The organism is Bhargavaea cecembensis, from assembly GCF_000826125.2.
Taxonomy (GTDB): domain Bacteria; phylum Bacillota; class Bacilli; order Bacillales_A; family Planococcaceae; genus Bhargavaea; species Bhargavaea cecembensis_B.
Window position 1 is genome coordinate 112,558 of the sequence record NZ_LN651372.1, and the last position, 42,589, is coordinate 155,146.

The 42,589-nt window shown below is 56.2% G+C and carries 43 protein-coding genes and 2 pseudogenes (1 of these 45 cut by a window edge); 20 read left to right on the plus strand and 25 right to left on the minus strand.

Features of this window, described 5'->3' with window-relative positions; genetic code table 11:
* Window positions 1-210, minus strand: partial view of an FMN-binding glutamate synthase family protein gene (locus tag BN1189_RS03245; RefSeq protein ID WP_098049682.1) — the 5' portion only. It extends 1,344 nt beyond the left edge of the window; the window shows 210 of its 1,554 coding nt (coding positions 1-210); its start codon is at window positions 208-210; its stop codon lies off the left edge, out of view.
* 142 nt (window positions 211-352) lie between these two features.
* Between BN1189_RS03245 and BN1189_RS03250 the strand changes: the two genes are divergently transcribed.
* The 3 genes from BN1189_RS03250 to BN1189_RS03260 all read left to right on the plus strand — a co-directional run bounded on the left by BN1189_RS03250 (window position 353) and on the right by BN1189_RS03260 (window position 3,634).
* Window positions 353-1,084, plus strand: a complete 732-nt coding sequence (locus BN1189_RS03250) for an NADPH-dependent oxidoreductase (protein ID WP_098049673.1) — start codon at window positions 353-355, stop codon at window positions 1,082-1,084.
* A 252-nt stretch (window positions 1,085-1,336) separates the two neighbouring features.
* Window positions 1,337-2,506 (plus strand): class I SAM-dependent methyltransferase, encoded by a 1,170-nt coding sequence (locus tag BN1189_RS03255; protein WP_040225482.1) that lies wholly within the window; start codon window positions 1,337-1,339, stop codon window positions 2,504-2,506.
* A gap of 300 nt (window positions 2,507-2,806) precedes the next feature.
* Window positions 2,807-3,634 carry a purine-nucleoside phosphorylase gene (locus BN1189_RS03260; protein ID WP_040225376.1) on the plus strand — a complete coding sequence of 276 codons (828 nt, stop codon included), beginning with the start codon at window positions 2,807-2,809 and terminating at the stop codon, window positions 3,632-3,634.
* Window positions 3,635-3,851: 217 nt separating this feature from the next.
* Here BN1189_RS03260 and BN1189_RS03265 read toward each other — a convergent pair whose 3' ends face one another.
* Both BN1189_RS03265 and BN1189_RS03270 read right to left on the minus strand, forming a co-directional pair.
* Window positions 3,852-4,466, minus strand: a complete 615-nt coding sequence (locus BN1189_RS03265; RefSeq protein ID WP_040225379.1) for a tetratricopeptide repeat protein — start codon at window positions 4,464-4,466, stop codon at window positions 3,852-3,854.
* Complete coding sequence (locus BN1189_RS03270; RefSeq protein ID WP_040225381.1) at window positions 4,463-5,122, minus strand: hypothetical protein; 660 nt, start codon at window positions 5,120-5,122, stop codon at window positions 4,463-4,465. Before BN1189_RS03270 ends, BN1189_RS03265 begins: the two co-directional genes overlap by 4 nt.
* A gap of 618 nt (window positions 5,123-5,740) precedes the next feature.
* Between BN1189_RS03270 and BN1189_RS03275 the strand changes: the two genes are divergently transcribed.
* Entirely contained in the window at window positions 5,741-6,004 is a 264-nt protein-coding gene (locus BN1189_RS03275; RefSeq protein ID WP_040225384.1) for a hypothetical protein, read from the plus strand.
* 200 nt (window positions 6,005-6,204) lie between these two features.
* A complete protein-coding gene (locus BN1189_RS03280) occupies window positions 6,205-6,459 on the plus strand; it encodes a hypothetical protein (protein WP_040225386.1) in 255 nt (84 codons plus the stop codon).
* 58 nt (window positions 6,460-6,517) lie between these two features.
* On the opposite strand, the gene BN1189_RS03285 is transcribed toward BN1189_RS03280, so the two are convergent.
* The 8 genes from BN1189_RS03285 to BN1189_RS03315 form a co-directional block, all read right to left on the minus strand.
* On the minus strand, window positions 6,518-8,311 hold the full coding sequence (locus BN1189_RS03285; protein ID WP_052455603.1) for an IS1182 family transposase: 1,794 nt from the start codon (window positions 8,309-8,311) through the stop codon (window positions 6,518-6,520).
* A gap of 172 nt (window positions 8,312-8,483) precedes the next feature.
* Window positions 8,484-9,029, minus strand: coding sequence for a PCYCGC motif-containing (lipo)protein (locus BN1189_RS03290; RefSeq protein ID WP_040225390.1), 546 nt, complete (start codon window positions 9,027-9,029; stop codon window positions 8,484-8,486).
* Between the two features lie 229 nt (window positions 9,030-9,258).
* Window positions 9,259-9,693 (minus strand): hypothetical protein, encoded by a 435-nt coding sequence (locus BN1189_RS03295; RefSeq protein ID WP_040225392.1) that lies wholly within the window; start codon window positions 9,691-9,693, stop codon window positions 9,259-9,261.
* A 213-nt stretch (window positions 9,694-9,906) separates the two neighbouring features.
* Window positions 9,907-10,191 carry a hypothetical protein gene (locus tag BN1189_RS15785; protein WP_143242236.1) on the minus strand — a complete coding sequence of 95 codons (285 nt, stop codon included), beginning with the start codon at window positions 10,189-10,191 and terminating at the stop codon, window positions 9,907-9,909.
* A gap of 210 nt (window positions 10,192-10,401) precedes the next feature.
* On the minus strand, window positions 10,402-11,784 hold the full coding sequence (fumC, locus tag BN1189_RS03300; protein ID WP_040225486.1) for a class II fumarate hydratase: 1,383 nt from the start codon (window positions 11,782-11,784) through the stop codon (window positions 10,402-10,404).
* 158 nt (window positions 11,785-11,942) lie between these two features.
* Window positions 11,943-13,034, minus strand: a complete 1,092-nt coding sequence (locus BN1189_RS03305) for a nitric oxide synthase oxygenase (RefSeq protein WP_040225394.1) — start codon at window positions 13,032-13,034, stop codon at window positions 11,943-11,945.
* 117 nt (window positions 13,035-13,151) lie between these two features.
* Entirely contained in the window at window positions 13,152-14,435 is a 1,284-nt protein-coding gene (locus BN1189_RS03310; protein ID WP_040225396.1) for an ABC transporter permease, read from the minus strand.
* Window positions 14,425-15,123, minus strand: a complete 699-nt coding sequence (locus BN1189_RS03315) for an ABC transporter ATP-binding protein (RefSeq protein WP_040225398.1) — start codon at window positions 15,121-15,123, stop codon at window positions 14,425-14,427. The genes BN1189_RS03310 and BN1189_RS03315 overlap by 11 nt, the downstream gene beginning before the upstream one ends.
* 348 nt (window positions 15,124-15,471) lie before the next feature.
* On the opposite strand from BN1189_RS03315, the gene BN1189_RS03320 reads away from it, so the two are divergent.
* Window positions 15,472-16,452 (plus strand): EAL domain-containing protein, encoded by a 981-nt coding sequence (locus tag BN1189_RS03320; RefSeq protein WP_040225401.1) that lies wholly within the window; start codon window positions 15,472-15,474, stop codon window positions 16,450-16,452.
* A gap of 69 nt (window positions 16,453-16,521) precedes the next feature.
* On the opposite strand, the gene BN1189_RS03325 is transcribed toward BN1189_RS03320, so the two are convergent.
* Window positions 16,522-18,093 carry a flotillin family protein gene (locus tag BN1189_RS03325; protein ID WP_040225403.1) on the minus strand — a complete coding sequence of 524 codons (1,572 nt, stop codon included), beginning with the start codon at window positions 18,091-18,093 and terminating at the stop codon, window positions 16,522-16,524.
* A 65-nt stretch (window positions 18,094-18,158) separates the two neighbouring features.
* Window positions 18,159-18,701, minus strand: coding sequence for an NfeD family protein (locus BN1189_RS03330; RefSeq protein WP_040225405.1), 543 nt, complete (start codon window positions 18,699-18,701; stop codon window positions 18,159-18,161).
* A gap of 288 nt (window positions 18,702-18,989) precedes the next feature.
* On the opposite strand from BN1189_RS03330, the gene BN1189_RS03335 reads away from it, so the two are divergent.
* The gene (locus tag BN1189_RS03335; protein ID WP_040225409.1) at window positions 18,990-19,190 is read left to right on the plus strand and encodes a cold-shock protein; all 201 of its coding nucleotides are present in this window, start codon (window positions 18,990-18,992) and stop codon (window positions 19,188-19,190) included.
* A 106-nt stretch (window positions 19,191-19,296) separates the two neighbouring features.
* Here BN1189_RS03335 and BN1189_RS03340 read toward each other — a convergent pair whose 3' ends face one another.
* Genes BN1189_RS03340 through BN1189_RS03350 form a run of 3 tightly spaced genes read right to left on the minus strand, consistent with a single transcriptional unit; the run spans window position 19,297 to window position 20,219 of the window.
* Complete coding sequence (locus BN1189_RS03340) at window positions 19,297-19,515, minus strand: hypothetical protein (RefSeq protein WP_040225411.1); 219 nt, start codon at window positions 19,513-19,515, stop codon at window positions 19,297-19,299.
* A 21-nt stretch (window positions 19,516-19,536) separates the two neighbouring features.
* The gene (locus BN1189_RS03345) at window positions 19,537-19,755 is read right to left on the minus strand and encodes a hypothetical protein (protein WP_040225413.1); all 219 of its coding nucleotides are present in this window, start codon (window positions 19,753-19,755) and stop codon (window positions 19,537-19,539) included.
* 20 nt (window positions 19,756-19,775) lie between these two features.
* Window positions 19,776-20,219: a MarR family winged helix-turn-helix transcriptional regulator gene (locus tag BN1189_RS03350; protein ID WP_040225416.1), complete on the minus strand. Its 444-nt coding sequence runs from the start codon at window positions 20,217-20,219 to the stop codon at window positions 19,776-19,778.
* 146 nt (window positions 20,220-20,365) lie between these two features.
* On the opposite strand from BN1189_RS03350, the gene BN1189_RS03355 reads away from it, so the two are divergent.
* Entirely contained in the window at window positions 20,366-20,863 is a 498-nt protein-coding gene (locus BN1189_RS03355; RefSeq protein ID WP_040225418.1) for a CarD family transcriptional regulator, read from the plus strand.
* A gap of 43 nt (window positions 20,864-20,906) precedes the next feature.
* On the opposite strand, the gene BN1189_RS03360 is transcribed toward BN1189_RS03355, so the two are convergent.
* Entirely contained in the window at window positions 20,907-21,239 is a 333-nt protein-coding gene (locus BN1189_RS03360; RefSeq protein ID WP_179860897.1) for a retropepsin-like aspartic protease, read from the minus strand.
* A 26-nt stretch (window positions 21,240-21,265) separates the two neighbouring features.
* The gene (locus BN1189_RS03365) at window positions 21,266-21,523 is read right to left on the minus strand and encodes a hypothetical protein (protein ID WP_040225421.1); all 258 of its coding nucleotides are present in this window, start codon (window positions 21,521-21,523) and stop codon (window positions 21,266-21,268) included.
* A 192-nt stretch (window positions 21,524-21,715) separates the two neighbouring features.
* On the opposite strand from BN1189_RS03365, the gene BN1189_RS03370 reads away from it, so the two are divergent.
* The 3 genes from BN1189_RS03370 to BN1189_RS03380 all read left to right on the plus strand — a co-directional run bounded on the left by BN1189_RS03370 (window position 21,716) and on the right by BN1189_RS03380 (window position 25,580).
* Window positions 21,716-23,839, plus strand: a complete 2,124-nt coding sequence (locus BN1189_RS03370; RefSeq protein ID WP_040225422.1) for an MMPL family transporter — start codon at window positions 21,716-21,718, stop codon at window positions 23,837-23,839.
* A 146-nt stretch (window positions 23,840-23,985) separates the two neighbouring features.
* Window positions 23,986-24,240 (plus strand): hypothetical protein, encoded by a 255-nt coding sequence (locus BN1189_RS03375; RefSeq protein WP_040225423.1) that lies wholly within the window; start codon window positions 23,986-23,988, stop codon window positions 24,238-24,240.
* A gap of 119 nt (window positions 24,241-24,359) precedes the next feature.
* Window positions 24,360-25,580, plus strand: coding sequence for an MFS transporter (locus BN1189_RS03380; protein WP_040225425.1), 1,221 nt, complete (start codon window positions 24,360-24,362; stop codon window positions 25,578-25,580).
* A gap of 590 nt (window positions 25,581-26,170) precedes the next feature.
* On the opposite strand, the gene BN1189_RS03385 is transcribed toward BN1189_RS03380, so the two are convergent.
* Window positions 26,171-27,109 carry an EamA family transporter gene (locus BN1189_RS03385; protein ID WP_040225427.1) on the minus strand — a complete coding sequence of 313 codons (939 nt, stop codon included), beginning with the start codon at window positions 27,107-27,109 and terminating at the stop codon, window positions 26,171-26,173.
* 116 nt (window positions 27,110-27,225) lie between these two features.
* On the opposite strand from BN1189_RS03385, the gene BN1189_RS03390 reads away from it, so the two are divergent.
* From BN1189_RS03390 to BN1189_RS03400, 3 genes are all read left to right on the plus strand, one after another.
* Window positions 27,226-27,936 (plus strand): MOSC domain-containing protein, encoded by a 711-nt coding sequence (locus BN1189_RS03390; protein ID WP_040225487.1) that lies wholly within the window; start codon window positions 27,226-27,228, stop codon window positions 27,934-27,936.
* A gap of 166 nt (window positions 27,937-28,102) precedes the next feature.
* The gene (locus tag BN1189_RS03395) at window positions 28,103-28,588 is read left to right on the plus strand and encodes a nucleoside deaminase (RefSeq protein WP_040225428.1); all 486 of its coding nucleotides are present in this window, start codon (window positions 28,103-28,105) and stop codon (window positions 28,586-28,588) included.
* 361 nt (window positions 28,589-28,949) lie between these two features.
* On the plus strand, window positions 28,950-29,342 hold the full coding sequence (locus BN1189_RS03400) for a class I SAM-dependent methyltransferase (protein WP_052455604.1): 393 nt from the start codon (window positions 28,950-28,952) through the stop codon (window positions 29,340-29,342).
* Window positions 29,343-29,682: 340 nt separating this feature from the next.
* On the opposite strand, the gene BN1189_RS03405 is transcribed toward BN1189_RS03400, so the two are convergent.
* The 3 genes from BN1189_RS03405 to BN1189_RS03415 all read right to left on the minus strand — a co-directional run bounded on the left by BN1189_RS03405 (window position 29,683) and on the right by BN1189_RS03415 (window position 32,646).
* Window positions 29,683-31,080 (minus strand): VanZ family protein, encoded by a 1,398-nt coding sequence (locus tag BN1189_RS03405; RefSeq protein ID WP_040225429.1) that lies wholly within the window; start codon window positions 31,078-31,080, stop codon window positions 29,683-29,685.
* Between the two features lie 157 nt (window positions 31,081-31,237).
* Window positions 31,238-31,705 (minus strand): hypothetical protein, encoded by a 468-nt coding sequence (locus tag BN1189_RS03410; RefSeq protein WP_040225430.1) that lies wholly within the window; start codon window positions 31,703-31,705, stop codon window positions 31,238-31,240.
* Window positions 31,706-31,998: 293 nt separating this feature from the next.
* Complete coding sequence (locus BN1189_RS03415) at window positions 31,999-32,646, minus strand: pentapeptide repeat-containing protein (RefSeq protein WP_052455605.1); 648 nt, start codon at window positions 32,644-32,646, stop codon at window positions 31,999-32,001.
* 230 nt (window positions 32,647-32,876) lie between these two features.
* On the opposite strand from BN1189_RS03415, the pseudogene BN1189_RS16725 reads away from it, so the two are divergent.
* Window positions 32,877-33,356 (plus strand): annotated as a pseudogene (locus tag BN1189_RS16725) (alcohol dehydrogenase catalytic domain-containing protein); the annotation flags it as partial.
* 147 nt (window positions 33,357-33,503) lie between these two features.
* On the opposite strand, the pseudogene BN1189_RS16730 reads toward BN1189_RS16725, so the two are convergent.
* A pseudogene (locus tag BN1189_RS16730) lies at window positions 33,504-33,803 on the minus strand (pentapeptide repeat-containing protein); the annotation flags it as partial.
* Between the two features lie 230 nt (window positions 33,804-34,033).
* On the opposite strand from BN1189_RS16730, the gene BN1189_RS03425 reads away from it, so the two are divergent.
* From BN1189_RS03425 to BN1189_RS03440, 4 genes are all read left to right on the plus strand, one after another.
* Window positions 34,034-35,179 carry a zinc-dependent alcohol dehydrogenase gene (locus BN1189_RS03425; RefSeq protein WP_040225432.1) on the plus strand — a complete coding sequence of 382 codons (1,146 nt, stop codon included), beginning with the start codon at window positions 34,034-34,036 and terminating at the stop codon, window positions 35,177-35,179.
* A gap of 695 nt (window positions 35,180-35,874) precedes the next feature.
* A complete protein-coding gene (locus tag BN1189_RS16850; protein ID WP_441296250.1) occupies window positions 35,875-36,330 on the plus strand; it encodes a DUF3298 domain-containing protein in 456 nt (151 codons plus the stop codon).
* A gap of 56 nt (window positions 36,331-36,386) precedes the next feature.
* A complete protein-coding gene (locus BN1189_RS03435) occupies window positions 36,387-37,850 on the plus strand; it encodes a polysaccharide deacetylase family protein (protein WP_098049675.1) in 1,464 nt (487 codons plus the stop codon).
* A gap of 199 nt (window positions 37,851-38,049) precedes the next feature.
* The gene (locus tag BN1189_RS03440; protein ID WP_040225434.1) at window positions 38,050-39,192 is read left to right on the plus strand and encodes a CAP domain-containing protein; all 1,143 of its coding nucleotides are present in this window, start codon (window positions 38,050-38,052) and stop codon (window positions 39,190-39,192) included.
* A gap of 111 nt (window positions 39,193-39,303) precedes the next feature.
* Here the strand turns inward: BN1189_RS03440 and BN1189_RS03445 are convergent, their stop codons facing one another.
* Complete coding sequence (locus BN1189_RS03445; RefSeq protein ID WP_040225435.1) at window positions 39,304-39,861, minus strand: superoxide dismutase family protein; 558 nt, start codon at window positions 39,859-39,861, stop codon at window positions 39,304-39,306.
* Window positions 39,862-39,948: 87 nt separating this feature from the next.
* On the opposite strand from BN1189_RS03445, the gene BN1189_RS03450 reads away from it, so the two are divergent.
* A complete protein-coding gene (locus BN1189_RS03450) occupies window positions 39,949-40,146 on the plus strand; it encodes a hypothetical protein (protein ID WP_040225437.1) in 198 nt (65 codons plus the stop codon).
* A 34-nt stretch (window positions 40,147-40,180) separates the two neighbouring features.
* Here the strand turns inward: BN1189_RS03450 and BN1189_RS03455 are convergent.
* On the minus strand, window positions 40,181-42,589 hold a 2,409-nt coding region (locus BN1189_RS03455; RefSeq protein WP_040225497.1), incomplete at its 5' end, for an efflux RND transporter permease subunit.

The window sequence follows — 42,589 nt, forward strand, 5'->3', positions numbered from 1 at the left end:
ATATTCCTCGCGGCTGAACGGCTTGCCTGCGTTGTCGTCCGAGAACAGGTACTGCCGGAACTCCGGCCCCGTCCGTTCCAGGAAATAGCGGACCCGTCCGAGAATCGGGAAATTCCGGAGGATCGAGTGCTGCTTCTGCCCCCGGTCATAGAAAAACAGATAAATGAGTGTCACGACCGGCCCGACGACGAGCAGGATGAACAAAATCATGGCAGTCAACGAAATATGTTCAAAAAGATTGCCCACCAAGCAACTCCCCTTTCATTTATGTATGCTAAAAACTGTTTACCCCAAATCGGTTTTGATAAGCTAATAAGTACGACGAAAGACTTAGAAGACGGAGGGGTTTGCATTGGCAATCGAACTGTTGATGTCTCATTCATCGGTGAGGGACTATGAAGACAAGGAGCTCGACCGCATGACGGTCGCACGGCTCATCCGGGCCGGCCAGCACGCGGCGAGCTCCCATTTTGTACAGGCCTATTCGGTCATCCACGTGACGGACCGGGCCAAGCGGGAAGCACTCGCAGAACTATCGAAAAATCCGAAGCAATTCCTCGGTGCCGGCGCCGTGCTCATCTTCTGCATGGACTTCCGGCGGCTGGAGAAGGCTGCGGAACTCCACGGCGAGCGCATTGCGTATGCGAATGCGGAAGCCCTTGTCGTCGGCGTGACCGACACGGCGCTGTTCGCCCAGAACGTCGCGGTCGCCGCGGAATCCGAAGGCTACGGCATCTGCTATATCGGCGGCGTGCGGAACGCGCCCCAGAAGATCAGCGACCTGCTCGGCCTTCCCGACGGCGTCGCTCCGATGTACGGCATGACGATCGGCATTCCCGCTGTCCGGCATGAAGTGAAGCCGCGCCTGCCGGTCGAGGCGGTGCTCCACGAAAATGAATACGACGAGAGCAAATACGATGAGCTGCTCCCCGAGTACGACGGAACGATGCGCGAATATTACGCAGGCCGCAGCGCCAACACGAAAGAAGACGACTGGACATCCTCAATGTCCCGCTTCCTCCGGGGTCCGCGGCGGGAGCATATGAAGGAATTCCTCGAGAATCGCGGATTCCGGTTTGATTGAGCGGGTGAGTGAGGAGAGTTTGAGCGTGAGTGACGCAAGTTTGGCCGCGAGTGACGCGAGTTTGGCTTCGAGTGACGCAAGTTTGGCCGCGAGTGACGCGAGTTTGGCCGCGAGTGAGCCAAGTCGGCGCGAGTGACGCAAGTTTGGATCCGAGTGACGCAAGTTTGGCCGCGAGTGACGCGAGTTTGGCCGCGAGTGACGCGAGTTTGGCCGCGGATGGCCGCGGTGAATCAGAAGAAAGCAGGGTGAATGATGGAATTTGAAGAAATGCTGGACGAGCTCGCCGGGCGCATGGCGGACGGACATCTCATCAAGGCGACAATCAGCGGGCCACGGCGGAAGTCGGAGGGCCTGCAGCGCATCCGGCTGAAGCCGGTCGAGCTGCGCGGCGAGCTCTACATTCAGTTTGAGTATCAGTACGAGCGGATCCTCAAGCATGAGAACGTCCCGGCGGCCGGAATCCGCGAAGAGCTGGACCGCCGGCTGCGCGATTTCCGCCAGATGCAGGCTTCATTCACCGGCGAGGATGTACAGATCATGCTCTCCAAAAAGCTCAAAGTTGCCTGGAAGTCGAAGCAGACCGGAAATCAGGCGGCTGCCGACTTGTCGCATGACCGAAAAAAACAGTACCTGCTCGAGGAAGGCAAACCGTATCCATTCCTCGTCCGGCTCGGCGTCCAGACGCCCGACGGCAAGGTGAAGAAAGGCAAGATGGACAAGTTCCGGCAGATCAACCGGTTCACCGAGTTCATCGCCGACAGTCTCCATCATCTGCCGAAAGACCGGACGATCCGGATTCTCGACTTCGGCTCCGGCAAATCGTATCTGACATTCGCACTTTATCATTATCTGAAGATCGAGCAGGGCCTCGACGTGCAGGTGACAGGACTTGACCTGAAAAAGGAAGTCATCGAGGAATGCCGGCAGATCGCGGCCGACCTCGGCTACGGGGACAGCCTCGAATTCCTCGTCGGCGACATCAACGATTATAATGAAGAAACGCGGGTCGACATGGTCGTAACGCTCCACGCGTGTGACGTCGCGACCGACGCGGCGCTCGGACGCGCGGTCCGCTGGGGCGCCGAAGTGATCCTCAGCGTCCCGTGCTGCCAGCATGAACTGTTCGGCCAGCTGGATGCGCCGGAGCTCGGCGTCATGCTCCAGCACGGGCTCATCAAAGAACGGTTCGCCGCGCTCGCCACCGACTCGATCCGGGCGGAACTGCTCGGGCTGGCCGGGTACGATGCCCAGATCCTCGAGTTCATCGACATGGAACACACGCCGAAGAACATCATGATCCGCGCCTACCGGACCGGCCGGAAACCCGGCGCCGACCGGATTCTCCGGTACAAGCAGTTCCGCGACCTCCTCGGCGCCGAACCATTCCTCGAACGCGAACTCAACAGCCTGCTGGATTGGTAGATGGCGAATTGTGGACTGCCGGTGTAGGGGAAATGTGGGAAATTGCAATTAGGAGCGGGAAATTGCAATTAGAATGATCGATTTGCAATTAGAATCAGGAATTTGCAATTAGGCCGGTGGATTTACAATTAGAATCGGGAATTTGCAATTAGAACGGTAGACTTGCAATTAGAATTAGGAATTTGCAATTAGACCGACAGATTTGCAATCAAAGCAGTCGATTTGCAATTAAAACAGGGGATTGCCGCCGAAACGTGTTTCGCCAATCCCCAACCTTCCTATAGAATGGAGTGCATCCAAATGGAGTTGATTCAAAAGATCGAAGAAGCCAGAGCGTTCATCACCGGAAAGGCGGATCATCGGCCGGCGACGGGGCTCATCCTCGGTTCGGGGCTTGGTTCGCTTGCGGATGAGATTGAGGATGCGGTTCATATCCCGTATTCTGAAATTCCTCATTTTGCAAAGTCGGGCGCCGTCGGGCATGCGAATGAGCTCGTGATCGGACGGCTGAACGGACGGTCGGTGGCGGCGATGAAGGGGCGCTTCCATTATTATGAAGGGTTTACGCTTGAAGAAGTGACATTCCCGGTGCGTGTCATGAAGGCGCTCGGCGTGAGCGATCTGATCATCACGAATGCGTGCGGTTCGGTGAATGAAGGATTCAAGCCGGGTGATCTGATGCTGATCACCGACCATCTCAATCTGACGGGGACGAATCCGCTCATCGGTCCGAACATCGACGAGCTCGGCACCCGCTTCCCGGATCTGACGCGGGCTTATGATAAAAAGCTGCGCAGCCTGGCACTTCGCACGGCGGATCAGCTCGGATTCGGCCTTCGCGAAGGGGTCTATGCTTGGTGGAGCGGCCCGGCGTACGAAACACCGGCCGAGATCCGGATGATCCGTACGCTCGGCGCCGATGCGGTCGGCATGTCGACCGTCCCGGAATCGATCGTCGCCGCGCATGCGGGACTGCGGGTTCTCGGCATCTCCTGCCTGACGAACATGGCGGCCGGCATCCTCGACCAGCCGCTCAGCCATGACGAGGTAATCGAAGTGGCTGCGAACGTGCGTGGAAAGTTCGTGGACTTGGTGAAGGGCGTATTGGAAGGAATGGAAGAAGCGTGAAAAAGACTGTCCGGTTCGTCACGAGATGACGGCCCGGCAGTCTTTTTGTGCTTTGTGGCGGATGATGCGAAACTTATCCTGCAGATATCAAGCCTTTCTTTAGTTTCAAGCGCTCCAGCTTTAGATTCAAGCGCTCTATCTTTAGATTCGAACTCTCCACCTTTAGTTTCAAGCGCTTTACCTTTAGTTTCGCCAATTTCCGCAGCCTCCGACCCTCTCACTCACCCATCAACTTTCTCACTTCTGCTTCTCCCTTTGCGTCTCCTGCGCGCCGGAATGCTTCCATGCTCAGTTGCCAGGCGGGTGCCGGGTCGTGGTGCATCATTTGGCTCGCCCGGCCGATTCCCCGCCAGGCACAGGCGATGCATATGTCGTCTCCTGCGGTTTTGCCTTGCCGGAGGGCGAGACGGAAAGCTTGGAGCGCTTGCTCCGGCTCTCCCGCCATCAGCCCCATCTCTCCGTGTTCGTACGAGTTGGCGGAAAACCCGGCATGATCTTCTGGCAGCCTGGACATCCGGTACTCCTTTTCCCTGTTGAACCATAGCCGGGCCTGATCGATATCCCCCTCAAAACGTCCGATCATGCCGAGCTGGTGCATCGCGATCGCGACATTCTCAGGTTCGTGCCGCTCCTCCGCTCTACTGAGAAGTTCCGAATAGAGTTTCCGCGATTCCCCGAACCCGCCGTTCATGGCGAGGGTGAATGCGAGCATATGCATCGCCGCCTCTTCTTCGGCGGCATCAGCCGCCCGCTCCAGCCGCTCCCGGTACAGTCTTTCCGCTTCCGTCCAATCTTCCCGGTCGAACGCTTCAAACGCAGCGTCTTCCTTCATTCCCCCAAGACCGCCTTCGCGAACGTATAGCCATCACGTTCCGTAGTCCCCTCGATGCGGACCGGCAACGGCTCACGGAAAACCGGACCGTCCGTCACAAGCGTATGAAATTCCCCTGATTCCCCGCACGGATCAATTCCCCGCTCCTCCATATCCCGAATAAGCGCGGCATCAAACGGCCGACCGACCCACCCGGTCGGAAACCGCCCGTCCTGCCCGACGACGACCAACGCCCGGAAGCCGGCGTCGAGGAACGCTTCCACGACTTCCTTGCGGCTCATCCCCGAAAGCGGATGCTCCGCCGTCATTCCTTTCTCGGCGCATGTGTCCCGGACCCACTTCAGATGATCCTCCAGATCGACGTCGCCGAACACTCCTGTCCGGATGCCGGCCTCCCGGATCTCCTCAAGCCCCGACAGAAATTCGTCCTTGTAATCCGTCCAGCCCGCACGTCGGATGACGAGCGGCACCTCAAGCCGATCCGCCTGCGCACGGATGATCGATTCGCTCGCCGCATGAGACTTCGACCGGTCGCCCTCCCCGTCGAACATCGTCAGCAGCCGCTCCGGCCTGCCGCCCATCTGAACCGCCCGATAAAACGCGAGCGCCGAGTCCTTCCCTCCGCTCCACGAGCAGAAAAATGGCTCTTCCTTCATTCTTATCTCCCCTTTCCGTTACCGCGAGTCTACCATACAAAAGAGAGCACGGTCGGCATACACCCGCCCATTTACTTCGTCCAAAGCCCGGCCGCTCTCACAGCAGACCGACGGCCTGGCATTCGCAAGAAGTTAATGAAATCAGGCGGAACTCATCCAACACGGGTTCCGCCTTTTCAAGCTTATTATTTTTTGCAATTTTGTTTATCTTCATCTCTTGTTAAAGGAATTATGTTTAACTGTATTTTTATAGTGTAAACAAGTAGTAGAATATTTAAAATTTAAGGAAAAGAAGCGGATTAAATGAAAAAGAGATCTCTGGCTTCAGCGATTGGATTAGAGCTATTTATTGGGTGCGTTACCAACCTTCACAAGCGTATCTGATGTTACTTCATATATCAGCGGAGTCCAACCCGGACTGGAATGGAACCAGCAAGTATCAAACGGCAATATCACACAACTTGGCGGGAAGGTAGAACTATATGCCTCCGGGACCTGGAGTATTATTGACGACTTCTATGGTTTGCAATTTGGACTGTCAGCCCAGGATGACTGGTACATGGAATATAGTGCCCGAAGAATTGATCATTAATAGTGTTTTTAAGAAAGGAGAATCTTATGGGAAAAATCATCGGCGGAGCCGGACTGATGCTTATAAGCTGTTTTATGAATATCGCCAGCATGCTTTCCATTTCCATAATTTTAGCCAGTCGGGCCACCCGAACAAACCCCAATTCATTCGAACAAGTTTTTTACCATATAAAAAGCGATTTTATGATGTACTATGCGGTGGCTCTGAGTTTCTTCATCATTGGGATTGTCCTGTTGATCTATGGCTTGGTTGAAGATTTCCGGCATGCCCGTTTAAGACAACGCTCTTGAACGCCAATACGTGAAGTTCTATTCAAACGGGAACGGAAACTGTTCGTCAGACCAGCGTTCAATCAACCAACCGAATAAAACCTTGACGCCTGCAATAGAAATAAACCAACGGATCATAGAGCATTTAATTACCAACTTTAGTTAAAACAGAATATATAACATACTACGCGTTCTCTTTCACTCGGAAATGGGAGGGCTTCATGGGAAAAATAATCAGTGGAACTGGGCTGATGCTGATCGGCAGTCTTTTGTATATTGGCAGCATGATTTCGGTTTCCGTCATATTTGCCAATCAAGCAGATATTGTTTTAATCGAACAAGTTATTAACTATATCAAGAGGGATATGACGGGGTATTATGCGCTGTCACTTATCTTTTTCATCATTGGGATTGTCCTGTTGATCTATGGTTTGGTTGAGGATTTCCGGCATGCTCGAGTCAGACAAAATTCTTGAACGCCGTGATGCTCTCTCCGGAAGGAAATGGAGATTGTGCGTCCGGCCCATCCTTCAATCAACCAGGGGCTGTCCGATAAGTCCCTAAAATGATGAAGGAGGCGAAAAACAAATCGTTTTTCGCCTCCTTCCTTTTATTTTGAATATGTTTGGCAGAAGGCATCCGCAGGATGCCCGCCACTTTCAGGAAATTGTGGGCGAGTGCCAGGATTCCAAACTCCAAGTGAACCTTATCCAGCCCTCGAAGATGGAATCGACGGAACGCCAAATTGCCCTTGAGATTCCCAAAAACTGTCTCCACTTCGATTTTCCGAAGGGCGTAGATCTGTTTTAGGGTTTCATCATCAAGGGCTTTTCTTGCCTTGGCCTTCAATTCCTCATAAATCGGATTCCAGTGAACCTGCCGGTTCCCTTTTGCCTTGGTGCACAGTGCTTTCAACGGGCAGTCACTGCAATCCTCGCACTCATAGATTTTGAAATCCTGGACGAAGCCAGACGCATTTTTCTTTTTCATGTATTTCTTGAAGCGGACTTTCCGTCCGTTCGGACAGACGAACAGATCATCCTCTTCGTGATACGCCCAGTTCTTGGCGTTGTATGCGTTTTTCTTATAACTGCGCGATTGTTCTTTCAAGTAGGTGTTATACGGGATTAGAAAATCGGCAACCGCTTCTCCGTCTTCCTCTCCGAGAAGATACAGGTAATTCTCCTCACTTCCATATCCCGCATCCGCGACAATGCGCTTTGGCATCGGCAGCGCAGTTTCCCGGTAGGCTTCCATGTGTGGGATCAGACACCGGGTGTCTGTGGGCCGCTGGTGAACAGAATAGAAGAGAACAAATTGGTTTTCGGTGGCCATCTGGATATTGTATCCGGGCTTGAGCTGCCCGTTTTTCATATGATCTTCTTTCATCCGCATGAATGTGGCATCCGGGTCTGTCTTCGAGTAGCTATTCCGGTCTTCTCCGCAAACCTCAAGCTGGGCAGCATATTTCTCTTTCCTCGGAATGAAGTCATCCCGGACCAACTTGAGCTTCCTGCGGATCATCGAGCGTTTTCTACGGATTCCCTTGCGGACCGCTGTATCTGTCTCTTTCTCACTTTTGTCCGTCAGGATCTCTTCCTGTCCTTCCAAACGGGAGACGGTCTCCATCAGTTCCTCCACCGAAGGATCACCTTCAGGCAGACTTCCCATTTCGAATCCCTCTGCCTCTGCAATCTCATGGATCTCCTGCAGGGTCTCGCTGATTTTCTTTTTCAGCTTTTCCTCGTATCCCAACACCGCTTTCTTGAATACAAAGGAATATTTATTGGCATCCGCCTCGATTTTCGTCCCATCGAGGAAGTAATTTTCAAAGTCAATGAAGCCGCGATGATGCAATTCCATCACCATCGCTTCGAATAAATCATCGATCATCTTGGGCATTCGGACCCCGCGGAACTCATTGATGGTCCGGTAGTCGGGAAGCTGGCCGGCGGCCAGCCACATAGCAGGAATGCTTTCCCTTGTCAGCTTTTCAATGCGCCGGCAGGAATATTCCTTTTGGGAGTAGGCGTAAAGAATGATCTTAAGCATCATCTTCGGGTGGTAAGAACTGCGGCCGCCTCCGGAATAATGCGCAATGAGCTGATCATCCGGAATCGTCTCGATCATTTCATCAATGACACGTGCCACATGGTCATCGGGAACCAGCGATTCGACATCGAAGATGGCGAAGGACTGGCGGTTATCATAGGGGTTGAAGACAGGCGCCAACCGGCGTTTTGGACGTTTTTCCTCAGGCTTGTTCACCTCTGCCAAGATCTCCATTTCTGTGATATACTCTGTTGTAGCAGTCTTCGGATTGCACATAAAAAGATCGCTCCTTTGTGTGTGTTGTTGTGGTGACTCCATTCTACAAAAGGCAGCGGTCTTTTTCTATTTTTTTGAGAGAGATAAAAAACAGAAAGGGGCTGTCACAGAAAGTCGTTTTTATCGACTTTCTGGACAGCCCCTTTTCTGTTGTAAATAAAAAACCGGCCCCTCAAGCCGGCATGGGCGTTGGAGTCGGTTCGGCAAAGCCCTCTTTATAGGTCTCATCGATGGTTTCGCGGATTTCCTTCAGTGATTTTCCATCCTTCGCCATCTTTACGGAATCAACCGCAATCTCCAGGCAAGTGAGGCAGCGCGTGCCGTGGTCGTCCCAGACGACCGAGCCGTCTTCCTTCACTTCGGAAATGAAGCAGTTCAAGTTGTTTTTGTGGCCGGCGCTGTCCCCGCAGCCGCAGTAGCACGGCATCCATTCGAGAATGTCGGTCGCGGCCCCCGCCACCTGATAGACGAGCCGCATGTCTTCCGGTTTGTCATCGAGGAATGAAGGCAGTTTATCCGCGGACGCCGTCACTTCCTGGAGGTCGCCGTTCGGTTGGACAGTCTGGTCTTCCTTCACTTTACGTTCGGTCGGTGCCGCATGGTCGTGTCCCGCATGTGCTTCTGCGTCCTTCTCCGGCTTCTCTTTCGCCGCTTCATTGCCGCAGGCGGAGAGGATGAGGCCCGCAGCCGCGAGTAGATAAATGAGCTTCTTTTTCATAACCAAAGTTCACTCCTTTGGCACCACTATACCGGATGGCGGATGGGAAGTGGAGTGACAGTTTCATGAAAATTGGGCTGATGAAGAATTTAGGAACGGGTGGAGACCATGTTATCTTTTATTCACCAGCACGCTTTTCCTTTAGAATATCCAAATTCTGGTCACCGGCAGAGCATGTGGCTGGCAGTCTGCAAACTGGCAACTGACCCTAGTTAACGTCGTCGTCCGGTTAATCATATATGAACTTCGGCTCATAATCTGCAACAACTTCAAACACTTCATTCATTGTGAAATACAGGTGATGCTCTACATTCGGATACTCTTGGCTCCCCATCCAAGGCAACTGGTCAAACCACCTGATTAGATCGGAGTTTTTTACTTTATAAAAGCTCTCACTTTCTCTTTTCAATCCAACCGCTCTGGCATCTGCTGTCTGCATAAGCTTTACTAAATTGTTTCTCGGGCCTTCCCCCGTATATCTGAACGTCCACACATGGTCATGAATCTGCGACATTTGATCATATAGAACCCGAACTTGATTGCCTTTCAAATCCTCTAAATGAATCGTCAATCCCTCTCCTGATATCTCCAGTTTTGTCTGACACACGCCGTTCCTCTCCAAGTTCGTGACAGGCTGCCATGATTCCAAAATCATTTCTTCCATTTCATCCTCCCTTACAACTATGAATTTAACTTATTAATCATATCTAATTTTATCAGTATACCCGCTTTTAGCCGTGGAAGGAAAGGAAAGGGAAATGGTTCCATCCCTGCTCGTATAAGATGTTAACGTCCTACCGTCAGGAAGTTTTTTTAAAGTAGTTCCTTCGCCCGCTCCCTGTACCTTCCCGGGCATTTTATCAAAATCCCGATTCCTCTAAAGATTTCCACCCGATTTTCTGTAATTCAATACTTTCCCAGTATCGTTTGTCAATCTTGCTGTTGATTTAATGCCATTCCAAGCGTTACCAGCTGTGCCGCATTGAATGGTAATTGGGTTATTCAATTTTTGCTGTTCTAATACTTGAAAATTCGATTCAATAGGATTTTCACTATAAATTCCACACCCCGGCAAACCGTTGCTTGAGTCCGCATGGGCAATAGGCGACAATCCGGTTGAAAGTAATAGGGCAAAGAGTCCTGCCCTTAGCTTGTTCTTCATTATTTCTCCTCCTTTTCAAATATTTTTTCACAATTCTGTGTTCTTTTCAATAAACTATTGAAACTTTTTTAAAAATGGATAAATGAAGTTCCTTTTCATGTTTACATTAATTCGATACCATATATTTTATTTGCTCCTTATCCACCGGAGTTTCCACAGTACAAAAGAGCAGCCTGAGACACGAGTCTCCGGCTGCTTCATTCATTCCTATTAACGTCCGATCATCTTCGACGGAACGACCCATTCGTCGAACTGTTCGGCTGTGAGGAGGCCGGATTTGACGGCGGATTCCTTCAGCGTGGTGCCTTCCGCGTGTGCGGTTTTTGCGATCTTCGCCGCATTTTCATAACCGATGTGCGGGTTGAGCGCGGTGACGAGCATGAGCGAATTGTCCAGGAGTTCCTGGATCTTCTCTTTGTTCGGCTCGATGCCGACTGCGCAGTTGTTGTTGAAGCTGATCATCGCGTCGGACAGGAGGCGGACCGACTGGAGGAAGTTGTAGGCGATGACCGGCTTGAATACGTTCAGTTCGAAGTTGCCTTGGCTTGCGGCAAATCCGATTGTCGCGTCGTTCCCCATGACCTGGGCGACGACCATCGTGAGCGCCTCGCTCTGCGTCGGGTTCACTTTGCCCGGCATGATCGAGCTGCCCGGCTCGTTCGCGGGGATCGTGATTTCGCCGATGCCCGAGCGCGGGCCGCTTGCGAGCCAGCGCACGTCGTTTGCGATCTTCATGAGGTCCGCCGCGAGCGCCTTGACCGCGCCGTGTGTGAAGACGGCTTCGTCATAGCTCGTGAGCGCCTGGAATTTATTTTCTGCAGATGTGAACTTGATGCCGACCTGTTCGCTGATCTGAGCTGCCACCTGGTCGCCGAAGCCTTCCGGTGCGTTGAGGCCCGTGCCGACCGCCGTGCCGCCGATCGCAAGTTCCTTCATTTGCCCGACCGCCTGCTCGACCATCACGCGGTCTTTTTCCAGCATGCGCACCCAGCCGCTGATTTCCTGGCCGAGTGTGAGCGGCGTTGCATCCTGCAGGTGCGTCCGGCCGATCTTGATCACATCGTCGAATTCCTTCGCCTTCTTGTCGAGTGTCTCTTTGAGAACATCGATCGCCGGCAGGAGGTTCTCGATGACCGACGTGACGGATGCCACGTGGAGCGCCGTCGGGAATGTGTCGTTCGACGACTGGGACTTGTTCACGTCATCGTTCGGGTGGAGGCGGTCTTCCTCGCCCCACTCCTCAAGAAGCTCGTTGCCGCGGTGGGCGAGCACTTCGTTCATGTTCATGTTCGACTGCGTGCCGGAGCCGGTCTGCCAGACAACGAGCGGGAAGTTGTCGTCGAGCTCGCCTTCAAGAACCTCGTCGGCTGCCGCTGAAATCGCCTTCGCCTTTGCGTCGGTCAGGTTGCCGAGTTTGTTGCTCGTGATCGCCGCCGCTTTCTTCAGGTGGGCGAACGCCTTGACGATCTCCTTCGGCATCTTTTCACCGCCGATCCGGAAGTTCTGCTTGCTCCGCTGTGTCTGCGCGCCCCACAGTTTGTCCGCCGGCACCTTGATCTCGCCGATCGTATCATGTTCGATGCGGTATTCCATCATTCCTCATCCTTTCCGTCTCTATTGATTCAATCCATCCTCTATTTTGCTACATTTCCGCCGGGGATACAATAGAGGGGCGCCAAGCATGGCGGGATGGACAGCAACCGGTCATGCATTCACAAAAACCCGCCTCCTCTTTCGGAGACGGGTCACTTTCAGTCTTTCTGATAAAAGAAGTTCGGCGTCAGGACTTCATTGTCATACGGTCGGTGGAATAGATGCGTGGAGGCCGGTGAGAGCGGCGGGATCAGCCAGGTCCAGTTGCCGGTGACCGCCCGGCCGGCGTCTTGCTCCTTCTTCTCAAATGCCCGGAACTGGCGGGCGGCGGTATGGTGGTCGACGAGTGTGACGCCTGCCTGCTGGTAGGAGTGCAGGACCGCGACGTTCAGTTCGACGAGCGCCCTGTCGATCCAGAGGGACCGGGCTGACCGGGTGTCGAGGCCCATCAGCCGGGCAACGGATGGAAGCAGATCATAGCGGTCCGCGTCCGCGAGATTCCGCGCCCCGATTTCCGTCCCCATGTACCATCCGTTGAACGGGGCCATCGGGTAATCAATGCCGCCGATTTCAAGACGCATGTCGGAAATGATCGGGACCGCATACCACCGGACGCCGAGACCCGCAAAACCGGGGATGTCCGGATGGATGATCGGGACTTCCATGATCAGCTCTTCCGGGATCGGAAACAGTTTCGGCTCTTGTCCGTACTCTTCGATCATGAGCGGAAGCACATCGAACGGCGTCCCCTCTCCGCGCCATCCAAGCCGCTCGCAAGCCTGTGTGAACCCGACGGAAGCCGGATCTCCGGTGACCGACTCTCCTTCCCGGTAGCCGGCATACCGGATCAGCTGGTGGTTGCGGATGCGGATCGAGTCGATCCCGTTCTTTCGGGGCGGGAAGACGGTGATCGTCGAGCGGATATTGCCTCCATTTGTCGCATATCGGATGTGCCGGGCGAGCTTGTCATAGGCCTCTTCCGCCGTTTTTGTCTCCCGTTCATCAAAGACCTCAAGCGTCTCCCAGAGCAGCCGGCCGATGCAGCGGTTGCTGTTGCGCCAGGCCATTTTCGCCCCGTGCACAAGTTCATCATGGGTATGGGTATATGTACCGCTTTGCCCGATCTCTTCTTCGATTTCCCGGATCCTCTTCTCCTGCTGCTCAGGCGGAAAGCCCAGTTCCCCGTAGCAATCGCGGATAAAACGTGCGGCTTCCGTCAGCAAGCCCTCGTGATTGATTGATTTCACCATATGATCAACTCCAATATCCAAAGTCTATCACGGACTCGGCGCGACGGCGCACGGGAGTTTCGCCAACTTTATGTCAGACAAAAAAGAGGAGCCGAAGCCCCTCCTTCATACGTCCCATTAAAGTTCATGCCTCAGCGCGCCGATCACGTCCGTCTTCGTCGCTTTTCTAGCCGGGCGCCAGCCGGAGATCATGGCGACGCCGAGGCTGATGGCCGATGCGATGAGGACGAGCTGCCACGGGATGACGGAGAACGTCACACCGAGGTCGGCGCCGTCTTCCCCGAGGGCCGCCGTCACGATTACCGGCAGCACGGCGTTTGCGGCAAAGCTCACACCGTAGGAGATGACGACCGCGATCACGGTCCCGACAATTCCGATCCAGGCGCTTTCCATGAGGAAGAGCCGCTGGATGAGCTTCGGCCCTGCACCGAGCGCCTTCATGACGCCGATTTCCCGCGTGCGTTCCGTGACCGCCATCGTCATCGTGTTGAAGATGCCGATCGAGGCGATCAGGATGGCGATCGTGCCGACAAAGACGAGGCCCGCCTTGAGTGCCAGGAAGAAGACGTCGAGCTGCTCGATCTCCTCTGATACCGAGTAGACCGAATAGCCGTCATCCTTCAATGCGGTAGTGACGCTTTTGACATTTTCCAGCTTGTCGACATAGACGTTCACCTGCGGATAAGTGAACGGGTCCGGCTCCACACCTTCCTCCGGCTCCGGGGAAACGGCGGCAAAGCCCTTTTCCATCTCGGGCATCAGCCGGTGGTCCATGTACAGATAGCCGTCAAACGCCCAGTCTTTGCCGGGAGCTTCCTTGATACCGACGATCTTGAGCGGCCATTCCTCCGACACCGCACCTTCTTCAAGCGGATCAAACCGGAATGTGACCGTCTTTCCGAGCAGGTCTTCCTTGTAGGTCGGCAGCTCTTCGCCTTCCTTCACGGTCGCCTTTTCGTCGCTCAGCTGCTCTGCGAACCCGGAGCCGACAACGATTTCGTCCGGATTTTCCGGGAAGCGTCCTTCCGCCAGCTTGAAGCCCGAGGTCTCCTCTTCGCTAAAATCAGTGAAGTAGGCATTGAGCCCGGCCGTATAGCCATCCAGTTCTGCGAACGCGGTCGGGGACAGCTGTTTGCGGTGGACGACCGACTTCACGTGATCCATTTCCTTCATTGCATCTGTTTTCGCGTCCGTCAGTTCCTCGCTGTACACTTCCACCTGTGTGATCATCTGATTGGACAGGACTTCGTCTTTGATCGTCTTGTGCAGGCCGAACCCGACCGACGCGAGGACAATCAGGAACGCCGTGCCCATCGTGGCGGCGAGCACCGTCATGAACACACGCAGCCGGTTGCGCCGGATGTGCTGGCGGACGAAGGCGATCTGATCTTTAAATGACATGGCGGAGGCCCCCTTCCGCGAGTTCGCCGTCATGCATCCGGTACGTCCGGTCCGCGATCGCGGCGACTTCATCATCATGCGTGATGATGACGAACGTGATGCCGTACGTGCGGTTGAGCGACTGGATGAGCAACAGGATGTCCTGCTCCGTCTCGGAGTCCAGGCTGCCGGTCGGCTCGTCCGCGAAAATAATCGGCGGCTCAGTGATCAGCGCCCGGGCGATGCCGACCCGCTGCTGCTGGCCGCCGGACAATTCGTTCGGATAATGGCTCCGGATGTCGCTCAGTCCGACGTTTTTGAGAAGTTCCTCCACCTTGCGCCTGCGTTCGGCGGCCGGAACTCCCTTCAGCGTGAGCGGCAGCTCGACGTTCTCGAACGCTGTCAGGCCCGGCATGAGCTGAAAGTTCTGGAACACGAATCCGAAATGATCCAGCCGGTACGCCGCCCGCTGCGCTTCAGTCATCGCCGTCAGATCCGTGCCGTCCACGAGCACCTGGCCCCGGTCAGGCTGTAGGAACCCTGCGAGTATATGAAGCAGCGTCGATTTCCCGGAACCGCTCCGCCCGACGATCGACACGATCTCCCCGTCTGCCGCCTGGAGGGTCAGCCCCTTGAGGACCGGCACTTCCGTCTCCTTCCCCTTCTTGCCGACCCGGAACGAATGGGCCAGCCCTTTCACTTCGATCATGTTCATTCCTCCAATAATGAGTGCTGACTTCAGTATAGAAGGGAAATCTGAAGGAAAAGCGAGGGGGAAAGTGAAGAAATTCTTAAGATAAGGTTCAAAACCGGTGAATGTTAAGCAAAGGCCCTTGAATGTTAAGCAACCGTCTCCGAATGTTAAGCAACCGTCCCCGAATGTTAAGCAAATCGTTGTGAATGTTAAGCAAACAGAATCACTTCCCTCCTAAACGTGCCTCCTGCCGACTTCTGGAATATAATGATAGACAGATCAATCAAGCAGCTTCCAAACGCCTATTCATACTGATTCCGCCGGACAACACGCCGGACAAGCCCGAAAGCAAGGTGACCCCCCATGTTCTGCGACATCTGCAGGCCTCAGGCAATTGAATTTGAAATCGAGTTTTCAACACCCGGCAACGAAACGCATCTCCCGTCCATCCGCCGCTATCTGAATGAAGCCGGTCTGCTCATCCGCGAGGAAGGCAGCCGGCTCACCGTACGGGAAGCCGCGGTGAAGGGGCTCCTCGACTATATGGACCGGCATATGGATACAGCCCATATCCGGTTCCGGATCGACCGCGGCGAGTGGCGTCCGATCGGAGAGGCCGCCTCCCTGCTGGATGCCAAGTGGATCGACCAGATCATCGACACGGAAGCCGTCCATTTCCACATTCAGCCGATTGTTGACCGGGACGGCACGCTGTATGCCCATGAAATGCTGGCCCGTTTCCGGAGCGAAAACGGGGAAGTGCTTTCCCCGTTTCCGGTGTTTGAAGCTGCCAGGACCCGGAACCGTTTGTATGCGCTTGACCGGGTATGCCGGATGAATGCTGTCCGCCAGTCGGCCGCCGTTGGTTCTCGTGTGTTCATCAATTTTGTCCCGAACTCCATTTATTCGTCCGAGCATTGCCTCCGCTCGACGGTATTGTTGGCGAACGAACTGGGCATCGACCCTTCCCGCTTCGTCTTCGAAGTCGTCGAGACGGAAAAGGTGAAGGATCAGGCACACCTGAAGCGGATTCTCGACTATTACCGAAAAAACGGATTCCGCTATGCGCTCGATGATATCGGTGCCGGATTTAATACGGTCGAGACGATCCGGGAGATGAAGCCGTACTACACGAAACTCGACCGGCAATATGTCACCGGTGTCCATCTCGACCCCCAAAAGCAGAAAGTCGCGCTTGAAGTGCTTGAAGCGACCCGGTCCACCGGCGGCGTCCCGCTCGCCGAGGGCATCGAGGAAGAAGCGGAATTCCGCTGGCTGAAAGATGCCGGATTCCAGCTGTTCCAGGGTTATCTGTTCGGGAAGCCGCGTCCGATTGCCGGTTAGGATACCCATCCAATCAAAAAGCCGGAGACCGCACCTGCATCACAGGACGGTCTCCGGCTTTCTTCTCTATTAAACTTCCACGGTCTCCACATCATCCGCCGGCGATTCGTCTTCCGGCTGTGCGGCTTGCGGGTTTTCCTTCTCCCGCTTTTCCTTCATTTCAAAGGCGATGTCATCGAGGCTCGGCCGAAGGTTGTGCTTGCCCGAGTAGTTTTCGAGCATTTCCTTCACGTCGATGCCGGACGAGGCTTTGAGCGATTCCTGGAGTCCGGTCATGAGGCTTGTGGCGTAGCCGGTGACGCGGTTCGCGCCGCCGCCTTCGCCGCTGCCCGTGTCGACGACGGTGAGCTTGTCGATATTGCTTAGCGGCGCCGCGACGTTCTTCGCGTATTCCGGCATCATGCGGACGATCATGTCGAGGACCGCGGCCTGGCCGTACTGCTCGAACGCTTCGGCAATCTTGCGCTTCGCCTCCGCCTCGGCGAGGCCTTTCAGGCGGATGACATCCGCTTCGGCCTCACCCTGCGCCCGCTCGGATTCAGCCTTGGCCGTTCCGTCGAGCCGGACTTTTTCGGCGTCGGCTTTTGCACGTGCCTCGATGCGGTATTTCTCGGCGTCTGCCTCGGCGAGCTGCTTTGCCTTTTCTGCGGCCGCGTTCTGTTCCACCGCATAACGGTCGGCATCGGCCTTTTTCTTCACTTCGGAGTCGTACTGGCGCTCGCGGCGCTGGATTTCCTTTTCCTCGAGCTCGATCTGCTTCTGGCGCTCGATGATGCGGACCTGCATTTCCTGTTCGGTCACTTCCTGCTTGGCGCGGGCCGATTCCAGTTCGTACGCCTGGTCGGCACGCGCTTTCGCGACGTCCTGCTCGCGCCGGTATTCGGCGACTTTCAGCTGGTTGTCCTTTTCCGATTCCGCGATCTCCGTGGCACGCGCAAGCTCTGCCTGCATGGCATTCTTGTCGGCTTCCGCCCGCTTGATGCGCGTCTCTTTTTCCGCTTCCGCCGTCGCAATATCGGCGTCGCGCTTCACCTGGGCAATCCGCGGCTTCCCGAGCGAGTCGAGGTAGCCGTTCTTGTCGCGGACGTCCTTGATCGTGAACGAGACGATGACGAGGCCCATCTTCGCAAGGTCGTGCGAAGCGACGCGCTGCACTTCCTGCGAGAACTTGTCGCGGTTCTTGTAGATCTCTTCGACGGTCATCGACCCGAGGATCGAGCGGAGGTGGCCCTCAAGGACTTCCTTCGCCTCGTTTTCGCGGTCTTCCTTCGCCTTGCCGAGGAACTGCTCGGCGGCGGTCGCGATTTCGGTGATCGAGCCGCCGATCTTGATGATCGCCGTGCCGTCCGCCATGACCGGCACACCCTGCTCGGTGTACACTTCCGGCGTCGTCACTTCGAGCTTGCTCGAAAGCAGGCTGAGCGGAGCCGCCTGCTGGAACACCGGAAGGACGAATGTCCCGCCGCCGCGGATGATCTTGATTTTATTGCCGGAGCCGTCCGTGTGCACGTTCTTCGAACCGAGGTAGCTCCCCGTGACGATGAGCGCCTCGTCCGGACCGGCCGTCCGGTAGCGCGTCACGTAGACGCCGATGATGGCGAGCAGCACGAACGCCGCAATGCCGACTGCAATCCATACCATGACTGTTTCCCCCTTTTAGGTGTAAATGACTTGAGCGACTGGACAAAGACGAGACGGGCGGCGGCTCAGGTTGCGTCGGGAAAGCGGAACGGTTCGTATTCCTTCACGATCAGTGCCCCGTCCTCGATTTCCAGGATGAGCACTTCCTTGCCGTAGGCGATCTCCGAGTTTTCGTAGCCGGCCGCCCGCTTCGGGATGAGGCCGTTCACCGTCTCGATGACGACTTCGCCGAACCCGTCCGCCGGCACCGGCACGATCACGCGCCCGACTTCGCCGAGCAGCGACTCATCCGTGTAGGCGGTCGAGGCCTCCGCGGACCGGAGCGGCAGCAGCACGAAGAAATAAAGAAGAAACGATAAGACCCCCGCTCCCGCTGCTGAAATCGCCAGGATGACGCCGCTTCCCATGCCGGTCGTCTTCTCCAGGATGAACCCGGCCGCCGACAGGAACGTCAGGAATGCGAGGATCACCGCAGGATTGACGAACGGCAGTGCTTCCCCGGCGCCATCCGCCACATCTCCGAAAAACAGATACAGCACCGTTGCCAGGCCGGCGACCACGAGCACGATCAGATACAGCTGGGTCACCGGCAGCCCGAACAATTCCATTTCCCCCACCTCCGCCGTCTGCTAAAATACATATACGGGTGAGTCGCGCCCGAGGTTTCAAAAGTTCGGAAAACTTTGGCGGAAGAGCAGAATCTTTTAAAGACAGAGGTCTGTCTTCTTGAAGTTGCGGCAAAAGGCTTGCACGAATTTCCCAGAGCTGTTATGATGATAATGAATTATTTTTGTTCGGCGTGACGTTCGGATGGATCCAATTTCATCTTGACTGATCAGGACTTGAGCAAGGATAGTAACACACGTGTGCCACAAGCACGCAAGGAGGAAACAAACATGGAACAAGGTAAAGTAAAATGGTTCAACGCAGAAAAGGGCTTCGGCTTCATCGAACGTGAAGATGGCGACGATGTATTCGTACACTTCTCCGCTATCCAGCAAGACGGTTTCAAGTCCCTTGATGAAGGTCAAGAAGTTGAATTCGAAATCGAGGAAGGCCCACGTGGTCTCCAAGCTGCGAACGTCGTAAAAATCTAATTTTAGATCACGACAACAAAACGCCGTCTCCTTCGGGAGGCGGCGTTTTTTCCTGTTGCGGAATCAAAGCCGCCGCTCCATTTTTCGGGGCGGCGGCCATTTGCTTTTATTCAGGTTGAATGAGAATGAACGCCAGCAGTCCAATCCCCACACCGATCAGGTTCAGCCATCGGTGTCTTTCCTTTCCCGGCAGGGGCCGGATGAGCCGGTAGGCGAACGAGGCGGCCAGCACGAGAAACAGGTACCGAAGCAGAAACGGCTTGAAAAGGGCCCCGATTCCAACAACGATAACGAGGAATAAGAAAAGCCATTCAGGCTTGCGCATCAGGTCTGGCCCCCCTTCCGTTTACGGAGCGGCGAAGAAGAATCCGAGCAGCAGGATGAGCACAATCAGGAGGTTCCACGACCGCTTTTCCCCTTCCTTCGGCCGGACGACCCGGTAGACGAAGGCAAGCGCAAACGCGAGGAACATATACCGGAACAGGCCCCGGTTGAAGAATGACGCGATGAGGATGATGAGTCCGATCCCGAGCAGGACCCACTCGGTCACCGACAGACGTTTCATGGCATTCCCTCCTTTCCGCTCTACTCCCCTGTTCCCGGTTTCTCCACGTTCCAGTCCATCGATAAAATCGTCTTCAGGCGCTCCACCTGCCCGGCGCCGATCACGCCCTCCAGTTCCTGTTCCAGCTCCGCCTTCAGCCCGTTGTTTTCCTCGAAGCACTGCTTCCCGAGCTTTGACAGCCGGACGCGTTTCACCTTCTTGTTGTCCTCGGCATCGTTCACTTCCACAAGTTCTTTGGCGACCATCTTTTTAATGAGTTTGTGCGTCGCCTGCCGGGTGATGCCCACCTGCTTGGCGACATTCGCGATTGTGGGTTCGCCTTCGCCGATTTTTGCCAGGATGAGCCACTCCGAATTGGAAATTTCGATGTCCGAATGCGCGGCCCAGCGCTCTTCCGCCAGCCGGCGAAGCTGGGAATGACGCTCCCCGAGCAATTCCAGCAGGTCCATCGTGCGCATCTCCATAAAATCCTTCCCCTTTGGATGACAGTTTGTTTTGTGCTTATCATGACAAGTAACGCCTAAATTGTCAACCAGGTTGACCAAAATGCAAAAGTTGCGTATAATAGATGTAAACCAGGTTGACGAATCAACCGGAAGGAGTCATGCGGATGTTTGAGATAGGGGATGTCGTCGTTTATGCGAAACACGGACTCTGCAAGATCACGGACATTTGCGAGAAAGACTTATTTGGCCAGACACGGACATATTACTTGCTGCACCCGCTTGCCGAGCCCACGCTGAAGATCAGCACGCCCGCAGACGGGAAAAAGCAGAAGATCATGAAGGTGATGACCCGGGGCGAAGCGGCGGAGCTCATGGAATCATTCGGCCGGCCGGACATCGAATGGATCGAGGATACCAGGCAGCGGGGGCGTGCCTACGACCTGCTGGTCCGCAACGGGAACCGGAAAGAGATCGCCCAGGTCGCCAACGCCCTGATCACCCGGCAGTTGACCACGGACCAGAAAATGTACGACCAGGACCGCAAAACCCTGGCGATGATCCAGAACCTGCTGTTCCACGAAATCGCCCTGGCACTCGGCATCACCACCGAAGAAGTCGGTGACCAGATCAACGACCGGATCCTGGCGGGACAAGGGGTTTGAATGAGTGAGGAAGAGGATGGCGATGGCCGTCCTCTTTTCATTTTCAACAGCTAAAGTCAATTGTTAATTTATCCAAATGGATTGTCGCCTTCATATGCATCAACAAATCCAGCCCGATGATGCCATCCAAGTCAAAACCATAATTCATTGCTCCGACTTCAGTATGAAAATCCTTTGCCTCTGAAGATCCAATCCGAATGGAATCAATGACTTTGGAAAATACAAACTCAGAGCCTCCCACCCCGCTAATTCGGTATATGACGTCATTTTCCTCCGGAATAATTCCGATGAATTCGGCTCGGTCTGAAGAAATGACTGTGCCTGCTGATCCGGTGTCAATTAGACCTTTATATGTCAAGTCAATGTCTGCGAGCAACAGGCCATCCTCCATAAATAACTTCTTTATCGCCTGAGGCCCACCCACTTCTTTTCAATGATTTGCGGGTTGCTGCGATTGGTATGAAGAACGTACAACTCCCGCGCCGGATTTTCTCGGTGAAGCTCTTGATATGCCTTCATTGCGCCCGGAGAGTCGCTAAACGACTTTAATGCCGCTACATCTTCAAGAATCCGTTCGTTGCGATCGCTCGTATGTGCCTTTACAGCCTCGATTAAGACCCACCGATTTGGAAAGGCCTTTTGAACTTCGCTCCACTTCATCTGAATTCCCTCCCCAGCATGTTTGTTGAGTTCTCAAATAATTATATCATTTTCCTTTATCCAAACTGTAACGATCGGGTTTTGCTTTTCCACTCTCGACTTTTGGCCCCCCTCCCGCACGACACCCCGCCCTTCGTCCTGTAAACTGATGATAGAAAGATTTGATTAATTGCAGGGAAAGGAAGACGTGCCGTGCGCCTTTTGGCAAATTTCGTAATCCGCTTTCCGAAGTGGATCATTGCGTTTTGGATTCTCCTCGCGGGGTTCATGGCGTTCCAGGCCGTGAAGCTGCCCGGCGTCCTCGAAGGCGACGGGTTCCGGATGGACGGCGAGCACGAACAGGTGATGGAACGGGTGGCCGACGAGTTCGGCATGCCGGCGGAGACCTTGTTCCTCGTTTTTGACGGGCTGTCCGACGAGAAGGTCGGGCAGGAGCTGGACCGGGTGGAGGCGCTCGGCATCACCGAGGACATCGTCTCCCCGCTTGATGACGCCGCGCTCCATTCGGATGAGCTGTCTTATGCGATGCTCCAGTTTGATGATGAAGCGGATATGCCGGCCGCAGTGGCCGACATCCGCAAGGCGGTGAAGGAAAGCGGCACGACGCTCACCGGCGGGTCCGCGATCACAGAAGACATCAACAAGGCAAGCCAGCGCGACTTGATCAAGGCGGAGGCGATCGGGCTGCCGATTGCACTTATCGTCCTGCTGCTCGCATTCGGTTCGGTCGTCGCGGCGCTCGTGCCGTTCTTCGTCGCGATTGCGACCGTGCTGACGACGTTCGGCATCCTGACGATCCTCGGCGGCTCGGTGGACCTGTCGATCTTCATCATGAACATCGTCCCGATGCTCGGACTCGCCCTCTCCATCGACTTCTCGCTCCTCTTCATCAACCGGTACCGCGAAGAGCGAAGAAAACAGCCGGTCGCAGATGCAGTCCGGACGACCATCCTGACCGCCGGGCGCTCGGTGCTGTTCTCGGCGTTCTGCGTGTTTATCGGGCTCGGCGCCATGTTCATCATCCGTGTCGAGATCTTCCAGAATATCGGGCTCGGCGGCATGATCCTCGTCGCGCTCGCCGTCCTGACTTCGCTCACGCTGCTGCCGTCGGTCCTCCTCGTGCTCGGTGACCGACTGAACAAATGGACCGTCATCAAAGTGAAGGAAAACGGGGCGACCGGCTGGCGGAAGTTCGCCGAACGGGTCATCCGTCGGCCGGTGCTCGTGACGATTGGCGCCGTCCTCGTGCTCGGCATCTTCGTGATTCCGGTGAAGGACATGGAACTCACCATCCCGGAAATGGATTCATTGCCGAAAACGAACGATTCCCGGCTGGCCTTCGAGAGGATCGAGGACGAGTTCGGCCTCAGCAACTCGAACGCCTATCTCATTGCAGAATCCGATGGCGGATGGGATGACGAGAACGGCATCCGGGAAATCGAAAAGATCCAGGATGCCCTGCTGGACGACCCGCGGACGGATGGCGTCACAACGATCTTCACGGAAGGCGACATCGGCGGAGCCGACGAATGGATGCTGGCCGCACAGTCCCCGCAGGCCGCCGCTGCACTCGAGCCACTCCTGGATGCCTTCACGGACGGCGATTCCCTTCTCGTCCCGGTGACGCTCAAGCCGGACGGCGCCTCCGCGGAAGCCCAGGACTGGGCCCGCGACTGGGCGGACAAACATACCGAGTGGAACCTGTCCGTCGGCGGCTATCCGAAGTTCAACCAGGAGATCTTCGATGAGATCTGGGACAAAATCGGCTGGGTGCTCGCCCTGATCGTCGTCTCGACGTTCATCATCCTCATGATCGCCTTCCGCTCCGTGCTCATCCCGCTGAAGGCGATCCTCATGAACATTATCGGGCTGTCGGCTGCATTCGGCGCGCTCGTCTACATCTTCCAGTGGGGCCACTTCGGGCTTGAAGCCGGCACGATCGCGCTCATCATCCCGGTGCTCGTCTTCAGCCTCGTGTTCGGACTCAGCATGGACTACGAAGTGTTCCTTATCTCGCGCATCCAGGAGGAATACACGAAGGACTTCGACAACGACCGCGCGACCGTCGAAGGGCTCGCCGCAACGAGCAAGATCATCACCTCCGCGGCGCTCATCATGATCGTCCTCACCGGCGCATTCGCCTTCACCGACGTCATGCCGGTCAAGCAGATCGGCGTCGGCATCGCAATCGCTGTCGCCATCGACGCCACGATCATCCGCCTCCTCCTCGTCCCGAGCCTCATGAAGCTGTTCGGGAAATGGAACTGGTGGCTGCCGTTCAGGAAAGGGCCGTATCGAGGCGGGAATTGGCACTGAGAAGAAAATGACATGAAGAAGATTCAGACACACAAACAGCCTCCGAACCAGCACTGGTTTTGGAGGCTGTTTTGAACGGCATAAGATGCTTCGCACCTCGTTGGGGTTTTCTGAAAATATGGTAAAATAATTGTGGAGGTGGTGGTGTGAAGGGGGATTTCAAAATCCGGTACCGAGACCTGGATACCAAAGGCAAGTTTATTCGTTCTATTTGGGGCGGTGCTTTCTCCCTTGCGTTTTTGTACTGGGTTATCTCAGTTGCAACAGGGGTGGAAGGCAATCGTGATTTCGACAATGTCTATATTAAAGTGTGGTTGCCGCTTGTAGCTACTTTTATTGTGGTTGGTGATGTGGTCTATATGTACACCAAATGGAAAAAGGAAGAGAAGTCTAAACAGTAGGCCCCCAGAGTTTGGGGGCGACCCCTTTTCTCCTTCTGAAAAATGTTAATAAATCTATTTAATCAGAACACGAGGACACTTCCCGCGCCCTCGTTTCGTCGTAACAGGAGGTTGAATAAATGGAAAAGGGGGATGCTTCCCTTCTCTCTAATCGCTCTTTTCTTTTTCTCTGGACGGGCCAAAGCATTTCGATGTTCGGTCTGGCTGTTTATACGACCTGCCTGCCCTTCCTGGTCTTCCATGCCGGCGGAGGAGCAGTGGAACTTAGTTTGGCGCAATCCATTTTCATCATTCCTCAACTTGTTTTTCTCCTGGCCAGCGGCGTATTCGTTGATCGATGGCCCAAGAAAAGGATCATGATGATCGCGGACTTGATCAGAAGCTTGCTGGTATTCAGCGTCGCCATCCTGCTGGTCGTTGAGGAACTCCGGTTAATCCATGTTTACTTACTGACAGGCATCATCGGTTTGATCGGCACATTTTATAGACCTGCAGTGAGAGGCATCACTCCGTTGATTGTTGAGAAGACCCAGCTCATCTCGGCCAATTCATTAAGATCGATTTCCCAGCAAGTAAATGAAATGATTGGTCCTGCAATAGGTGGGTTTTTGGCCGCAAGCATCGGTTTGTACGTGGCTTATGCGATCAACGCGGTGACATTCCTTCTGTCCGCATTGTTGGTTACTCTCGTGGCGGTTCGGACAGTTGTCCCCGATGAGGAGGAAAACGGCCGCAGCGATAATTTTCTTGATGACTTTGTGGAAGGATGGAAAACCGTCAGAAAGAGGGGCTGGCTCGGGGCTAGCATTTTGATCGGTTCCGTATCGAATGTCGGAATCGCGGCATTCGATGTGATCATCCTGCCGGTTTATGCAGCATCCGCTTTCCAAGGTGTCCGGACATATGGACTATTTCTAAGTTCGATGGCCATCGGAGCCTTGGTCTGTGCAGTCGTGATCGGAAAGATCAACAAACTATCAAACAGAGGGGTGCTTTACTACTTGTTTATCGGGTTATCCGGCGTATTTGTCCTGTGCCTGTCATTAAAGCCCGCTCTTTGGCTGACCCTCCTGCTACTCAGTGGAATCGGTTTCTGTCTCACTGCGTTTATCATCATTTGGGATAGCGTCACCCAGGAATTGATCGATGAGAAGCTGCTTGGCCGCGTCGTCAGTTTTGAAATGTTCGGCGGCCTTGCGCTTCTGCCCCTCAGCTATGCTCTATTCGGCTTCCTGCTCGAGAAGATGGGGGTCTCCTGGTCCATGAGCCTTGCCGGCCTTGTCATTTTGGCCGCCTCCCTTCTCGGGTTGGCGAATAGGAGAGTGAGGGAACTTAACTGAGTTTTTGCCCGGCGGCACTGAATCTCATTCTTCTCTTCTGCGCTTGTTTATTGCTCATTCCCAGGGCCATATAAACTCCCCACCTGATCCGATGAATGTGATACTTTTTCGGCTATACTTTCTTTGGGAGGCTCATTTACGGAACTTTCATTATTAGCTACTAAAAAAGATACTCCCGCAACGATGATTGCCAACATAACCAACCAAAACACGCTACTTTTCCTTAATAAAAACACCTCTCCTTCGACTCCCTTTTCTTGATTAGTTAAAGCACCATACAATAGTTAAAATGGAGGCGAGAGATCTATGAAGAACTTAATGTTTATTTTCGCATTAGTATCTAACAGTAATGATAAGGGGTAAAGTGGCATTACGAGGATATTACGAAAAGAATATTGAAACGCGGCTGCTCCCATTTCGGAGCAGCCGTCTGTTCCTATCAGAAGAAACCGATCATTTTTGGCAATACAAACATCCCGACCGCCATTCCGGATGCAAACAGCAGCAACAGCCGGTTGCGCTTTTTCGTCTCCCTCATGGAATCTTCCCCTTTATCCCCTTTTCCCTTTCTCCCGCCCCGGATAAACACGTTAGAAATCCACTTCCTGCTTCGCCTCGGCAGGCTCCCTCCGACTTTTGGTCAGTGCCAGCATCAGGATCATGCCGATGAGGCAGCCCGTCCCGAGCCATTGGAAGAAGCCGAATGGTTCCCCGAGCCAGAACACCGTCGTGAGCACGGCGGCAAGCGGCTCCAGGCTGCCGAGGAGACTCGTTTCTTTCGGTGCCAGGCTCTGGAGGCTTTCGATGTAAAACCAGAAGGACAGCATCGTCCCGAAGAGGATAACGAAGATCAGGTAGCCGTATGCTTCAGGCGGCAGCCCCGCCAGATTTACTTTCCACGGCGGATGAATGAAGCTCAGCGCCGCCCCGCCGATCGTCATCGCCCAGCCGACGATAACGAGGGAATCAAACCGGGCCAGAAGCGGGACGGCATAAAGTGTATAAAACGCGAGCGATACGCCCGACAGGACGCCCCAAATGATAGCCGGCATCGGGACGGACAGCCCGGCGAGCGAACCGTTCGTCAGCAGGAGGAAACAGCCGCCGAGTGCCAAGATGACCGTCCCGATGTCCCGGCCGCTCAGAACCGCCTGTTTCCGCAAAACGGTATAGACGATGATCATAACCGGCGCCAAGTATTGCAGGAGCGTCGCGACCGCCGCATTGCCGTGGTCGATGGACGCCATGTATGTATACTGGACCGCCAGCATGCCGAGCAGACCGAACAGGACGAGGCGGAAAGCGGTCGTCTTGTTCCGCCAGACGTCCAGGATTTGCGCACGATCCTTCCAGAGGAACTGGACGGCGAGCAGAAGGATGCCGGCGATGAGCAGCCGGGTCGAAACGAGCCAGTTCACCTCGATGCCGTATTGCTGGAACAGTTTCTGGGAAACGGTCCCGCCGACGCCCCAGAAGATAGCCCCCGACATGACGAGCAACAGGCCCGCCGTTCTGTTTTTTGGTTTCATAGGCATTTCCCCGTCTGATTTATCTGTTACTATTATATTAACGGAAAGAATGGTTGTCCGGAAGGCATGGATACCGGCCGGACGCTGAAAATATGATGGATTTGGCAGGTGCAATGATGAATCAACCGTTTGTCTACAAAACATTTACAGGAAAAGTGAAGACGATGGGCGACCCGGACGCCAAGCGTCCGATGGACAGGGAATGGGAAAGCGCCATTTTCAAGACGGAGAAGGAGCTTCCGCTCACGCTCACCACAACCGGATTGGTTGGCGACCAGGTGGCCGACACGAAAAATCACGGCGGACCGGAAAAGGCGCTGTTCGCCTATCCCCTCCGGCATTACGACTACTGGAAAGAAGACCTGGAGCTCGACTCCATAGGCGCAGGCGCAATGGGTGAAAACCTGTCCGTCACCGACATGGATGAAACCACCGTCTGCATCGGCGACACCTACCGGCTCGGCGATGCGCTGATCCAGGTTTCCCAGCCAAGGCGGCCTTGCTGGAAGCCGGCGAGACGATTCCGTGTCCTCGACTTCTCTCTGAGGATCCAGAACACCGGGCTGACCGGCTGGTACTTCCGCGTCCTGCAAGAAGGCTCCATCCAATCGGGCATCCATCTCGAACTGATCGAACGCCCGTATCCCCAGTGGACGATCGCCGAATGCAACGACGTCATGTACCACGGCAAAGACGACCGGGAACGCACCGCCGCTCTCGCCTCCTGTGCCCTCCTCGCCGTGAACTGGAAAAACACATTGGAGAAACGCCTGCAGGGGCATGAATCCTCAGTGGAGAAGCGGGTGTATGGGCCGAATCAGGAGTGAGTATGCTCTCCGGGTTTATGACGTGCTGAAAGCGAAGAATATTCCCTGCCTGGAATACACAGTGGAACAATTGGAAGATGACCTCCGAGCAGTGCAGGATCTGTCAGTTTCCAACGAAGACCCAAAATGAAAGTCAGCAACTATGGCAGAATGGAGGAGATTTTAAGTGATCAATGAAACAGACCTGAAACACCTGCGCCGCTGCGTGGCGCTGGCGGCGGAAGCTTTGGAAAAAGGCGATGAGCCGTTCGGTTCCATTCTCGTTTCAGCCGGCGGTGAGGTGCTCATAGAGGACCACAACCATGTGGCGGGCGGGGATCACACGCAGCATCCCGAATTTGCCCTGGCTCGCTGGGCGGCCGGGAATCTGACGCCGGAAGAAAGAAAAGCGGCGACGGTCTATACGTCCGGCGAGCATTGCCCGATGTGCGCCGCCGCCCACGGCTGGATGGGCCTCGGGCGGATCGTCTACGCCAGTTCGTCGGAACAGCTGGCGCAGTGGCTCAGTGAAATGGGAATGGATCCGTCGCAGTCCCGCGTTCGCAACCTTCCGATCCTGGAAGTGATTCGCGACACCGAGGTGGACGGGCCTGTTCCGGAGCTTGCTGAAGAAGTCCGCGAGTTGCACCGCCGACTTCACTTGGGGAACTGAATTAGAAAAAAATTTCGCGTGCCGGATAAGGGGTTCGGAACACGGGGAGAAAACAGTAAATAGCATACCGATTAGGGATGCAACTCGCCTATGAATTGGCATCCCTATTTTTGTCGTTGTATCAACGTTATGGCTTCTATTTGAGGTGAATTGGAATAGGCATTAGCACGACAATTCACAACACCACATAAAATTATGTGCTGTTGAATGTTAATTGTAGGTCGAAAAGTCATTTTCGAAATGGCTGAAAACAGTGAAAGGGACAAAAGATTTTGTGATGAAATAGAGAGATAAGAAATCGGCTCATTCGACAAACGGAGCCATTTAACGGAATCAATTAAGAACGGGAGGCGAAATATTAATGGGAATTAACTTTCATAGTGATAAAGCTCGCAATACTTATACTACGCGAAAGGCTGATAACTCCTGGATTGATATAATCAATAACTTAATAACTGTTGAAGATATTTCTAATGCTTTGGATATTGGTTGTGGTGGTGGAATTTACTCTAAAGCATTAGCTGACATGGGTATTGATTCTGTTACTGGTATCGATTTTTCTGAATCTATTCTTGCAGGTGCAAGAGAAAATTGTGAAGCATACGAAAACATTTCGTTTAAGCATGGTGATGCTTTTAAAACGGGTTTGGTGTGTAATAGTTTCGAATTAGTGCTTGAAAGGGCATTGATACATCACATTGAGGATTTAGAATCCTGTTTTAAAGAAGCATACAGAATGTACTACATGAATTAGATGACAGCGAATTGCAATTATTAATTAACCACATAGATGATGCGATTTCAGTTGAAAATAGCATAATTGAAAAAGACAGATGGACAATTTGGAAGGCGGTAAAGTAACTAATTTGGTTCTTCACCAATCGGGCGCGATTGTTGAATAAGTCACCGCAACAGAATACGGCAATGAAAAACGCACAGTGTCGTCTGTGCGTTTTTCATTGCTATTTACACTGTTAATTATGGTGCGAATCATATGCCGATTGGGGTAGAAATTAATGTGCGCTTTATCGTTTTCTCCCCATTAACCGAACCCGCTACATGCCGGACTGGAATTGTCCGTACGCGAAGTCTTTTTAGTGAGCCATCGCCGGTATCAACAGCGTCGTGTCTTCCCCGTCGAGCGTGCAGCGGAAGGCATAGACCGGCTGGTAGTAGCCTTTGGAGTCGAGGGAATGAGTCACCCTGACGTCGTGGACCTGGAGAGTGCCGATCTTCCGGGTCTCCGGAAGTGTCAGGAACTTCCCCTTCAGAAGCTCTTGATAGGCGTCTTGTTCACTCTTCAGCCCGGCTTCCCTCACCTTCTCATAGGTGATGAGGCGGTTGTCGAGTTCCTTCACCGTGCCGTCGTTGTAATACACGGCGGCCAGCGTGCCATCCGTCATCCGGTCCCCGCTTTCTTGCTGATTCACGGCCCATTCGTACGTTCCCGGACCGGTCTGCCGAAATTCGGCGTCCCGGGGAATCTCGACTCCGAACTGTGACAGGTCCTCCCTTACTGTTTCTTCATCCGTATCCATCGGCTCCATGCCGTCATCCAGCTGCGAAAAGTCCGTCATGCTGAAGCTCCCGTCCCGGTACCGGACGGACAGCTGGTAGGACGGCTCCCCCTGCACCCTATACAGGCCTTCTTCAGGATAGGAAAGGTCTTCGATTTCGGTCGGCTCCTTGCCCCGGTGCTTGAAAAAGTCACGTGCAAACTCGTCAGCCGCTTCCTTGGTAAGGACGGGTGCCCGGTAGACCGGGGCTGTTCCGCCGGTTTTATTCATATCAATGTCCGCTGAGACCGCTGCCTGTTTCAAATCCGCCCGGTGCGCCGGTACGATCGAAAGATTTCCGAACTCCTTCGCTTCGTAATAGCCGAATAGGCCGGCGGACAGAACCACTACGAGCAGCAGCGGCGAAAAGAGAATCAGCGACCGCTTGGCTCCTTTTTCCTTCTGACGGATGAAGCCCATCGTGAGGCCGTAGCCGATAATCGCGCCGAGGATATTATTGAACAGGTCGTCGGCCACAAAGTTGCCGTAGCCGGTGATCAGCTGGATGGTCTCAATCGACAGCGTAAGCAAGGCCGCCAGCCCGATCGTCCACGCCGCTTTTCTGAACCGCGGATGAAGTAGCGGCAGCAGGGCGCCGAACGGGACGAGCATGAGAATGTTCAGGTAAATGAATTGCCAGTGCCGGACGCTGAAGAGATGCCACGCCTCACGGTAAGTCGAGAACAAGGACAAGTCAACGCCGGCATGATAGCCCGGTCCCCTGTTTAAAAACGTGACACCCGCCACCATGATCATGTAGCCGGTGAATGCGGCGAGCACGATCAGCCGCCCCAGTGACAGGGGGCTCCTTCCTTTAAGAAACGTCTTGCGGCCGATCAAGTAAAGCAGCGCAAAGAGGACGGCGATCGCTCCGACCGCGAACAGCGCCAAGTAAAAATTATCCCTCACCAATCCGAGGATTTCTTGAAGCCTCATTCTCTATCCCCCTGACCAAAAGCAGCCGCCCCTCCTTCCCGGGACGGCTGTGCAAGTTATTGATCCACCTTGTAGAACACCCAGAATGAAAGCAGGACACCGACAATGACGAGAATGAAGATCGTCATGAAGACGAGCAGGAATTTCTTTCCGTCCATCAGTTCTTGCCGCCTCCCTGCGGACGGAAGCCTTCGTCCAGCAGATAGACGTGCGCTTCCTTGGCAGAACCGAATCCCTCTTCCAGGTTGTCACCGTAGTACAGGTTGAAGTAGCCGTTTTCCTCTTTCAGATGAAGCACGGTGCCTTCACGGTTTTTCCACTTTTCGTCGACGGGTTCGCCTGCCGGGTCGGTCGAGAGGTAAGCGATCGCATCGGCAATCACTTGCTCAAGTTCTTCTGCGGAGAAATCGCGAATATTAATGAAGCCTTTTTTGTCGGCATCATACTCCGGCAGCTTGCCGACGTACACGAAGCCGTTGCCGTTTTCGTGGAGATGCCGGACGACGATCTTCTTCTCATGGAGCGACTCGTCGAAGTGATAATTCACGCGGCCCATCGACACTTCCTTCCGGGTGAGTTCCGGGAACTTCCCGATGATGGCCTCTTTTTCTGCAAAGCTGAGCATGCGTACACCTTCCTTTTCCTGTTCTGATTGCATGTGCGGGAGCGTTATCTTTATCGAGCGGAGCGTTATCTTTATCCGCTGAAACGTTATCTTTATCGGGCGAAGCGTTATCTTTATCCGCCCAAGCGTTGCTTTTATCCTCGGCTGCGCGAGTTTCCGCAAAAACGTTGTGTATCTTGGCGGAAACGTTGTGTATCTCCCTCAAAACGTTGTGTATCTCCGCCAAAGCGTTGTGTATCTCCGCCAAAGCGTTGTGTATCTCCCTCAAAACGTTTGGGATCTCACCTGCAGCCTCACTCTTCAATCTCCAGTCCGAACGTCCGCGCGAATCCGATGGCCTGGTCGCGGGTGACGCGGCAGCCGGCGAGGAGCTGCGGGCTGACGGTGATGTTCGCGTATTCGGCCTGTGTGAGGTCGATGCCGGTGAGGTCGGTATCGAGGAAGCTGGCGTCGTCGAGCCGGTTCCTCCCGAATTCCACGCCTTTGAGTTCGCAGCCGACGAAGTCGGCGGATTCCATTTCGCCGTCATCGAAGCGGACGCGCTGCATTTTCGAGAAGTTGAAGCTGATGTACCGGCCGGCACAGCCATCGAACCGGACGTCGCGGAGCGAGGATTCGCTGAAGATGGCGCCGGTGAGCTTCATCCGCCGGAATTCACACCGGTGCAGCGAGGAGCGGGAGAAGTCGGCGTTCGACAGGTCGCAGCCGTCGAATATGACGTCGAGGAGCTCCGAGCCGGGTGCTTCGAATCCCCGGAAGTCGACTTTCCTGAATTCGGCGCCGTCGAGCCGGACCCGTCCGCCGTCCGCGATTGCCCGCCCGCCGTCCACGCAGACTGCATGCAGGGCGCCGTCCTCCGGGTCGAACGCCTCTTCCCAGCTCGCCTCCGGCAACACTTTGCCGAGTTTCGGCTGCTGGATCTTCATCGTCTTCCCCGTCATCTCGTCCACCACTCGGCGAAGAAGACGAACAGGAGGACGACGCAGATCGCCACAACGTAAAACCAGCCCGGGATGCTGTCCATTCCGAAGATCATCCGCTCTCCCCCTCTTCCGTTCAAAGTTTTTCCGTCCTTTTAGTATACCTTGTCCCGCGCCCTCCCGCACCCCCCGCGTTTACTCCCGCCGCCAAACGGCAATCCATAGAGGAGACACCCAAAGGAGGAATCCGAATGAGAGCCGTTACGTTCCAGGGCACGAAAGACATCCAGGTGAAAAAAGTTGAAGCCCCGAAGATCGAGAAAGATGATGATATCATCATCCGCGTTACATCGACCGCCATCTGCGGGTCCGACCTGCATATTTACCTCGGTTCCATCCCGACCCGCCACGGTTATGTGATCGGCCATGAGCCGATGGGCATCGTCGTCGAGACCGGGAAGGCCGTGACGAAGGTGAAGAAGGGCGACCGGGTCGTCATCCCGTTCAACGTGGCATGCGGCGACTGCTGGTACTGCACGCACGACATGGAGAGCCAGTGCGAGCACCCTGATTCCAATCCGACGCCGCACACCGACTTCGGCGGCTATTTCGGCTACACGGAGATGTTCGGCAACCATCCGGGCGGCCAGGCGGAGTACATGCGCGTGCCGTTCGGGAATTTCCTGCCGTTCGTCATTCCGGAATCGGCGGAAGTGCCGGATGAGGCGGTGNCCGACGAAGTCGGCGGATTCCATTTCGCCGTCATCGAAGCGGACGCGCTGCATTTTCGAGAAGTTGAAGCTGATGTACCGGCCGGCACAGCCATCGAACCGGACGTCGCGGAGCGAGGATTCGCTGAAGATGGCGCCGGTGAGCTTCATCCGCCGGAATTCACACCGGTGCAGCGAGGAGCGGGAGAAGTCGGCGTTCGACAGGTCGCAGCCGTCGAATATGACGTCGAGGAGCTCCGAGCCGGGTGCTTCGAATCCCCGGAAGTCGACTTTCCTGAATTCGGCGCCGTCGAGCCGGACCCGTCCGCCGTCCGCGATTGCCCGCCCGCCGTCCACGCAGACTGCATGCAGGGCGCCGTCCTCCGGGTCGAACGCCTCTTCCCAGCTCGCCTCCGGCAACACTTTGCCGAGTTTCGGCTGCTGGATCTTCATCGTCTTCCCCGTCATCTCGTCCACCACTCGGCGAAGAAGACGAACAGGAGGACGACGCAGATCGCCACAACGTAAAACCAGCCCGGGATGCTGTCCATTCCGAAGATCATCCGCTCTCCCCCTCTTCCGTTCAAAGTTTTTCCGTCCTTTTAGTATACCTTGTCCCGCGCCCTCCCGCACCCCCCGCGTTTACTCCCGCCGCCAAACGGCAATCCATAGAGGAGACACCCAAAGGAGGAATCCGAATGAGAGCCGTTACGTTCCAGGGCACGAAAGACATCCAGGTGAAAAAAGTTGAAGCCCCGAAGATCGAGAAAGATGATGATATCATCATCCGCGTTACATCGACCGCCATCTGCGGGTCCGACCTGCATATTTACCTCGGTTCCATCCCGACCCGCCACGGTTATGTGATCGGCCATGAGCCGATGGGCATCGTCGTCGAGACCGGGAAGGCCGTGACGAAGGTGAAGAAGGGCGACCGGGTCGTCATCCCGTTCAACGTGGCATGCGGCGACTGCTGGTACTGCACGCACGACATGGAGAGCCAGTGCGAGCACCCTGATTCCAATCCGACGCCGCACACCGACTTCGGCGGCTATTTCGGCTACACGGAGATGTTCGGCAACCATCCGGGCGGCCAGGCGGAGTACATGCGCGTGCCGTTCGGGAATTTCCTGCCGTTCGTCATTCCGGAATCGGCGGAAGTGCCGGATGAGGCGGTGCTGTTCATGTCGGACGTGCTGCCGACCGCCTACTGGAGCGTGCTCCACTCCGGCGTGAAGAAAGGTGATTCGGTCGTCGTGCTCGGCAGCGGGCCGATCGGGCTCATGACGCAGAAGTTTGCATGGATGATGGGCGCCGAGCGGGTCATCGCGGTCGACAGCGTGCCGTACCGGCTGGAGAAGGCGCGCCGGATGAACCGCGTCGAGACGGTCCCGTATAAAGACCCGAACGAAACAGGCGATTACCTGCACCATCTGACGAACGGCGGTGCGGATGTCGTCATCGACTGCGTCGGGATGGACGGGGAAAAGACGCCGATCGAAAAGGCCCAGCAGAAGCTGAAAACACAGGGCGGCTCGCTCGGCGCCATCCGGACCGCCCACCGCGCCGTCCGCCGCTTCGGGACCGTCCAGCTCACCGGCGTATACGGCCTCTGGTACAACGCATTCCCGCTCGGCCGGTTCTTTGAGCGCAACGTGACGATCAAGACGGGCCAGGCGCCGGTCCCCCACCTCATGCCCGAACTGTTCAAGATGATCACCGAGCACAAGATCGACCCGACCGAGATCATCTCCCACATCGTCCCGCTCGAAGAAGCGCCGATCGCCTACAAGACGTTCTACGAGCACGGGGACGAATGTACGAAAGTGATTCTGAAACCTTAAGCAAGATACCCGAAATATAGCAGGCGGGGAACGACCTTTCCCCGCCTGCTTTTTCGTGCCCGTCCGTCGCATCCCTCCGCCGCGCCCGCCGGTTTTCTTATCCTTCTGAATCTTTTCAGGGCCTGCATTCTTCTATCGCCAGATGCTATACTGTTAGAGTCATAGGGGGTCACCCGGCAGAGAGAGATCCGGGCGGCCAAGAACAGAGAGGCTGGTTTACTGTGTTGAAGAAAAAAGTGAAATGGTTGCACATCCCGTTGTGGGGCCTGCTTGTCGGGCTTGCGACGGTTTTGTTGTTGGGGCTGAGTCTCGTCTTGCCGGGGCTGTCCGGGAAAGACGGCAACGGCGGGAAGGCGAAGGCGGTCGTGACGGAGCAGAAGGGGGTGTTCCCCGGCCTGGATCTGAAGACGACGGTCGAGGATACGGATGCCTACACGTCTGCCGTATCCGCCGTGTCGTCGGACAGCGAGCAGGTGGACGCGCCGATCCGGGAGTGGATCGCCGAGCAGGAGCGCGCCTTCCACGGGGAGCTGGATGACGGAGGGAAGAAGTCCAAGAAAGAACAGAGGGCCCACTTGAATATTGGTCTTGATCCGAAACAGGCGGGCGAGTCGCTTTACAGCCTCGTGTTCACGTCTTACCAGTTCACCGGCGGCGCGAACGGCATGACGAAGGTGAAGCCGTTCATCGTCGACATGCGGGAGAAGCGGCCTGTTGCGCTCAGCGAGCTGTTCGACCTGGAGGATCCGGAGACCGCCGCAGCCCTTTCGGAGAAGGTGGAGGCCGCGATCAAGAGCCAAAGCAAGGTCAAGGATTATTTGTTCGACGACCTGCTGGCAATGGCGGTGAACGACCCGGCGGCGTGGAAGTGGGCGATCGGGGACGGAATGTTCTCGGTTTACTTCGATGAGTACGAGATCGCGGCAGGAGCGGCGGGCGTAGTCCGGGCGGATGTTCCGTACGGGGATCTGTCGCTGTTCATGGAACCGGATGCCGCCGCCCGGCTCGGCGTCGACAAGCCGTCCGGCACGATCGGCTCGGATGCCCGGCCGGGGGCGGATGTGGCGCCCCTCGATCCGGCCGGCAAGTATATCGCGCTGACGTTCGACNGCATTCTTCTATCGCCAGATGCTATACTGTTAGAGTCATAGGGGGTCACCCGGCAGAGAGAGATCCGGGCGGCCAAGAACAGAGAGGCTGGTTTACTGTGTTGAAGAAAAAAGTGAAATGGTTGCACATCCCGTTGTGGGGCCTGCTTGTCGGGCTTGCGACGGTTTTGTTGTTGGGGCTGAGTCTCGTCTTGCCGGGGCTGTCCGGGAAAGACGGCAACGGCGGGAAGGCGAAGGCGGTCGTGACGGAGCAGAAGGGGGTGTTCCCCGGCCTGGATCTGAAGACGACGGTCGAGGATACGGATGCCTACACGTCTGCCGTATCCGCCGTGTCGTCGGACAGCGAGCAGGTGGACGCGCCGATCCGGGAGTGGATCGCCGAGCAGGAGCGCGCCTTCCACGGGGAGCTGGATGACGGAGGGAAGAAGTCCAAGAAAGAACAGAGGGCCCACTTGAATATTGGTCTTGATCCGAAACAGGCGGGCGAGTCGCTTTACAGCCTCGTGTTCACGTCTTACCAGTTCACCGGCGGCGCGAACGGCATGACGAAGGTGAAGCCGTTCATCGTCGACATGCGGGAGAAGCGGCCTGTTGCGCTCAGCGAGCTGTTCGACCTGGAGGATCCGGAGACCGCCGCAGCCCTTTCGGAGAAGGTGGAGGCCGCGATCAAGAGCCAAAGCAAGGTCAAGGATTATTTGTTCGACGACCTGCTGGCAATGGCGGTGAACGACCCGGCGGCGTGGAAGTGGGCGATCGGGGACGGAATGTTCTCGGTTTACTTCGATGAGTACGAGATCGCGGCAGGAGCGGCGGGCGTAGTCCGGGCGGATGTTCCGTACGGGGATCTGTCGCTGTTCATGGAACCGGATGCCGCCGCCCGGCTCGGCGTCGACAAGCCGTCCGGCACGATCGGCTCGGATGCCCGGCCGGGGGCGGATGTGGCGCCCCTCGATCCGGCCGGCAAGTATATCGCGCTGACGTTCGACGACGGTCCCCACCCGACCGTCACGCCGAGGGTGCTCGATACGCTCGCGCAGAACGATGTGAGGGCGACATTTTTCATGCTCGGATCCCAGGCGGAGTTTTATCCGGACATGGCGCGCCGGGTCGCGGAGGCCGGCCATGAGATCGGCAACCACTCCGACAGCCACCCGGATCTGACGAAGTACGGGATGGACGGCATCCGGTCGCAGATCAAGGATTCCGCCCGGAAGATCGAGGCGGCGACCGGCGTCAGGCCGGATGTGTTCCGCCCGCCGTATGGGGCCGTCAACGATGCGGTCAAGCAGATCGCCGCGGAATCGCACGCTCCGATCATCCTCTGGTCGGTCGACTCGCTCGACTGGAAAAGCCGCAACGCCGACGCCGTCAGCCGGCTCGTCGCCGGCAAGGTCCATCCGGGCGCGATCGTCCTCATGCATGACATCCACGCTTCCACGGCCGATGCGCTCCCCCGCGTCATCGCCGGTCTGAAGCAGCAGGGCTACCAGTTCGTGACCGTCAGCCAGCTGCTGGGCCTGGCTGAGGACTCGGGCGTGGGCCCTTACTTTTACCGGGAATGAATGATGGTTGATGCGACCCCCGTCCGGGACTGGACGGGGGTTTTGGCGTTCTGTGGGCGGGGGTAGCTGCTGACAGCCGGGCTGCGTGGTTGCGGACGTGAATTTCCCGCTGTCTCCCCTTCCCGTTCCGCTCAATTCTTCCCAATGCATGAACCGCCCCTCCGCGTGGTAAAATGGTGGGACGAGGGGAGGTGTGCACGTGAGGAAGTTATTCGCACTGGCGGCGCTCGCCGTCTTGATTTTCCTGGCCCGGCCGCTCTGGGAGGAGCCGGTGTCCCGGTACGTGGATCTGTCGTTCCTTGACCGGATCGACCAGGCGATCACTGATTTCCGCGACAAGCCGGCGGTCAATGAAGCAATCGGGAAAATCGGCGAGGGGGCGGAATCGCTCTACGCCAAACTCGAGCAGAGCGTGAAAGATGAGCGCGCCCGCAAGCAGGGTGCGGAAACGGAAGCGGTGGACAAACCGGACATCCAGACGCCGGCCAATGCGCCCGTCACCGTGCACAACCTCGCCGTCGGGGACCCGCTCGACCGCGTACAGGCCGAGCTCGGCGAACCGGCACGCTCGACGGTGAATGAGTACGGCACCGACTGGAACACCTACCACGACGGCTACCACAACTTCGTCATGGTCGCCGCCGACGCCAAGGGCCGCGTGACCGGACTGTACACGAACCAGGACATGATCGCCACCAAAGCCGGCGTCAAATACGGCTCATCGAAAGCCGATGTCGAGGCGGCGTACGGCAAGCCGCTCGACCGCATCGTCAAGGGCCGCAATGCCTTCCTCGTCCAGAACACCGGGGAATACGACGTGTACGAGCTCGGCGGCAGCTACATCACCTTCTTCTACGATCTGCACCAGAACGACACCGTCACCGCCGTCCAGGTCATCGACAAGAAACTGGAACTCAGCCACGACGCCCTTTACGCAGCGGGCGGCCCCGCGCTCAAGGAAGGATTCGAGCGCCAGCTGTTCGACCTGACGAACGCCGCACGCGTCGCACACGGTGAGCCGGTCCTCGACTGGGACGGACGCACATCCGCCACCGCCGTGAAACATAGCGAGGACATGGCGAAGAACAACTACTTCTCCCACGAGAACCTCAGCGGCCAGTCCCCGTTCGACCGCATGGCGGAAGACGGCATCCAGTTCCGCGGCGCCGGCGAAAACCTCGCCTACGGCCAGCCGAGCGCCATCTTCGCCCACGAAGGCCTCATGAACTCGCTCGGCCACCGCAAAAACATCCTGAACCATGACTTCCGCCTCCTCGGCGTCGGCGTCGCCTTCAACGGCGAAAACCAGCCGTACTACACCGAAAACTTCTTGTTTAAATAAGGCAGCCCGCCGTCCGCAGCCGCACACAATGCCGGCTGCGGTTTTATTTGGTGTGCGGACAGATTCAACTGAAAAGCACCCGCCGGATGATGCAGCGGGTGCTTTTCTTGGTCATTCCTTATTGAATGAGGCGCAGGCGATGCGGGCGCCTGAGTTGCCGGCAGGGTCGGTTTTGTAGTCGTCGGGTCCTTCGTGGACGACAACGGCGCTGCCGTCTTCATCCAGCAGGTATCCGGGCGTTCCTTCCTTGAGCGAGATATGCTCGGAGAAGGTCTCCAGGTCCACCTTGCCGTCTTTGTCCACTTCGATGTTCGGGAGATCGCCGGCGTGGAAGCCTTTCGGGTTTTCGAAGCCGTGCTCTTTTTCATGCGGATTGAAATGGGAGCCGGCCGACTCGAAGTCCGGCGGCGTGCAGACGCCCGTCTTGTGGACGTGGATCGCCTTCACGCCGGGCTCGAGCCCCTCCGCCGTGATGCGGATCCCGGTCCCTTTGTCATCCCCGGTGAGGAGCACCGTGCCGATGACCTTCCCGTCCGTATTGATCAGATCGGACTCCATCGCGACGCGCCCGCCCTCCGTCATGACCGGCACCTGCGCTTCCTTCCCCATCTTCATCCCGCAGCCCGCGAGCAGCAAGACCGCCGCCGCGGTCATCATCAGTTTTTTCATCTGTCCATCCTCCTTCCCGAGAAGGATGGGGAAAACGGGCAGATTTTATTCAGTGGGCCGGGGCGTTGCTGCAGTCGGGGGGGTGAGATGGAAGAGTTCGGCCGCGAGATGGAAGAGTTGGGCCGCGAAGTGGAAGAGTTCGGCCTCGAGATGGAAGAGTTGGGCCTCGAAGTGGAAGAGTTCGGCCGCGAAGTGGAAGAGTTGAGCCTCGAGATGGAAGAGTTCGGCCGGAAGGGGATGCTTCCCTGGCGGCCGCCGACTTCGTTCCTCCCCGTCCCAAAATGAAAAGCACCCGCCGCGGCGGGTGCTTTCCTGTTTCTTATTCCTCTTCCACCAGCGGTTTGCGGCGGAATTTGGCGAGGATTTCGTAGACGATCGGCACGATGAGCAGCGTCAGCAGAGTGGAGCTGACGAGGCCGCCGATGACGGTGATGCCGAGGCCCTTCGAGATCAGTCCGCCGCCTTCCGCGCCGATTGCGAGCGGCACGAGTGCGAAGATCGTTGCGAGTGCCGTCATGAGAATCGGGCGGAGACGGGTCGCGCCGGCTTCGAGCAGTGCCTGTCGTGTCGTCTCGCCTTCCTTCTCTTTGTGGATGACGCGGTCGATGAAGACGATCGCGTTCGTGACGACGATCCCGATGAGCATGAGTGCCCCGATCATCGCGGAGACGCTGATCGGCTCGCGGGCGATCCAGAGGGCGACGAGGCTGCCGATGATGGCGAACGGCAGCGAGAACAGGATCGCGAACGGAGCGAGCGCACCGCCGAATGTCACGACGAGGACGAAGTAGACGATGGCGACCGCTGCCGCCATGGCGAGTCCGAGCTGCGTGAACGATTCATTGATCTGTTCGGTGATGCCGCCGAATTCGACGGTCGAGCCGGACGGGAGATCCAGCTTGTCGATGGCCGCTTTCGCGTCCGTCGAGACGGCGTTCGTGTCTTTCGCCGTGATGTCCGCCGTGACCGACGTGTACAGCTTGCCGTTCCGGTGGGTGACGGTCGTCGGCGCTTCTCCTTCTTCGACGTTCATCACGTCATCGAGCGGCACCGTGGTTCCGAGCGCCGTCGGAATTTCGGTTTTCTTCAGTTCGTCGAATGTGCCGTATTCCTTCGTATCCACGGCGACAAATACATCAAGCGTGTCGTCGTTTTCCTTGACGGTCGTCAGCGCGGCGCCTTTGCCGCTGTCGGCGAGCGCCATGCCGACCTGTGCCGTCGTCAGACCGAGTTCGGCGAGTTTCTTCTGGTCTGCGACGAAGGTGTACTGGTCGTACGCTTCGGTCAGGCCGGACTCGACGTTTTCGAGGCCGTCCTGCTTCTTCAGCGAGTCCGTCACCTGATCGGACGCCTTCCGGAGGTCTTCTTCATTGTCTCCGTAAACGTACAGCTCAAAGCCGCCGCTCATATTGGCAAAGTCCATCGATCCCCACTCGCCCTGGTCGGATTCCTCGTTCAGCTTGTCGACGAGCTTCTGCGGCTCGTCGGAGAAGTCTTTGAAGTCGGAGTCATATTCGACGAAGAACAGCGCGGAGTTCGCACCGCCCCCCATCATCATGCCCATTCCGCCGCCGGCTTCCTCGATCGAGTATTGATACGAGGTAACGCCTTTGCGGTCTTCGAGCATCTTCTCCGCCTGGCCGACGATTTCCAGCACGTCTTCCTTCGGCTGGCCGGGGTCCGGCTTGTAGGTCGCCATGACGACTTTCTGTTCTTCTTCCGGCAGGAACGTCACGCCGATGAGCGGCACGAGGAAGAAGCTGGCCACGAGCAGGACGACGGATGCGCCGGCCGTGATCCATTTATGGTTGAGCGCCCATTCGAGCACGCCTTTGTACCAGTTGGCGAGCCGGTTCGGACGTTCGGTCTTCGTGGCTGCCATCGCCCGGCCGTCCGCTCCGTACAGGTTGCTGCGGAACAGCGAGTGTGCCAGCATCGGTACGACCGTGACCGCGACGAGGAGCGACGCGAGCAGGGCGAAGACGACGGCGAGCGCGAACGGCAGGAACATTTCGCCGACCTGCCCGGTCACGAGCGCGAGCGGCAGGAACACCGCGATCGTCACGATCGTGGACGAGCTGATCGGGATGAACATTTCGCGCGTCGCTTCAAGGATGAGCTTCTTGCCACGAAGCGGTTCGTCCGGCAAGTGCATCCGCCTGTAGATGTTTTCCACGACGACGATCGAGTCGTCGATGACCCGGCCGATCGCGACCGTAAGCGCGCCGAGCGTCATGATGTTGAGCGTGATGTCCATCGAGTGGAGCACGAGCAGCGCCATGAGGAGCGACAGCGGGATCGAGACGACCGAGATGACCGTCGTCTTGAAGCTGCGCAGGAAGAGCAGGATGATGATGACAGCGAACAGCGCACCGTAAAGCGCCTTGCCGAGCATCGTCGAAACCGCTTCTTCGATCGGCTCTCCCTGGTCGAACGTCGACTCGATGTCGACGCCGTAGTTTTTCTCGAGTTTCTTGTTTTCGTCCTTGACGCCGTTGACAACGTCGACCGTGTTGTCATCAGGGCCTTTGACGATCTGGAGCCCGATCGAATCCTTGCCGTTCGTGCGGGAGATCGACTTGGATTCATTGATGACGTCGACCGTCGCCACGTCGGACAGCGTCACGGTCGGCAGGCCTGTCATCTGCGGAGGCATCTGCATGCCCGCCGCACCTTCCTGGCCGGCCGCACCGGCAGCAGCATCTTGCCCGGCAGCAGCCTGGCCCCC

Excerpts from the sequence above, each read along its gene's own strand:
- BN1189_RS03255 (WP_040225482.1), top strand. The coding sequence starts at position 1,337 with ATGGAATTTGAAGAAATGCTGGACGAGCTCGCCGGGCGCATGGCGGAC.
- BN1189_RS03260 (WP_040225376.1), top strand. The coding sequence starts at position 2,807 with ATGGAGTTGATTCAAAAGATCGAAGAAGCCAGAGCGTTCATCACCGGA.
- BN1189_RS03265 (WP_040225379.1), bottom strand. The coding sequence starts at position 4,466 with ATGAAGGAAGACGCTGCGTTTGAAGCGTTCGACCGGGAAGATTGGACG.
- BN1189_RS03270 (WP_040225381.1), bottom strand. The coding sequence starts at position 5,122 with ATGAAGGAAGAGCCATTTTTCTGCTCGTGGAGCGGAGGGAAGGACTCG.
- BN1189_RS03275 (WP_040225384.1), top strand. The coding sequence starts at position 5,741 with ATGGGAAAAATCATCGGCGGAGCCGGACTGATGCTTATAAGCTGTTTT.
- BN1189_RS03280 (WP_040225386.1), top strand. The coding sequence starts at position 6,205 with ATGGGAAAAATAATCAGTGGAACTGGGCTGATGCTGATCGGCAGTCTT.
- BN1189_RS03285 (WP_052455603.1), bottom strand. The coding sequence starts at position 8,311 with ATGTGCAATCCGAAGACTGCTACAACAGAGTATATCACAGAAATGGAG.
- BN1189_RS03290 (WP_040225390.1), bottom strand. The coding sequence starts at position 9,029 with ATGAAAAAGAAGCTCATTTATCTACTCGCGGCTGCGGGCCTCATCCTC.
- BN1189_RS03295 (WP_040225392.1), bottom strand. The coding sequence starts at position 9,693 with ATGGAAGAAATGATTTTGGAATCATGGCAGCCTGTCACGAACTTGGAG.
- BN1189_RS15785 (WP_143242236.1), bottom strand. The coding sequence starts at position 10,191 with ATGAAGAACAAGCTAAGGGCAGGACTCTTTGCCCTATTACTTTCAACC.
- fumC (WP_040225486.1), bottom strand. The coding sequence starts at position 11,784 with ATGGAATACCGCATCGAACATGATACGATCGGCGAGATCAAGGTGCCG.
- BN1189_RS03305 (WP_040225394.1), bottom strand. The coding sequence starts at position 13,034 with ATGGTGAAATCAATCAATCACGAGGGCTTGCTGACGGAAGCCGCACGT.
- BN1189_RS03310 (WP_040225396.1), bottom strand. The coding sequence starts at position 14,435 with ATGTCATTTAAAGATCAGATCGCCTTCGTCCGCCAGCACATCCGGCGC.
- BN1189_RS03315 (WP_040225398.1), bottom strand. The coding sequence starts at position 15,123 with ATGATCGAAGTGAAAGGGCTGGCCCATTCGTTCCGGGTCGGCAAGAAG.
- BN1189_RS03320 (WP_040225401.1), top strand. The coding sequence starts at position 15,472 with ATGTTCTGCGACATCTGCAGGCCTCAGGCAATTGAATTTGAAATCGAG.
- BN1189_RS03325 (WP_040225403.1), bottom strand. The coding sequence starts at position 18,093 with ATGGTATGGATTGCAGTCGGCATTGCGGCGTTCGTGCTGCTCGCCATC.
- BN1189_RS03330 (WP_040225405.1), bottom strand. The coding sequence starts at position 18,701 with ATGGAATTGTTCGGGCTGCCGGTGACCCAGCTGTATCTGATCGTGCTC.
- BN1189_RS03335 (WP_040225409.1), top strand. The coding sequence starts at position 18,990 with ATGGAACAAGGTAAAGTAAAATGGTTCAACGCAGAAAAGGGCTTCGGC.
- BN1189_RS03340 (WP_040225411.1), bottom strand. The coding sequence starts at position 19,515 with ATGCGCAAGCCTGAATGGCTTTTCTTATTCCTCGTTATCGTTGTTGGA.
- BN1189_RS03345 (WP_040225413.1), bottom strand. The coding sequence starts at position 19,755 with ATGAAACGTCTGTCGGTGACCGAGTGGGTCCTGCTCGGGATCGGACTC.
- BN1189_RS03350 (WP_040225416.1), bottom strand. The coding sequence starts at position 20,219 with ATGGAGATGCGCACGATGGACCTGCTGGAATTGCTCGGGGAGCGTCAT.
- BN1189_RS03355 (WP_040225418.1), top strand. The coding sequence starts at position 20,366 with ATGTTTGAGATAGGGGATGTCGTCGTTTATGCGAAACACGGACTCTGC.
- BN1189_RS03365 (WP_040225421.1), bottom strand. The coding sequence starts at position 21,523 with ATGAAGTGGAGCGAAGTTCAAAAGGCCTTTCCAAATCGGTGGGTCTTA.
- BN1189_RS03380 (WP_040225425.1), top strand. The coding sequence starts at position 24,360 with ATGGAAAAGGGGGATGCTTCCCTTCTCTCTAATCGCTCTTTTCTTTTT.
- BN1189_RS03385 (WP_040225427.1), bottom strand. The coding sequence starts at position 27,109 with ATGAAACCAAAAAACAGAACGGCGGGCCTGTTGCTCGTCATGTCGGGG.
- BN1189_RS03390 (WP_040225487.1), top strand. The coding sequence starts at position 27,226 with ATGAATCAACCGTTTGTCTACAAAACATTTACAGGAAAAGTGAAGACG.
- BN1189_RS03400 (WP_052455604.1), top strand. The coding sequence starts at position 28,950 with ATGGGAATTAACTTTCATAGTGATAAAGCTCGCAATACTTATACTACG.
- BN1189_RS03405 (WP_040225429.1), bottom strand. The coding sequence starts at position 31,080 with ATGAGGCTTCAAGAAATCCTCGGATTGGTGAGGGATAATTTTTACTTG.
- BN1189_RS03410 (WP_040225430.1), bottom strand. The coding sequence starts at position 31,705 with ATGCTCAGCTTTGCAGAAAAAGAGGCCATCATCGGGAAGTTCCCGGAA.
- BN1189_RS03415 (WP_052455605.1), bottom strand. The coding sequence starts at position 32,646 with ATGACGGGGAAGACGATGAAGATCCAGCAGCCGAAACTCGGCAAAGTG.
- BN1189_RS03425 (WP_040225432.1), top strand. The coding sequence starts at position 34,034 with ATGAGAGCCGTTACGTTCCAGGGCACGAAAGACATCCAGGTGAAAAAA.
- BN1189_RS03445 (WP_040225435.1), bottom strand. The coding sequence starts at position 39,861 with ATGAAAAAACTGATGATGACCGCGGCGGCGGTCTTGCTGCTCGCGGGC.
- BN1189_RS03450 (WP_040225437.1), top strand. The coding sequence starts at position 39,949 with ATGGAAGAGTTCGGCCGCGAGATGGAAGAGTTGGGCCGCGAAGTGGAA.